The organism is Denitratimonas organivorans (assembly GCF_037478135.1).
Taxonomy (GTDB): domain Bacteria; phylum Pseudomonadota; class Gammaproteobacteria; order Xanthomonadales; family Xanthomonadaceae; genus Denitratimonas.
Genome location: NZ_JBBHDV010000002.1, coordinates 171931 through 229601, shown reverse-complemented (window position 1 = coordinate 229601; position 57671 = coordinate 171931). Strand labels below are relative to the sequence as shown.

The 57671-nt window shown below is 61.8% G+C and carries 53 protein-coding genes (2 of these 53 only partly in view); 12 read left to right on the top strand and 41 right to left on the bottom strand.

Features of this window, described 5'->3' with window-relative positions; all coding sequences use genetic code 11:
* The 8 genes from WDB66_RS03330 to WDB66_RS03295 form a co-directional block, all read right to left on the bottom strand.
* Positions 1-772, bottom strand: the beginning of a protein-coding gene (locus WDB66_RS03330) for a peptide ABC transporter substrate-binding protein (RefSeq protein WP_339397123.1). The gene continues 956 nt to the left of window position 1, outside the view; only the first 772 of its 1728 coding nucleotides appear in the window; it begins with the start codon at positions 770-772; its stop codon lies off the left edge, out of view.
* Positions 773-862: 90 nt separating this feature from the next.
* A complete protein-coding gene (locus tag WDB66_RS03325) occupies positions 863-1771 on the bottom strand; it encodes a glycerophosphodiester phosphodiesterase family protein (RefSeq protein WP_339397122.1) in 909 nt (302 codons plus the stop codon).
* Entirely contained in the window at positions 1771-3345 is a 1575-nt protein-coding gene (locus WDB66_RS03320) for a calcineurin-like phosphoesterase C-terminal domain-containing protein (RefSeq protein WP_339397121.1), read from the bottom strand. The genes WDB66_RS03325 and WDB66_RS03320 overlap by 1 nt, the downstream gene beginning before the upstream one ends.
* Positions 3346-3380: 35 nt before the next feature.
* The gene (locus WDB66_RS03315; protein ID WP_339397120.1) at positions 3381-4277 is read right to left on the bottom strand and encodes an adenylate/guanylate cyclase domain-containing protein; all 897 of its coding nucleotides are present in this window, start codon (positions 4275-4277) and stop codon (positions 3381-3383) included.
* A 215-nt stretch (positions 4278-4492) separates the two neighbouring features.
* Complete coding sequence (locus WDB66_RS03310; RefSeq protein WP_339397119.1) at positions 4493-6763, bottom strand: thiamine pyrophosphate-dependent enzyme; 2271 nt, start codon at positions 6761-6763, stop codon at positions 4493-4495.
* A gap of 290 nt (positions 6764-7053) precedes the next feature.
* Positions 7054-8208 carry a hypothetical protein gene (locus WDB66_RS03305; protein WP_339397118.1) on the bottom strand — a complete coding sequence of 385 codons (1155 nt, stop codon included), beginning with the start codon at positions 8206-8208 and terminating at the stop codon, positions 7054-7056.
* Positions 8209-8249: 41 nt separating this feature from the next.
* Positions 8250-8816: a GNAT family N-acetyltransferase gene (locus tag WDB66_RS03300; protein WP_339397117.1), complete on the bottom strand. Its 567-nt coding sequence runs from the start codon at positions 8814-8816 to the stop codon at positions 8250-8252.
* 23 nt (positions 8817-8839) lie between these two features.
* The gene (locus WDB66_RS03295; protein WP_339397116.1) at positions 8840-10003 is read right to left on the bottom strand and encodes an acyl-CoA dehydrogenase family protein; all 1164 of its coding nucleotides are present in this window, start codon (positions 10001-10003) and stop codon (positions 8840-8842) included.
* A gap of 142 nt (positions 10004-10145) precedes the next feature.
* Here WDB66_RS03295 and WDB66_RS03290 point away from each other — a divergent pair, with 142 nt between their 5' ends.
* Together WDB66_RS03290 and WDB66_RS03285 are read left to right on the top strand one after the other, a co-directional pair.
* Complete coding sequence (locus tag WDB66_RS03290) at positions 10146-10367, top strand: DUF6116 family protein (RefSeq protein ID WP_339397115.1); 222 nt, start codon at positions 10146-10148, stop codon at positions 10365-10367.
* A 20-nt stretch (positions 10368-10387) separates the two neighbouring features.
* Entirely contained in the window at positions 10388-11224 is an 837-nt protein-coding gene (locus WDB66_RS03285) for a TatD family hydrolase (protein WP_339397114.1), read from the top strand.
* A 153-nt stretch (positions 11225-11377) separates the two neighbouring features.
* Here the strand turns inward: WDB66_RS03285 and WDB66_RS03280 are convergent, their stop codons facing one another.
* A complete protein-coding gene (locus tag WDB66_RS03280; RefSeq protein WP_339397113.1) occupies positions 11378-12178 on the bottom strand; it encodes a tRNA threonylcarbamoyladenosine dehydratase in 801 nt (266 codons plus the stop codon).
* A gap of 142 nt (positions 12179-12320) precedes the next feature.
* On the opposite strand from WDB66_RS03280, the gene WDB66_RS03275 reads away from it, so the two are divergent.
* Both WDB66_RS03275 and WDB66_RS03270 read left to right on the top strand, forming a co-directional pair.
* Positions 12321-12716, top strand: a complete 396-nt coding sequence (locus WDB66_RS03275) for a cytochrome c (RefSeq protein WP_339397112.1) — start codon at positions 12321-12323, stop codon at positions 12714-12716.
* Positions 12717-12877: 161 nt separating this feature from the next.
* Positions 12878-13336, top strand: coding sequence for a glycine zipper 2TM domain-containing protein (locus WDB66_RS03270; protein ID WP_339397111.1), 459 nt, complete (start codon positions 12878-12880; stop codon positions 13334-13336).
* 135 nt (positions 13337-13471) lie between these two features.
* On the opposite strand, the gene WDB66_RS03265 is transcribed toward WDB66_RS03270, so the two are convergent.
* From WDB66_RS03265 to WDB66_RS03230, 8 genes are all read right to left on the bottom strand, one after another.
* Entirely contained in the window at positions 13472-15352 is a 1881-nt protein-coding gene (locus WDB66_RS03265) for an ATP-binding cassette domain-containing protein (RefSeq protein ID WP_339397110.1), read from the bottom strand.
* Positions 15353-15709: 357 nt separating this feature from the next.
* Positions 15710-16411 carry a 4'-phosphopantetheinyl transferase family protein gene (locus WDB66_RS03260; RefSeq protein ID WP_339397109.1) on the bottom strand — a complete coding sequence of 234 codons (702 nt, stop codon included), beginning with the start codon at positions 16409-16411 and terminating at the stop codon, positions 15710-15712.
* A 407-nt stretch (positions 16412-16818) separates the two neighbouring features.
* Positions 16819-17226 carry a type IV pilin protein gene (locus WDB66_RS03255; RefSeq protein ID WP_339397108.1) on the bottom strand — a complete coding sequence of 136 codons (408 nt, stop codon included), beginning with the start codon at positions 17224-17226 and terminating at the stop codon, positions 16819-16821.
* Positions 17227-17321: 95 nt separating this feature from the next.
* On the bottom strand, positions 17322-22391 hold the full coding sequence (locus WDB66_RS03250; RefSeq protein WP_339397107.1) for a pilus assembly protein: 5070 nt from the start codon (positions 22389-22391) through the stop codon (positions 17322-17324).
* A gap of 23 nt (positions 22392-22414) precedes the next feature.
* Entirely contained in the window at positions 22415-22918 is a 504-nt protein-coding gene (locus tag WDB66_RS03245; RefSeq protein WP_339397106.1) for a PilX N-terminal domain-containing pilus assembly protein, read from the bottom strand.
* A 27-nt stretch (positions 22919-22945) separates the two neighbouring features.
* A complete protein-coding gene (locus tag WDB66_RS03240) occupies positions 22946-24259 on the bottom strand; it encodes a PilW family protein (RefSeq protein WP_339397105.1) in 1314 nt (437 codons plus the stop codon).
* Positions 24256-24837 carry a type IV pilus modification protein PilV gene (pilV, locus tag WDB66_RS03235; RefSeq protein WP_339397104.1) on the bottom strand — a complete coding sequence of 194 codons (582 nt, stop codon included), beginning with the start codon at positions 24835-24837 and terminating at the stop codon, positions 24256-24258. The genes WDB66_RS03240 and pilV overlap by 4 nt, the downstream gene beginning before the upstream one ends.
* A 10-nt stretch (positions 24838-24847) precedes the next feature.
* A complete protein-coding gene (locus WDB66_RS03230) occupies positions 24848-25390 on the bottom strand; it encodes a GspH/FimT family pseudopilin (protein WP_339397103.1) in 543 nt (180 codons plus the stop codon).
* Between the two features lie 350 nt (positions 25391-25740).
* Here WDB66_RS03230 and serA point away from each other — a divergent pair, with 350 nt between their 5' ends.
* Positions 25741-26976 (top strand): phosphoglycerate dehydrogenase, encoded by a 1236-nt coding sequence (serA, locus tag WDB66_RS03225; RefSeq protein WP_339397102.1) that lies wholly within the window; start codon positions 25741-25743, stop codon positions 26974-26976.
* 275 nt (positions 26977-27251) lie between these two features.
* On the opposite strand, the gene WDB66_RS03220 is transcribed toward serA, so the two are convergent.
* The 5 genes from WDB66_RS03220 to WDB66_RS03200 form a co-directional block, all read right to left on the bottom strand.
* Positions 27252-28379, bottom strand: a complete 1128-nt coding sequence (locus tag WDB66_RS03220; RefSeq protein WP_339397101.1) for a GGDEF domain-containing protein — start codon at positions 28377-28379, stop codon at positions 27252-27254.
* Between the two features lie 183 nt (positions 28380-28562).
* Positions 28563-29030 (bottom strand): SET domain-containing protein, encoded by a 468-nt coding sequence (locus WDB66_RS03215; RefSeq protein WP_339397100.1) that lies wholly within the window; start codon positions 29028-29030, stop codon positions 28563-28565.
* Between the two features lie 85 nt (positions 29031-29115).
* Positions 29116-29565: an META domain-containing protein gene (locus WDB66_RS03210; protein WP_339397099.1), complete on the bottom strand. Its 450-nt coding sequence runs from the start codon at positions 29563-29565 to the stop codon at positions 29116-29118.
* A 70-nt stretch (positions 29566-29635) separates the two neighbouring features.
* Complete coding sequence (locus tag WDB66_RS03205; RefSeq protein WP_339397098.1) at positions 29636-29887, bottom strand: GlsB/YeaQ/YmgE family stress response membrane protein; 252 nt, start codon at positions 29885-29887, stop codon at positions 29636-29638.
* Positions 29888-29927: 40 nt separating this feature from the next.
* Positions 29928-31418, bottom strand: a complete 1491-nt coding sequence (locus WDB66_RS03200) for a M20 family metallopeptidase (protein WP_339397097.1) — start codon at positions 31416-31418, stop codon at positions 29928-29930.
* 155 nt (positions 31419-31573) lie between these two features.
* On the opposite strand from WDB66_RS03200, the gene WDB66_RS03195 reads away from it, so the two are divergent.
* The gene (locus WDB66_RS03195) at positions 31574-32212 is read left to right on the top strand and encodes a HutD/Ves family protein (protein WP_339397096.1); all 639 of its coding nucleotides are present in this window, start codon (positions 31574-31576) and stop codon (positions 32210-32212) included.
* Positions 32213-32354: 142 nt separating this feature from the next.
* On the opposite strand, the gene WDB66_RS03190 is transcribed toward WDB66_RS03195, so the two are convergent.
* Positions 32355-34082, bottom strand: coding sequence for an ABC transporter ATP-binding protein (locus WDB66_RS03190; RefSeq protein ID WP_339397095.1), 1728 nt, complete (start codon positions 34080-34082; stop codon positions 32355-32357).
* The gene (locus WDB66_RS03185; RefSeq protein WP_339397094.1) at positions 34079-34507 is read right to left on the bottom strand and encodes a VanZ family protein; all 429 of its coding nucleotides are present in this window, start codon (positions 34505-34507) and stop codon (positions 34079-34081) included. Before WDB66_RS03185 ends, WDB66_RS03190 begins: the two co-directional genes overlap by 4 nt.
* A gap of 313 nt (positions 34508-34820) precedes the next feature.
* On the opposite strand from WDB66_RS03185, the gene WDB66_RS03180 reads away from it, so the two are divergent.
* Positions 34821-35903, top strand: a complete 1083-nt coding sequence (locus WDB66_RS03180; RefSeq protein ID WP_339397093.1) for a nucleotidyltransferase domain-containing protein — start codon at positions 34821-34823, stop codon at positions 35901-35903.
* An 86-nt stretch (positions 35904-35989) separates the two neighbouring features.
* On the opposite strand, the gene WDB66_RS03175 is transcribed toward WDB66_RS03180, so the two are convergent.
* From WDB66_RS03175 to WDB66_RS03145, 7 genes are all read right to left on the bottom strand, one after another.
* On the bottom strand, positions 35990-37384 hold the full coding sequence (locus tag WDB66_RS03175) for an O-antigen ligase family protein (protein ID WP_339397092.1): 1395 nt from the start codon (positions 37382-37384) through the stop codon (positions 35990-35992).
* 180 nt (positions 37385-37564) lie between these two features.
* The gene (locus tag WDB66_RS03170) at positions 37565-38038 is read right to left on the bottom strand and encodes a hypothetical protein (RefSeq protein WP_339397091.1); all 474 of its coding nucleotides are present in this window, start codon (positions 38036-38038) and stop codon (positions 37565-37567) included.
* A 43-nt stretch (positions 38039-38081) separates the two neighbouring features.
* Positions 38082-39341: a tetratricopeptide repeat protein gene (locus tag WDB66_RS03165; protein ID WP_339397089.1), complete on the bottom strand. Its 1260-nt coding sequence runs from the start codon at positions 39339-39341 to the stop codon at positions 38082-38084.
* Positions 39338-41092: a DnaJ domain-containing protein gene (locus tag WDB66_RS03160; RefSeq protein WP_339397233.1), complete on the bottom strand. Its 1755-nt coding sequence runs from the start codon at positions 41090-41092 to the stop codon at positions 39338-39340. Before WDB66_RS03160 ends, WDB66_RS03165 begins: the two co-directional genes overlap by 4 nt.
* Before the next feature lie 107 nt (positions 41093-41199).
* Positions 41200-43512 carry a GumC family protein gene (locus WDB66_RS03155; RefSeq protein WP_339397087.1) on the bottom strand — a complete coding sequence of 771 codons (2313 nt, stop codon included), beginning with the start codon at positions 43510-43512 and terminating at the stop codon, positions 41200-41202.
* 333 nt (positions 43513-43845) lie between these two features.
* Entirely contained in the window at positions 43846-44544 is a 699-nt protein-coding gene (locus tag WDB66_RS03150) for a polysaccharide biosynthesis/export family protein (protein ID WP_339397086.1), read from the bottom strand.
* Positions 44545-44588: 44 nt separating this feature from the next.
* The gene (locus tag WDB66_RS03145; RefSeq protein WP_339397084.1) at positions 44589-45383 is read right to left on the bottom strand and encodes a tyrosine-protein phosphatase; all 795 of its coding nucleotides are present in this window, start codon (positions 45381-45383) and stop codon (positions 44589-44591) included.
* A 138-nt stretch (positions 45384-45521) separates the two neighbouring features.
* Here WDB66_RS03145 and WDB66_RS03140 point away from each other — a divergent pair, with 138 nt between their 5' ends.
* The 4 genes from WDB66_RS03140 (at position 45522) to WDB66_RS03125 (ending at position 49177) form a co-directional block, all read left to right on the top strand.
* A complete protein-coding gene (locus tag WDB66_RS03140; RefSeq protein ID WP_339397082.1) occupies positions 45522-47150 on the top strand; it encodes an asparagine synthase-related protein in 1629 nt (542 codons plus the stop codon).
* Positions 47147-47329, top strand: a complete 183-nt coding sequence (locus tag WDB66_RS03135) for a hypothetical protein (protein WP_339397080.1) — start codon at positions 47147-47149, stop codon at positions 47327-47329. Before WDB66_RS03140 ends, WDB66_RS03135 begins: the two co-directional genes overlap by 4 nt.
* A gap of 42 nt (positions 47330-47371) precedes the next feature.
* Positions 47372-48085 carry a hypothetical protein gene (locus tag WDB66_RS03130; protein ID WP_339397078.1) on the top strand — a complete coding sequence of 238 codons (714 nt, stop codon included), beginning with the start codon at positions 47372-47374 and terminating at the stop codon, positions 48083-48085.
* A 135-nt stretch (positions 48086-48220) separates the two neighbouring features.
* On the top strand, positions 48221-49177 hold the full coding sequence (locus WDB66_RS03125) for a phosphoenolpyruvate carboxykinase (ATP) (RefSeq protein WP_339397076.1): 957 nt from the start codon (positions 48221-48223) through the stop codon (positions 49175-49177).
* Positions 49178-49510: 333 nt separating this feature from the next.
* On the opposite strand, the gene WDB66_RS03120 is transcribed toward WDB66_RS03125, so the two are convergent.
* A complete protein-coding gene (locus WDB66_RS03120; RefSeq protein WP_339397074.1) occupies positions 49511-49783 on the bottom strand; it encodes a PqqD family protein in 273 nt (90 codons plus the stop codon).
* A 128-nt stretch (positions 49784-49911) separates the two neighbouring features.
* On the opposite strand from WDB66_RS03120, the gene WDB66_RS03115 reads away from it, so the two are divergent.
* Positions 49912-50340: a lasso peptide biosynthesis B2 protein gene (locus tag WDB66_RS03115; RefSeq protein WP_339397072.1), complete on the top strand. Its 429-nt coding sequence runs from the start codon at positions 49912-49914 to the stop codon at positions 50338-50340.
* Positions 50341-50403: 63 nt separating this feature from the next.
* Here WDB66_RS03115 and WDB66_RS03110 read toward each other — a convergent pair whose 3' ends face one another.
* The 9 genes from WDB66_RS03110 to WDB66_RS03070 all read right to left on the bottom strand — a co-directional run.
* Positions 50404-51627, bottom strand: a complete 1224-nt coding sequence (locus tag WDB66_RS03110) for a glycosyltransferase family 4 protein (RefSeq protein WP_339397070.1) — start codon at positions 51625-51627, stop codon at positions 50404-50406.
* A gap of 7 nt (positions 51628-51634) precedes the next feature.
* Positions 51635-53047 (bottom strand): heparinase II/III family protein, encoded by a 1413-nt coding sequence (locus WDB66_RS03105; RefSeq protein ID WP_339397068.1) that lies wholly within the window; start codon positions 53045-53047, stop codon positions 51635-51637.
* Between the two features lie 228 nt (positions 53048-53275).
* Complete coding sequence (locus tag WDB66_RS03100) at positions 53276-53728, bottom strand: DUF6941 family protein (RefSeq protein WP_339397066.1); 453 nt, start codon at positions 53726-53728, stop codon at positions 53276-53278.
* Entirely contained in the window at positions 53725-54216 is a 492-nt protein-coding gene (locus WDB66_RS03095) for a helix-turn-helix domain-containing protein (protein ID WP_339397064.1), read from the bottom strand. The genes WDB66_RS03100 and WDB66_RS03095 overlap by 4 nt, the downstream gene beginning before the upstream one ends.
* A complete protein-coding gene (locus WDB66_RS03090; RefSeq protein ID WP_339397063.1) occupies positions 54161-54553 on the bottom strand; it encodes a type II toxin-antitoxin system RelE family toxin in 393 nt (130 codons plus the stop codon). The genes WDB66_RS03095 and WDB66_RS03090 overlap by 56 nt, the downstream gene beginning before the upstream one ends.
* Before the next feature lie 120 nt (positions 54554-54673).
* Positions 54674-55765: a non-hydrolyzing UDP-N-acetylglucosamine 2-epimerase gene (gene wecB / locus WDB66_RS03085; RefSeq protein ID WP_339397062.1), complete on the bottom strand. Its 1092-nt coding sequence runs from the start codon at positions 55763-55765 to the stop codon at positions 54674-54676.
* Between the two features lie 22 nt (positions 55766-55787).
* Positions 55788-57047, bottom strand: coding sequence for a type II toxin-antitoxin system HipA family toxin (locus WDB66_RS03080; RefSeq protein ID WP_339397061.1), 1260 nt, complete (start codon positions 57045-57047; stop codon positions 55788-55790).
* A complete protein-coding gene (locus WDB66_RS03075) occupies positions 57044-57292 on the bottom strand; it encodes a type II toxin-antitoxin system Y4mF family antitoxin (protein ID WP_339397060.1) in 249 nt (82 codons plus the stop codon). Before WDB66_RS03075 ends, WDB66_RS03080 begins: the two co-directional genes overlap by 4 nt.
* A 122-nt stretch (positions 57293-57414) precedes the next feature.
* On the bottom strand, positions 57415-57671 hold the 3' portion of the coding sequence (locus WDB66_RS03070) for a bi-domain-containing oxidoreductase (RefSeq protein WP_339397059.1). The gene runs 1924 nt beyond the window's last position; the window shows 257 of its 2181 coding nt (coding positions 1925-2181); its start codon lies off the right edge, out of view — the gene reads right to left on this strand; its stop codon occupies positions 57415-57417.

Genomic DNA, 57671 nt, shown 5'->3' with positions numbered 1-57671 from the left:
GCGACTGCATCACCAGCTCCTCGAGCCGGTAGGCGCCATTGCTGACCAGGTTGCCGGCGCGGGCGTGCGTGTCGCCGTGGCGCTCAACCGAGGCACGATGCACCGGATAGGCGCTGTTGTGGGTCAGCAGTTCGAGGAAATACGGCGCCGGCGCGTTGAGCCGGATTTCCAGCGTGTAATCGTCCAGCGCGGTGACGCCGATCTGCTCGGGCGGCAGTTCTCCGCCCATGACCTGGCGTGCGTTGACGATTGGCGACAGGATCATCGCGTACTTGGAACCGGTCTGCGGATCCAGCACGCGGCGGAAGCTGTAGACCCAATCGGCTGACGTCATCGGCTCGCCATTCGACCATTTGGCATCGTGGCGCAGATGGAAAACGTAGCGGGTGCCGTCCTCGCTGATCTCCCAGCGTTCTGCCACACCCGGCTCCAGCGCGACATCCGGGCCGGCGCTGACCAGCCCTTCAAACAGATCGCGCTGCACGTTGGCATCGGGCACGCCTTCGGTCAGATGCGGGTCCAACCCCTGCGGCTGCGAGCCGTTGCCGCGGTGCAGGACCTGGCGTTCGGCCAGGATGTCCGGATGCGGCAGGCCGTCTTCGGTGAAGCGCAGCTCGGGCAAATTCCAGCGCTGCTGCGCCGATGTGGCCGCATCATCGCCGGACGCCGCCGTGCCGCCGGAGCAGCCGCTCAGCAGTGCGATGGCAAACAGGGAGGAAAGCAGGACGCCGGTGCGCAGGCCGGGCAGAAAGCGCGGGGAAATCGAAAGCATGCCCGGAGATTAACACCGGCTTTCCGATCCGTGGCTGGCCCGGAAGTCACTGGTCGTGTTCCGCACGGGCCATCCACGCCAGGACCGGGGCTATCCCCGGTGGCACCCGCCATGCAGCGCAAAGCGCTCGCGCAAGGCCACCGCGATATCGGGAAAATCGCAGAACAGGCCATCCACGCCCATCGCGAAGGCGACATCCAGCTCCTCGGCCAGCGAGATGAATCCGGGCGCCGGGTCGTCATCGCGATAGGTGAAGGCATGCACCTGCAAGCCCCGCTCGTGCGCCATGTCGACCAGTCCACTGCTGCTGCCGTCCACGTCCTGCAGCAGGCTCTTGTGGACTCCGAAACCATCGACTTGCCCGGCGTGCGCCGCAATCAGCCGGCGCCACGGCGCGCCGCGGTCCAGCAACAGGAACACCGGCACCTCGGCGGTGTCACGCAGGCGCAGCAACGGTTCCAGTTCGAAACATTGCAGCCACAGCCGCACCCGCAGTGGATTGCGCTGTCGCACCAGCGACAGGAAGCGCCCGCACGGGTCCTTGCCATGCGCTTCGAAAAACGCCGGCAATTTCAATTCCGGATACAAGGTCACCGGCTCGCCACGCGCGCGCGCCACCGATTCGGCCCACAGCAGCACCGCGGCAAAGGTTGGAATGCGGAATTTGCCGTCATGTTGATGATCGCGGGATGGAAACGGCTGCACCGCACGCAACTGGGCGATGTCGGCCAGCTCCAGATCCTCGATCCACCAGTCCCCGTCGCGACGCAACGAGGCGAATTGCGGGCGTGCGGCAACATCGGTGCTGCGCGCCAGATTGCGGTCGTGCCGTGCGATCAACTGCCCATCACCGGACACCACCAGATCCGGCTCGACCACATCCGCGCCCTGCTCCAGTGCCTTGGCGTATGCCTCCAGCGTGTGCTCGGGCAACACCCCGCTGGCGCCGCGGTGCGCGATGATGCGCGGCGCGGCGCCATCCAGCGTGGCCCAGCGCATCAAGGCTCCCACTCGTCGAGCCGATAGGAGCTGGTCGCGTGGATCACGCCCTCGAAGCGGCTGTGTGCGCGCACCTGGATTTCGTGTTCACCCGCATCCAGGTCCGTCGGCAGGCGGGCACTCCACAGATGCTGCGTGGGACGCGCCATCACGGCGCGATCGAAGGAACGCAGACCGGCTGCACGCATATCGTCCAGATTCAGCGCCACCAGTGCCGGATCCGGGTCCTGAACCCGCGTCATCGGCTGCCACGGGCCGTCCCCGATGCGATATTCGACCCGCGCATCCGGCTCGGCGCCGTAGACATTCGCATAAAGCGAATAGGCCGGATAGGCACCACGACGCAACACTCCGGGCGAGGTCAGGCCGATGCGCAGCTCGTCCCGTCCGCGCGAGGCGTGGTAACGCGTGCGGATATCGTTTTCGCCCAGCTGCACCACCGCATAACCGTTCGGCGTGCCGTCCTCCATGCGTGCATCGGGCAGGCCTTCGGCATCGGGCAAACCGCTCCAGTAGCCTCCGCATGTGGCGCCGACGTTGTATTCATGCAGCGGTTCGGCGCCGTGCCAGCCGTTCTCGGGCCCATGGAAATAGTGCTGCTGCGCGTGGGTGTGGCCACTCAGGATCAGCGGCCGCGGAAAACGCCGCAGCAGTTCGAACAGGCGCGCCCGGTCGGCATGGCGGAAGGTTTCTCCGGGGTCGTCGAACAGCGGAATATGCAGCGCCATCACCACGCGCGTGTCGTCGGCCAGCGTCGCCAGATAGTTTTCCAGGAAGGTGAACTGATCCTCTCGCAGGCCGCCGATATAGCGGGGCGAGGTGTGCGGCTGCCAGATCACGTCGTCCAGCACGATGAAGGCGTGGCCGGGCAGTTCCCACGCGACGGTATCCGGGCCGAAGGTGCGGCGGAAGTTGATCAACGAACCGGCGTCGTCCGGCATATCGAAATCGATGTCATGGTTGCCCGGCGCATGCAGCCAGGGAATGCCCAGACTGGTGGTGACACGATTCAGCGCCGGATACAGGTCCAGCGTGTCGTTGACCACATCGCCCAGGGTCAGCCCCAACACGATGCCTTCGTGCCGCCGCGCCGGCTCCACGATGCTGCGGCGGTAATACTCGACTTCCTCCAGGCTGCGCACCTGTGGATCGGCGAACACCAGCAGGCGCGGTTCCGCATCCGCCTGATGCGTGGGCGGCAACAACGCAAAGTCGCTGCGCCGCGCCGAACTGCGCGCGATGCCGCCATAGCGCAGCGCGGCCGATCCCTTGGGGAAATGGTGACGCCAGACGTCCGGCAGCCCATCGGCGCGCATCGGCACATCGTGCCCGGGAGGCTTGATCAGGAACAGCGTGTCGCCTTCGCGCAGCTCGATGCGGTAACGCCCATCCACATCGGTGCGCACGATATCGCGGCCATTGGACAGCTTTACGCCGGCCACGCCGGCTTCACCGGCATCGCGGCGGCCATTGCCGTTGGTGTCAACAAACACCCGGCCGCGCGCGACATCGGCCAGCGCGTTGCCGAAGGCCATCAGCAATGCCACAAGCACGAGCAATCGCGACAGGCCCATGGCCGGCCCCGAACCACTCGTGCTGGCGCGCATGCTCAGCCGCACTGGAAATACAGCACATCGGCCGGGCCGGTCTGGATCGGCTGGCCCAGGCTCACCGCACCGGTGCGGCGCAGATGGACTTCGTCACGATGCAAGCGCAGTTCTTCGTCTCCTTCGAACTGCACATAAGTGGCATTGGTGCTGCGATCGGCCAGCATGTAGCAGCCGTTCTTGAACTCGATGGCCGCGTGGTTGCGGCTGACCCACTCGGCATCCACCACCAGCGCATTGGTCGCATCGCGGCCCATCGTGAACGGCGGCGAGTTCGGTGAAAGTTCGATCACCCGGCCGCGGAAACGCAGTGTCAGCGTATGCGCCCGGTCGCTGCCGTCATCCATGCGGATCACGCTCTGCACCAGCGTGATGTTGGAGGTGTCCTCCTGCCAGATCACATCCACGATCTCGATCGGCAGCAGCTTGCCGCTGACCCGCGTACGGCCAAGACTGCGCGAGCGCACGCCGCCCACGCTGGTCGCGCCGCGGAAGGTGCTGGCCGTGGTGACGATCTGGTCGCGCTTGGCCAGCGAGGCCATGCGCGCGGCGGTGTTGACCGCATCACCATAGACATCGCCGTCTTCCAGCAGCGCATCGCCATGGTGCATGCCGATGCGGATACCGAGCCCGTCACGGGTGAATTCCGGATCCTGCGTGGTGCGCCGCTGCATCTGGCAGGCGGCATTGACCGCATCGACCGCCGCCGGGAAGGTACACATCACCTCGTCGCCGATGGTCTTGATCACCGTGCCGCCGTTGGCGCACGCAATCTCGCTCATCGCCGCGATGATGCCGGCGATGATGCGACGCGCCTCGACATCGCCGCGCTCTTCAAACAGGCGCGTGCTGCCACTGACATCGGCGAAAAGGATCGCAAGGGGCTGGGTCTGGGTCATGTACGCGGCATCATCGGGTCAACAAGGTGACGCCAGCCAAGCTGCCCGGCCGCCATCACCGCCTCGCAAACGTGCCCATTCTAGCGCGGACCCCTGCGCCCACGCTTGCTGTGGCCCAACCGGCTGTACGGCCATCCGTCGATGACGAAGCGGCAGCCGTTGCCGCAGGGCCGCGAGCCGGACAATGCGCGCTCGCGGCACCCGACGGCGCAGGCTTACTGCTTGGCGAGCAGCTCCGTGGCGGCATCCAGCACCTGCGCATCGGAAGGCAGCACCAGGAAGGCCGCACCCGCGAGCGGCGTGTACGTATCGGCGCCAACCACGCGCGCGATCGGGCGATCAGCAAGGCCAGCCTCAACCAGCGCGGTGAACACGCCCTCGCCCACCGATGCGCTGCGGCGGCCTTCATCCACGATCAGCACCCGGGCGCAGGCGCGCGCGTGTTCGGCGATGGCATCGGCATTGAGCGGCTGCAACCAGCGCAGATCCAGCACCCGCACCCGGGCGCCTTGCGATTCGGCCAGCGCCTTCGCGGCCCGCAACGCCATCGGAACGCCATTGCCGTAGGAAATGATCAGCAGATCGCTGGCCTGCGGCTCGTACACACGCGGCTCGCCCAGCACCATCGCCTCGCCCGGCGCCGGATAGGAGAACAGCCAGCCGCCATCACCGGCTTCATGCAGATCCTTGGTCATGTACAGCGCGATCGGCTCAAGGAACACCGCCACGCGACCGTCGACCTTGGCCAGCGCCGCCAAGGTGCGCAGCATCGTGGCCGCGTCGTCGCCACGGCTGGGGCAACCGACCACCAGGCCCGGAATGTCGCGCAGCGCCGCAATCGAATTGTCGTTGTGGAAATGCCCGCCAAAGCCGCGCTGATAGCCAAGCCCGGCGATGCGCACCAGCATCGGGTTGCGATACTGGTTGTTGCTGAAGAACTGGAGCGACGCCGCTTCGCCACGAATCTGGTCGCAGGCGTTGTGGAAATAGGCCAGATACTGGATTTCCGGCAGCGGCAGCATGCCCATGTTGGCGTAGCCCTGGGCCAGGCCGAGGATCATCGTCTCGTCCAGCAGCGTGTTGAACACGCGCGCGCCCTTGAAGGTTTTGTGCAGGCCCTTGGTGACGGTGTAGACACCGCCCTTCTGCGCAACGTCCTCGCCAAACAGCAGCGTTTCCGGATACTTGGCCATCAGCTCGTGCAGGGCCTGGTTGATCTGGATCGCCAGATGCCGCGGCGGCGAGTGTTCCGGCAATGCGGCCTCACCGCCGAACGCCTTGATCCGGGCATCGGCATAATCGGCGCGCTGCGCTTCGGCCTGGACGGCATCGGGGGTGTACGGCGCCAGCGGCGCCATGACCTGCTCCAGGGTTTCGATCTTCGGGCGGCGATCGGCCTCCTCGGCCGCGGCGAAACAGCGCTGCCGCATCGCTTCATAGGCGGCCAGCAGCGTTTCCTTCGTGTACAGGCCGGACTGCAGCGCGATCGCGGCCGAACGCAGCAGCGGATCGGTGGCCTCGACCGCCACCAGTTCCTCCAGCGGCCGCCATTCGATCTCGAAGTCGGTGCCGGCGTGGCCCATGATGCGCGTGGTCCGCAGATGCAGGAACGTCGGCCGACGCGTGCGGCGGCAGTGCTCGACCGCGCGCTGCACATCGGCATATCCGGAGGCCAGATCCAGGCCATCGGCGTAGAAATAGTCCAGGTCCGGCCGCTGGGCGAAGTTGCGTGCGATCCAGCCGGACGGGGTTTTCACCGAGATGCCGATGCCGTTGTCCTCGCACACGAACAGCACCGGCGCGGGCAGCTTCTGGTAGGCCGTCCACGCGGCCGCATTGAACGCCGTCTGTGCGGTGGCGTGGTTGGAGCTGGCATCGCCAAACGAGCAGATCGCGATCGAATCGTCCGGAATCGGCAGTTCGTGGCCGATGCGGCGCGCCTGTTCGATCGCGACCGCGGTGCCCAGTGCCTTCGGCAGATGCGAGGCGATGGTCGATGTCTGCGGCAAGACCCACAAGGGCTTGCTGCCCCAGACCTTGTGGCGCCCGCCCGAGGCCGGATCCTCAGCGCTCGCGGCAAAGCTCAGGGCCGAATCCATCACCGGATCCATATCCGGCAGCTTGCGGAAGCGCTCGGCCATGAAACCACCGGAGCGGTAGTGCAGGAAGGCCGGATCCGTATGGCGGGTGAGGCGCGCCACCATCGCATTGCCTTCGTGACCGGAGCTGCCGATGGTGTAGAACACCTTGTTCTTGACCCGCAGCACGCGCGCCATCAGGTCCAGATGACGGCTGACCAGTTGCGATTCGAACAGCTCGATGAAGTCTGTCGCGCTGCAGCCGCTGCCCGGCAGGACCGGCGCGTCAGGCGCCGGCGCGGGATGCGGCACGCCGCCCCACTGTTCGACAAACTCGATGAAATTGCGATCGCAGATTTCCGCGCGGTTGAGGCCGCGCTGACGGGCAGGAATGGCGGTGCTGGACATGCTCGATCCGGAGAAGAAGGAAAGCCGCGCCGTAAAGCTCCGACGGCGACACAAAGTCGCCCATTCTACTGTGATCGCCGGCTGCTACCGAATCCGAGCACCGCGAGGCCAGCCGCGACGGGATTCCCGCATCTTGGCAGCCGCGCCAGGTTTACCGAGCGGCGCGAGGAATGCGCTGCCTCGGCACCCTTGGCCCGCCGCTTCTGTGCCCCAACCGAGAGAAGCGCGACGCGGTATCAGGCGTCACGCTGCTGGCTTTGCACACCGCGTTCAGCTGATTGGGTGTGGTCTCAGAACCCGTAAGCCGGCCACACCATCCAGTCGTAAGGCGGCGGCACATTCACATGCGCCTGCTGACATGCCGCGGCCCGGTCCAGCGGCCATTGCGTCAGATAGAAGACAGTGCGGCCGGTTTCACGGATCGCGCGCGCCAGCGCTTGGGCGGCGATCGGGTCTTCGTAATGCGCCTCGGCGATGATCCAGCCATTCTGGTGCCAGGACGCTCCCGACGGATTCTGGCTGACCATGTAGCCATGCATGCGCATGAACTTCTCGTATTCATCCTGCGTGTCGCCAGCATAGAAGTCGATGGCGTACAGGAACGGATAATTGCCTTCGTAGACGTACTGCATGTGGCGCACACGGGAGCGAAGGCGATTGTTGTCTTCGTCCACGAGGAAGGAAAAACCCACCGTGTCGTCGCGTCCGTAGGCTGCGAGATAACGCTGCCAAAGAGTTCGCACCGCCTTGCTCCAGCGCTCGTTGGCCGGATACTTGTAACGCTCGTTTTCCGGGATCGGAAAGGGCGGATTGGAATCGCGTGGTGCCCCCTCCACCATCAGGTCGATCCGATAGTGAAGGCCCGAGGCTGCCAGTACCGGGCGGACGGCCTGGATCAAGTTCCAGTATTCGTCCACGCGCCGGGCGTAATCGGAATTGGGGTTGTCGCTGTGCGCGGGAAACTCCGGCTGCGAAGGATTGATGTTGGCAGTAGGGAAGAAGCGGAACAGCACTTCGTTGTAACCGGCGTTCTTCACATCCTGCATCAACATTCCGATGTTCGCCGCCGCCTGCGCCACCTGTGCCGGATTGCTGGAGTCCACCAGCGTGCCGCTGGAAGTCGGACCATGGATGAAGAAGATGCCAAGACTCAGGCGGCGCATGCCACGCTCATGCATGACGGCCAGTTGCTGCTGCGCGATCGCCCGCACCGGGCCAAGCACGGGATCAATCTCGTGATAGCGTTTGGCCAACCCGAACGCATCACGCGAGGCTTGAGAGCACTGGCCATCGTCGCCAAACCACAGATAGTTGGTGCCTCCCACAGACGCCGTTGCGGGAGGAGGCCGCTCCTCGAAACCGTCAGCGAAAATGGGACTGGCGAGCACTGTGGTGCCGGAGGCCAGCATCAACATGCCGGCGGTGAAGATGGATCGAAGAATCATGTGCATCGCACCAGCCTACTGCCCCGGCTCACAACGGGAATTTAACCGCCGGCAATACCATGTCGCGCCTGCTCCCACTGCGCCTGGCGCTGCCCCCAGACATCCACCCGATACATCTCATACGGCGGTGGCATCGCCTCCTGCCGCAACAAGGTCGACCCCAGCCGCTGCGCCAACCGTTGCGAAGCGGTGTTCTCCTGCGCGATGCAGTGGATCACGTCCTGCCAGCCCAGATTCGCAAAGGCCCAGTCCATCGCGGCGACTGCCGCTTCGGTGGCATATCCCTGGCCCCAGACCGCACGCCGGAACGACCAGCCCACTTCATTGCCCGGCCAGCCTTCCGGCCGCCACGGCCCGCACTGCCCGAGCCATTCCCCGCTGGCGTTGTCCAGCACCGAGAACATGCCAAAGCCCTGTACCGCCCATGCGCCGGGCTGTTGCAGGAACTTGCGCCATGCCGCCGGACGCGTGACGTGCCCGCCGATGTGGCGCGCGGCTTCTTCGTCGCCGACCAGCTCGGCGTAGCCGTCGAAATCCTCGCGCTGCGGTGGCCGCAACAGCAACCGCGCGGTTTCGATGCGGGTGTGCGGCGGCCAGTGGCAGTGCATGAGCGGTGATCCCGGGAGCCGTGTCAGAACGCGTTGATGCCGGTCAGCTCGCGCCCGATCACCAGCTGATGCACGGTTTCAGTGCCCTCGTAGGTGATCACCGATTCCAGATTCAGCGCATGCCGGATCGGGCTGTATTCGGTGGTGATGCCGGCGCCGCCGAGGATGTCGCGCGCCTCGCGTGCGATGTCGATCGCCATGCGGCAGTTGTTCCACTTGGCCAGCGAAACTTGCTGCGGCTGCATCGCGCCGGCGTCCTTGAGCCGGCCCAGTTGCAGGCTCAGCAGCTGGGCCAGCGTGATGCGGCGCGCCATCTCGGCCAGCTTGATCTGCACCGCCTGGGTCGCGGCAATCGGGCGGTCGAACAGCACCCGCTCCTTGGCGTAATCGGTGGCCTCGGTCATGCAGGCGATGGCAGCGCCAATCGGCCCCCAGGTGATGCCGTAACGCGCCTGCGTGAGGCAGCCAAGCGGGCCCTTCAGACCCTTCACATTCGGCAGGCGGTTCGCGTCTGGCACGCGCACATTGTCGAAGAACAGGCCCGAGGTAACCGACGCGCGCAGGCTCATCTTGTGCTTGACCAGCTGCGCGGTGAAACCGGGTGTGTCGGTCGGCACGATGAAGCCCTGGATGCCGTCTTCGGTCTGCGCCCAGACAATCGCGATCTGCGCGATATTGCCGTTGGTGATCCACATCTTGGAGCCATTGATGACCCAGTCACCGCCATCCTTCTTGGCGTGGGTCTTCATATTGGCCGGATCGGAACCGCCGTGCGGTTCGGTCAGGCCGAAGCAGCCGATGACCTCGCCGGCGGCCATGCGCGGCAGCCACTCGTGGCGCTGCTCCTCGGTGCCGTAGGCAAAGATCGGATACATGCACAGCGAGCTTTGCACGCTGGCGAAGCTGCGCAGGCCGGAGTCGCCGCGCTCCAGTTCCTGGCAGATCAGGCCGTAGCTGACCGCGTTCAGACCGGCGCCGCCGTATTCTTCCGGCAAGGTGGAGCCGAGCAGGCCAAGCGAAGCGATCTCCGGGATCAGTTCCTTCGGGAAACGGCCTTCATCAAAACATGCGCCGATGATCGGCAGCACCTTGTCATCGACAAAGCGCGCCACCGAATCCTGCACCGCGCGCTCCTCCTCGGAAAGCTGGGAACGGATGTCGAAAAGATCGGTGCGCTGCAGGGCCATGTCGTGGTACTCGCATCAGGGAAAAGACCGCCAATTCTACCAGCGCCGGCGCGACGACCGACAGGCACCGGCCCTTGCATCCGCGCCCGGCCTTCCCCACTGTGCAAAGGCGGCCCCTGCCGCCACGCGATGGAGACGTTCGATGGCCAATCCCCTGCTTGCTCCGGTGTTGTCCTGGCTGGGCCGCTTGCGGCACCCGCAACTGTTTGTCATCACCGGAATCCTGTTCCTGGTGAATCTCGTGGTGCCCGACCCGTTGCCATTCATCGACGAGATCCTGCTGGCCTCGCTGACCTTGTGGCTGGGCGGCCGCCGACGTGACCGGGCCGCCAGGAAGGCCAAACCCGAAGCCGATCAGGCCTGAGCGCCATCACGCGGGCCGCCATGCCGTTCATCGATAGCCACTGCCATATCGACGCGCCACCGTTCGACCCGGACCGGGATGCGGTCATCGCCGATGCGCGGGCCGCCGGGGTGGAGGTGTTGATCGCGCCCGCCGTGGACGCGGCCAGCTGGCCCAAGCTGAAAGCGCTCGCGCAGGCCCATTCCGGCATCCATCCGGCCTATGGCCTGCATCCGATGTTCCTGCCGCGGCATCGGCCCGAGCACCTGACGCAACTGCGCGACTGGATCGAACGCGAGCGCCCCTGCGCCATCGGCGAATGCGGGCTGGATCATCACGTCGGCAATCTGGACCCGGACACCCAGCGCGAATACCTGATCGGACAACTCAAGCTGGCCCGCGAATTCGATCTGCCGCTGATCCTGCACGCCCGCAAGGCGCTGGACGAGATCATCGCGCTGCTGCGTCGTTTCGGTCGCGACACTGACCGCGGGCAGCCGCTGCGCGGCGTGGTGCACAGTTTTTCCGGCAGCGCGCAGCAGGCCGCGCAACTGTTCGAGCTGGGCTTTTACGTCGGCATCGGCGGGCCGGTCACGCATGAGCGGGCGCAGCGCCTGCGCCGCATCGTGCGTGAGCTGCCGATCGCGCAATTGCTGCTGGAAACCGACGCCCCGGATCAGCCCGATGCCGCGATCCGCGGGCAGCGCAACGAGCCGGCGCGCCTGCCCCATATCGCGCAGGTCATCGCCACGCTCCGCGATGAGCCACTGGCCCACATCGCCGAGCAGACCAGCGCCAATGCGCGACGCCTGTTCGGCCTGCCCGCGGCGCTCCCCGTCAGCGATGACGGCCCGAGGCAGCACAAGGTCAGCGGCTGACATCAGCGCCGGGAAATGGATTCCTGTGGCGCGAAGGCACTCCCGGAACGGTGCCAGCGATGATCCCGGACCGGCTCTGCATCCGACTCGATCGTGCTACCGGCGCCGCTGGCCACGACTCCAATGCCGGCCTTGCGCCACGCCCGCTGCCGTTCAATCCCGCAGCAGCGCCTGCATCACCTGCGCCACGGCCGCGAACGCAAAGGCGCCGGTGACATGCGTGGCCGCCCCCAGGCCGGCACCACAGTCCAGCTTCAGCGCCGCGTCCGGACCGACCTGCGGGCGCAAACCGCAGACGCTGCCATCGGGTTGCGGATAGCGCACGTTTTCCAGCGAATACACCGCCTTCACCCCGAAATAACGCTGCGGGTTGCGCGGAAAGCCGAACTCCGAACGCAGTTTCCTGCGAATCAGCGCCAGCATCGCATCGTGTTCGGTGCGGGAGAGATCGCGGACCCGGATCTGGGTCGGATCGATCCGGCCACCCGCCGAACCGACCACCACCAGCGGGATCTTGCGACGCCGGCAAAACACGATCGTCTCGACCTTGGTGCGGAAGCTGTCGCAGGCATCCAGTACCACGTCAAAATCACGCAGCAGGAGTGCTTCCAGATTGCCGGGCGTCAGAAAACTGGCCACCGGTGCCAGCTCCAGGCCGGGATTGATCGCGCGCAAGCGGGCGCCCATCGCCTCGACCTTCAATTGCCCGTACTGGCCTTCCAGCGCCGGCAGCTGGCGGTTGGTATTGCTGACGCAGATGTCATCGGCGTCGATCAGGGTCAGATGCCCGATACCGCTGCGCGCCAGTGCTTCCGCCGCCCACGAACCGACTCCGCCCACGCCCACCACCGCGACCCGCGCGCGGGCAAGACGCGTGACACTGCCCGCGCCGTAGAGCCGATCAATACCGCCGAAACGCGCCGCCAACGCAGCCGATTCTTCCGTTGTGTCCATTGCCTGCATGAGTCCCATCGCGGCCGCGCATGATACGGGAGACGCGACGCACGCGAGGCAGCTCGCAACAGCGGGCTGGTCAACCGACGGCCCGATTGCCGACAATGGCGCCCTTTCAGTCGCCTCCAAGGACTCTTCTCCCATGCGTTATGTCGCCCTGCTGTTGATCGGAATCCTCATTGGTGCTTTGGCTTGCGTGGCCGCCATCGGTGCCATGCGACAAGGCACGCCCTACGACAGCGCCGTCATGGCCGTGATGAGCCAGCAGATGGGCGCGCTGCGCGGCATGAGTGAACGCAATGCCTGCGATGCCGCCGAAATCGACCGCCGCTTGGCGCTGCTGGGCGCCATCGCCGGCGAAACCGAGGCCGCGTTCCTGCCGATCGGCGACGACGCCCGCTTCACCCAACTGTCGCAGGATCTGCGCGATGCCGTGACCGCCGCTCGCAGCCATCAGGCCGCCGATTGCGACGCGCTGGCCAAGGCGATGGCCGGCGTGGGTGGCAGCTGCAAGGCCTGCCACGACGTATTCCGCTGACAGACGCTCTCACTGGCTGGGCACCAGAATCGGCCGGGTGCCCAGCCCGCACCTTGGCTGAACGGCGCAGTGGCAGACTGGTTCTTCGTTCAGCCACCCGCGCATACCGTTGGGCTCACGGCGGCGGAACCCTTCCGCCATGAGTAAAAAAGGAGAACGCCATGCGACTGCGCCTGTTCCTTGTCCTGATCCCATTGGCGATGCTGGCCGCCTGCGCCACGCCTGGCGGCGGCTATTACAGCCAAGGCAACCAGTACCACCGCCCGGCCTACGACGGCTACGCGCGCTGCCAGAGCTGCGGCGTGGTGGAAAAGATCGACCGCGTCTACGGCGAGCGTGAGTCCTCCGGCGGCGGCGCGGTGCTGGGTGGCATCATCGGCGGCGTGCTCGGCAACCAGGTCGGCAGCGGCAGCGGCCGCGCGGCAGCCACCGCGGCCGGCGCCATCGCCGGTGGTATCGCCGGCAACAACATCGAACGCAACAACAAGTCCGCGCCGTGGTACGAGCTGTACCTGCGCATGGACGACGGGCGCCGCATCGTCGTCACGCAGCGCGACCTCAACGGCATCCGCGAGGGTGCCTACATCCGCATCAGCAACGGCCGCGCCTATCTGAACTGATCGGATACCGCGAGCTGAACGCTTCGGGCCGGACGCAGCCATGCGTCCGGCCCGTTTTCCTTGTGCGCCTTCAATCCCTTCGATGAGAGGACGAGCAGCCAGGCCCGCAACGGGCCAGCCAGTGCTGGATTGGAGTCAAAGCATGGACTCCAGCTCTTCCCAGCGCTGATAACAACCCTCCAGCTCTGCCTGCGTATCCGCGAGCGCCGTCTGATGGGCGGTGATGGCATCGCGTGCTTGCTGGAAGAACGCCGGCTGCGCCATCGCTTCGGTCATCTCGGCCACCCGCGCCTCCAATTCCTCGATGCGGCCGGGCAGCATGTCCAGTTCGCGCTGATCCTTGTAACTGAGCTTGCGGCGCTGCGGCGGCGCGGTCGAAGTCGGCGCAGGCTTTGGCGGCGCTGCGGCAGCGGCACTCGATGATGCGGGTGCAGGAGCCGGCCGCTGGCGCAGCCAGTCGCTGTAGCCGCCGACAAACTCCCCGACGCGTCCATCGCCTTCCATCACCAGTGTGGATGTCACGACGTTGTCGAGGAACTCGCGGTCGTGGCTGACCAGCAGCAGCGTGCCGCCGTATTCGCCAAGCAACTCCTCCAGCAGTTCCAGCGTTTCCACGTCCAGATCGTTGGTCGGTTCGTCCATCACCAGCAGATTCGCCGGTTGCGCGAACAGCTTGGCCAGCAGCAGCCGGTTGCGTTCGCCGCCAGACAGCCGAGTGATCGGCGCACGCGCACGCTCCGGCGTGAACAGGAAATCCTGCAGATAGCCGAGCACATGCTTGCGCTTGCCGTTGATCTCGATGAACTCGCGCCCTTCCGAGACGTTGTCCAGCGCGTTCCAGTCCTCGCGCAGCGTGGCGCGGTACTGGTCGAAATACGCGATGGAAAGATTCGTGCCGCGCTCGATCTCACCCCGCTGCGGCTCCAGTTCGCCCAGCAGCAAGCGGATCAGCGTGGACTTGCCGGCACCATTGGGGCCGATCAGGCCGATGCGGTCACCGCGCAGGATCGTGGTGGAAAAGTCCTCAAGAATAGGTTTGCCCTGGAATGCGAACGATACCCCGCGCGCCTGGATCACCTTCTTGCCGGAGGCCTCGGCAGCGGCCACTTCCAGCTTCACATTGCCCTGCAGCTCGCGCCGCTGGGCGCGCTCGGCCCGCAACGCCTTGAGCCGCCGCACACGACCTTCGTTGCGGGTGCGCCGGGCCTTGATGCCCTGCCGGATCCAGACTTCCTCTTCGGCCAGGAAATCGTCAAAGCGCGCATTCTCCACGGCTTCGGCATGCAGGCGTTCCTCGCGCCGACGCAAATAGTTGTCCCAGTCGCCGGGCCAACTGCTGACCTGCCCGCGGTCGATCTCGATGATGCGCGTCGCCAGCGCGCGCAGGAAACGGCGGTCATGAGTGATGAAAACCAGCGCGCCGCTCCAGTTCTTCAGGAACAGCTCGAGCCAATCGATCGCGGCGATGTCCAGGTGGTTGGTCGGCTCATCCAGCAGCAGCAGGTCCGGCGCGCAGACCAATGCACGCGCCAGCAACACCCGCCGCTTCATGCCACCTGAGAGTCTGGCGAAGGCCAGTTCGCCGTCCAGCCCGAGCGTGGCGAGCGTATCCGCGACACGCTGATCGGCCGACCATCCATCGACCGCCTCGATCCTGGCCTGCACCTCACCTAAGGCCTTGGAATCCACCGTGTCGGCATGACTGAGGCGGTGGAACTCGGCCAGATCCGCACCGAGCCCGCCCAGACCTTCCGCCACCACTTCGAACACGCTGCCCGCGGCACCGGCCGGCACTTCCTGCTCCAGTCGCGCAATACGCACACCCGATTGCACGCGGATTTGCCCGTCATCGGGCTGCAGCTCACCGGAAATCAGCTTCAGCAACGTCGACTTGCCGGCGCCGTTGCGCCCGATCAGGGCGATGCGTTCGCCGGCTTCGATGGAAAGCTGCACATCTTCGAGCAGCAACGGACCGCCGACGCTGTAGTCGACCTGGTTGAAAGTGATCAAAGGCATCCCGTCAGTTTAGCCGTGGAACCGATGAGTGCGAAGCGCATGCGGCGCAAGCGCCGATTTCGTGGGGCGGCGGATTGCCGTCCGCGCATTCGCAGGAGCGGCTTTTTCGCAGGAGAGACTTTTCGTAGGAGCGGCTTCAGTCGCGAACAGGGCTTGCCGCGATGCTGGGCATCTTGTTCGCGACTGAAGTCGCTCCTACGCGGGGGTGGGGAGATTCCGGGATCTCGTTGGGCACGGCCGTTTTTTCGGGGACTCCGGGATCTCGTTGGGCACGGGCCGATTTCCGTAGAAGCGGCTTCAGCCGCGAACAGGGCTTGCGGCGATGTTCGGGCATCTTGTTCGCGACTGAAGTCGCTCCTACGGGGTAAGCGGCTGAACACGCCAATGCCGGGGCGCGAGCCCGGCGGCTTCGCCCTGGATGTCGAATCGCAGTGGCACCGCATCGGTTCCTTCCGCCATTGCCAACGCCAGCCAGCCATCGGCCAGATCCCAGGTCCAACCCGCAGCCTGATTCTCGGCGGCAGATACCCAGGCATGGGAACGCAGCGCATGCATTTTCAGGCCCTCACCGCTGGCTTTGGCACGGGCCTCGTCCAGCGTCCAACGTCGGAAAAACACCGAGCGCCGCTGCACCTCGTCACAAGCCCGCAGATCGGCCTGGAAGCCCGCGTCATACAGCGAGTCAGCCAGCGCCAGATAATCGCGCTCGCGTCGCGGCTGCTCGATATCGATACCCACCGCATGGCCAGATACCGCGCAGGCAACGCAGTCGGCGGTATGGGACAAGGACACATGCAAGCCACTGCGCCGCCCGCCACGAAACGCCATCGGCGCCCCGGACTCGGTCCTGCGCAACGACCATGCAAAAGGATCGCCGCCCTCCGCCGCCGCCAACAGCTGCCGCGCAAGCCAGTGCCCGACCAGGTATTGAGTGCGACGCCCTGGATGGGCCAGGCCGGAAACACGCTGCCGCTCATCCTCACCCAGCCACGCCTGCCCGTCCGGCACTGACGCCAGCAAACCGGAAATGGAGGAAGAACTGAAAGCGATGTTACTCATGAAGGAACGCCGGGATGCAGCAGCGCGGTATCCGGCGGAAGCGTTGGCCTGAAGTAGTGGAAAAACCTGATCAGCCCATCAGATAGGCTGCTGCACGAGTGATTTCAAGTCCACCCAGCCAAACGTCTCAGATGCCATCTGTAGGGCGCAGCTTGCTGCGCTTGGTACAAGATCGCGGACGAAACCAAGCGCAGCAAGCTGCGCTCTACAGGGAACAGGAGCTGACGATGCGACCAATCCGGACCACGGCTAATCTCTACCAGATGACAAATAATCCATCAGTCATCAACAAAAAAGCTCCCCATGCCCCATGGAAGGAGCTTTGTCAGAAACGAAAAGAACGTGATTCGATATCAACCGCTACGGCGGATCAGAGTCACGAAACTGCTAATCGGGGCCGGAATCCATCACCAGCAATCTGCGACGGTCATTCCAGTCTTCTGGCCTTTTGATCCGGCCTGATTGATCGTCAGAGTACCGCACTTGTCATCCGCCTGTGCCCCTTGTGGCTCAGCACTAATCGTGAATGCCGACGCACTCAGCGGCCCCGCAACAGTCAGCGTGTAAAACGCCGTGCCGGTAGGCGGAGAACTGATCGATGTCGGGGTGAATCCGACATAGGTATTGCGCGCGCTGTAATAACGCTCAAGCAATTGAACGGTCTGCATGATGTCAACCCGTGCCTGCGCCCGGCGCGTTTTCCGCACATGCTCCTGATAAGAGGGGTAAGCAATCGCGGCAAGAATTGCCACGATCGCCACCACGATCATCAACTCAATGAGGGTGAAACCCTTGGCCACACGTTTGCTGTTCATGCAGAAACACATCCTGAATTTTCGTCAAAGCAACGCAATCCGATCCTCGTGAAGCACGCCCTCGCCGATCAAGCGAAGAGGGCGTGCATGTCTGCCTACTGAATATGTCTCCAAGATTGCCGGCCGCAGGCCATCCTAAGCAACGGATTGAAACCGACCGCAGTGAGCAAATCAACGCTCAGGATACAGGCCCTGGGAGGGACCGCGCCAAGATCATCTATTACTCCGTCACCGTCGACATCGACTGGAGCAGGTGGAACACAATTGGGATCGGCGGATGGGTCGCAGTCTTCGCTCCCCTCGTCACCGCCAGTACGGCCGGTGACGATGGTAATAGCGTCACGTATCGGCCCGCCGCTACCCGTCAAAGACGTTGACGACTCCAAACCCGCACTCAAGGCACCGCTGCCCGAAGTGGTCCAGAGCGCGTTAATCCAATTAGTACCTCCTGGCTCGCACTCATCACCTTGCGATACGAATGTAGTGAAAAACACCCGCCCCAAGGCAACGGTTGGCTGACCGATGAATCGCTCGCCATCTGCGGGAGATGCACCCGTCTTCAAGTCGATGAACCAACCCTTATCACTGCCCCAATCCACCACATTGTCACTTGCGGTGCGCCCGGAGCCCGAAGCGGTGAAGGTCTGTTCCACCAGTGAGCTGCGAGTCACCATATCGCCGTTGTCATCCCAGATCGCGTAGAAGCTTTGCACCTGGTCCGACTCGCTTGGCGCGGCATTGTCACCCTCGAGGAAATAACTGCCAGTGCCGAAGAATACGAGCTGTCCGTTTACTGGATGAACCGAAGCGGTAACACCACCGGTGATTGGTTGTCGTGCAGCTGCCCCACCACCCGCCGCTGAATCGGTTGCAGTAAACAGCGTAGACGCAACCGGAGTATTCAGAGTGGTGCCGGAGGCCGAAAGCGGGATGCGCCACAGGTTTCCATAATAATCGCCTGCATACACCAGATCGGTGGTACCGTCGCCCTGCAGATCAATCACGGCAGGAGTTGCCATTCCATTGGGCACCGACGCAGTGCCTTCGGTATTGGTAGCCACCTTGGCAATCAGGGCTCCGGTTTCAAGGTTGACAATGAACAGAAACGCCTGATTGTTGTCACTGTTGTAGCCATTCCCGAACACGGCCGCCCATTGTCCGTTCGGCAAACGGGCGATCTTTGGCGTGCCAATGGTCAAGCCGAGGTCAGCATGACTGAACTCCCACAGCACCTTGGCGCCCTGGGTTACCGGGTCTGTGACATCCAGCGCAAACACCGAGCGGCCGCCGGCACCGGTAGACCCCAGCAACACGGTTTTCCAGCTCCCCCCAATATATGCATCGCCTTGCGACGGAGAACCATCCACATAGAAGCGATGCGTATAGCTTGGCGAGGCAAGCTGCGCCATGTTGCCTAGTACACTGCTGGGAGCAATGGCGAACAGCTCACGGCCACCCGTTGTCGCGCTGTCCGACGCATTGAAGGCATGAAGGAATCCATCATTGGACGCAACAAAAACAACCGGCACCCTGTCCTTCTTGCTTTCCACGAACTTTGCATATCCGCCTGTACCATACCCTCCCCCGGCAGCTACAGGAAGATTGAGATAGCCGTAGGAGGCCTGATCCAGCACTGCAGGTTGGGAGAAAATATCACCTATACGACCACTCCGATCACGGAACACGCCACCGTTCTTCAGTTCGTTGCGATGATCGCCACGCAAATAGTTGACAACATCTTCGATGGTCTTGCCCGGATAGATGGCAGCAAGGTTCGAAATGCCCAGTTTCGCTGCAGCCGCATCCGGGTCACCACCACCAAGAGCCGCCACCGTGAAATCCTTCAGACGGGTTGATGCCGTCGGTTCGGATGGATCGATGTAATAAACCTTGCGCCCACTTTGGCTGGTCACCGCAGTGTCAGCGATTGATGCAAGCAGGGTTTTGGCACTCCACACCGCAGGCAACAGTGCCCCTGTCCCGGGGTTCAGTTTGTGAGCGCGCAGGTCACCCGTCCAGTCGGTTGTAGTGTACTCAGGAACATAGGCCATGAAACCTTCCGTTGCGCGGGCGCCGCTTGCTGCGACACCACCACTGTCTTGCGTGTCGGCAATGATCTGAGAAAAAGCTTTATCCAACTGCTCCTTCAATGTACCGGCATTGGTGACCAGGAAATAGTTGTCGGGGCTCTGATCTCCGTCCTCATCCCAAGTGTAGCTGGGGGGGCGTCCGTATTTTGCTGCATACCACAGCGGATCCTTCAACAACTCTGCACCACTCGACGTGCCAGGCACAAATCTGCGACTGGTTTCGTAAGGCAATGAGAAGCACTTGCTGGATGCTAAATTCGTTGGATTCGTACAATAGCCCGCATCCTCCCCGGGTGGGGTATTCAGAGAATAGCGAACCCCGCCATGACTGGCGGAAGGGCAAAAGTCATTATCCGGATAGGCACTGGAAGTATCACAATCACTGACCTCCAGATAGATCCCATCCTTGGTCGTGCCGGAGATAATATAACCGATATACTGGACAATGCTTCCTGATGCATACTCAGATCGCAGCGCAATATCAAGCTCATCGTCAGCAGTCACCTGGAACGTATACCTGACAATGGCATCCATGTCATGGTCGGCACCTTGCTCAACGTCTTCATAGTTGATCCGGAATTCAGCATACGGACGCCCTTCGTTCACCTCGTCGTCCTGATCGGCTCCGGCAGGATCAGTATTGGCGATTTTCTCGACGAAAATATCAACAATCTGATTGGTCGGCTGGAAGCTTCCATCGGGGTTCACGTCACCGCCGTATCTGCCATACGGTGACTTCGCAAAAGGAACGACGGTTATGACACTATCGCCAATGGGGAAGGTGAGTGTTGGCAGCGGTGACGCCAATGCGACCGCATAGGTCATCGCATTCTTGTCGCCACCAATGCGATTGGTCGCGCCAAAACGAGCCACACCCGCGGAGTAGTATGTACCTTGCTTGCTTGGCTCTTCCGGTGCCAGCCCCCTGACCGTGGATAGGTTGGAAACCGCCTTCACCGTTGGATTGGAGTCAGCCACTCCTCCAGACTCACCGATGAACACCTGTCGTGTGCCACCGCCTTCAGCGACCCAAATCGCATCGACTTCATTGGAGACGTTGAGAGAGTTTACCGGCTCCGGATCACCCGCCCCACTAATTGATACGAATTTACTGCCAGGCACACTGCCATCATACGAAGGATTAATATCGCTGATGACCGTCATGACAGGCGTAGCGCAACGCAAAAAGCCGCTGCCGCCATCTTCCACCGAGGTGTATGGCTCTACCCATTCTGGGCGCGGCAACGACAGAACCGAAGCATCCTTGGCGTTGGATGCAATATTGAACTCAGTACGTGGCGAACCTGCGCCGGCGAAATAGCGTAGCGACTCCCACATCATTTCTCCAACAGGGTTGCCCCACATCGAGCACTCCCCATCGTTGATTGCCCGATTTGCAATCCAACCACAGGTGTACTGGTAGGCGTTGTACTCGATCGTCTTCAGTCGATCGATCGTCTTCACCATTCCAACCACCGAAGCAAATGTCCCATCATTGGCATTTACCTCGTCAGCGAAGCTGGAGATATTCTTCCTGACTACACCACCCTGGGTATTTTTGGCATAGGAGCCAGTGAGAAGACCGAACATCATTCGGTCGTCTTCACCGTAATCATGAAGAATTCCTGTCGGCTTGTAATTACCATTAGGATACTGCTTACAATTCGGATCAAGCGCACCAGCGACACAGACATCCACTCTTACTCGGTAGTCTGTGATTCTGGAGGAGTTTTGAGATGGTCTCAGATTGTAAAAACGAACCTGAAAGTCAGTGTTGTCCCCACCGCTTCCATTGTTCTTGTTGTCGTTACCCGAGCTCTTCCTGGAAAACTCAGTCCAGCTAAATTGATTAGCTCCTGACACCTTGCGCCAGCGAAGACGGTAGCCCTCACCACCTGTCATTTCCTCGTGGCGGAATTTTATCTGGTAGGTCGTATTCCGGTCCAGCCTTATGTTTGCTGTGGCCCTTGGGGAGTCGCAATTGTTTGCGAATCCATGACCGCCGTACCATCCCGCACTTCCAAGCACGGTAGCACCGTTCGAGCTAAGAATCTGGACATCAACGGCATCATCACCATCCACACAAAACTGATAGTCGCCGTTGGCCGCATCGCGGTTTCGCATCTGGAAACGTGTGGTTGCGATGGTCAGAAAATTATCTTGCGCCCCCCCGCCAAGATTGCAACCGGATGTGCAGTTCAGGCTGTCAAGAGCAAAAACTCCACCGTACTGATTTGCCGGAATCGCAAATTCTGACTCGATGGAGTTGAATTCCCCACGGTTATTGGGGTGGCCAGGATGTGACTGTGTGCCTCCTGTCGTCTCACAATTGGAACCACTGCCGCAGCTGCTTCCTGCTACCGGATTCTCTTTCGCCACCCACTCCCAGATTCGGAATTTGGAATCATTGAGTACACGCAGCAACGGCCCCTTTGATTCATCGTTCCTGAGGGTGGTATTGGCAAACAGATGCCGGGTGTTTTCTTTTGGCAGCGACAGCGGAGCGTAATCCCTGATGTCGTAACCATCCACAGCGATGCTTGTGTATTCCTTGCCCCAACTGTGGGCATCCTGCGGAATGTATGCACGCTCCAGCGTAGTAGCTGTTGCTGTATCCACTACGCGATGACCACCGTATAACACCTTGCGCAGCGCGTCCATGCGCGAGGTCGTAAGGTAGTTCAGGAAGTCACCGCTCCACGCATTAGAACAGGTTTTGTTGGGTGCAGCGGCCCCTGGTGTGAACTTCTGTGAGCCGTAGGTATAGCAGCGATAGGAGTCGAAGTAACCGAAGTAATCTATGCCGCCATCATCCGCCGAGAGATGGCCTTTGTATCCAACGTCCAGGACGCCATCGCCGTTGAGGTCCGAGGCATCGTTATAGGCCTCATAATAGAGCTTGTGGTCGCGTCCCATCACCAGCATATTCAGCGGCGGCGCGTTCTGACCGGAGCCGATACTCAGTGGTATTTGGGATACCGGAAGTGCAGCGCTAGCCGGCGTGGATAGGCCGGAAGCCAGAACCAGCACGGCCGTCATCGAAGCGCATAGCAATGGCGATTTAACGGAAGTCATATCGGTATCCTTTGCGTCGCCGATCAAGGCGTGAAGATGGATTGAATAATGGAATGCGATGTCTTGGCGCTCGGATCGTCATAGGCATGCGCGCTGATCTGAAGGAACAGACAGTTCTTGTCGCCTATTTCCTGAGCCAAGCCAGCTTCCAGCGAGCCGACCTTGCTGATGAAGCTGGAGCCACGCCCAAGATTCTCAATAAAGGTTGTGGTGCCGAGATTGTTTCCTGCCCTCCACTGATCGGCCCGCTTCGAGCCATCATACAATTGCTCACAGCTTACGTTCAGGATGGGATTGGTGCTTTCTGTCGTGGAACGCTCGATGCCAGCCAGCAGGCTCTCGGCATTTTCGAACGCCATCTGGTCCGCCCGGTAAATTGATGCCATACGTTCCTGGAGGGACGTCACCTGTGCTGCTGAAAGGCCCAGCAAGGTCAGGATGATGAGCAGCATCAACGCAATGAAAAGCACGGCACCGTGTTCCTTGCGTGGGCTTTTCCGATGCATGGGAAGATTTCTCGTGATCATGTCAAGATATTTCCTTGTCCAACCTGATCAGCCACGACTGCGATTACGCAACGAGACCTGGGTTTCATACACATGGCGCAAGCGCCGGTCAGTTGCCGCCGGCGTGATCTGGGTGCCTGCTACGTTGTGGGTAATGTCTGCCTCTTGTCTGCTTGCGGGCAACTGACTACGCATCAGCAAGCCGACACGCGCACTGACCACCCTGCGCCAGTTGGCACTCGCAGCAGCAGTTGTACTCGGAGCAACGGCGCTGATCTGATTCGCAGTGGCGTACCCTTCAGGCTGATCCGCAGCGCGTGGTAGCGAGATGAGCCCCATGACCACTTGCAGAGACTCCACGCCCGGCACAAGTTCCTCGGGATCACCCAGCGCAGTCGTCGTATTAGCGGGATTCAATCGACGACGGAACAATGCTGGTTCCCCGCCAGCACCGATGGCCACATAATACACCACCATCTCGTAACGATGAACCGGCAAGAGGCTTCCATAATCGGCGGAATTCTCCAGTTCCCCACCCGCACCTGCGGGTCGATCCGCCTGCCATCCACGCCTGTTCCAGGCGCTGGCTGTTGACGCCGTTGCCGATGCCTCTGTTGCGCCAACCGGTGTTGCGGAACTGGCGACTTGAAATAAACTGATGGCACGCGCATTGGAGAATGCGTAGATGCCTTGATCTTTGATGAAGTCAGGCGAAGACGCCGAATTCCAAAAGAAAGTTCCCGTCGCCGCAACAAAAGGCATATTGCTGCTTATCGCCATGCCATCGGCTCGATCCAGGCGATTCACCAAGGTGACGAAGTCCGCACTAAGATACCGCACCACGATGATATCGCTGCCAGCCAATGCCGTCGTGGCCAGTGGCGTCAGCTCGGACGGTAGTGCCGGCGACCAGTTTCCGGCACCGGTTGAAACAACGGGTGGATCCGGCAATGTATAGGTGACGTTGATGCCGGTACCGGTGAACTCGTAGGCTTCAAACGGGATATCCAGACGAAACGCCCAAGGAGCAGTGTCCGGCATGCCGGTGCCACCGGCGGGAGCGGTATGATTGAACAACAGATTCCCGACCGGATCTTCTGCGGCACCGGCCTGTGAACCCTGCTCGTTTCGTGTTCCCAGATGGCCCGCCATGCGCAGATCTTCGTTTATGAAACCCAGCGCAAAGCGCGAATTTTCCTGCGCGCGCGCAAGGGAAGTGTTTGCGTTGAACGCTGCGCGCGTACTACCAAAAATCTGTACCAGACCAATACCGAGCAGCGCCGCAATCACCAACGCGACCATCAACTCAATCAACGAAACACCACGTTGTCGGCTGCATATGAACGGAGGCAAACGATTCATATGGCACTCCTCAACCAGACGGCGTTGTTGGGCCAGTTCGAAGTCCCGTCAGCCCCGACAGATGCGCGCCCATAGCCTTCGCTCGCACCCGTACAATCGGGAGTCTGCGTGGTGTCCACATTGCGATCATCGGTCCAGCAGATTTCCACTGTAATTGCGCCACTTGGCATACCAGCAAATACAACCCTGGCACGCCCATTTGGCAACTGTGTACGCAGCGCATTGAACCAGCGTGCCCGATCACACCGTATCGGATCGATTCCTGCCCCAGTTGCATTGCAGGCGGTCAACAGCGACATCGTTCCACCATCAGAAAAGCTATTGAGGCCGGCAACAAGCCTTCTAATATTCGGGTGATTACGGGCATCTTGCCCGGTATTGCCGGCACCTCGGTAACTTCTGGCAATGTCCATGAATTGGGAGGCCAGATTGGTCGCTTGGGTACGGTAATTGGCACTCTGATTATAGCGCATCGAGTAGGCCTGCAATCCAGCCAGACCGAGCAGACCGAGCGAAAGCACCAGCACGGCGATCAGTACTTCAAGCAGGGTGAATCCACGTGATGTATTGATGGTCATCGGCAAAGACTCAGGGTTCAGAAGGTGTGGCGGGAGGTGTGGTGCATGACCCAGCTACCGCAGTGACTGATCCAGAAACGGAAATATGAAGGCAGCGCTGCAGGTCTTCATACCTTTCATCCTCGGGTTTATAAAGCACTTTGTTTGCGGACGCAATCTGACCACGACTGCTGAATCGAATATCACTCCCCGTGGTACTGGAAACCTTATCCTTGGAACTGAACTCGCCCTCACGCACGACAATTTCTACCGGAGTCGCCGCATCAGACATGTAGTAGACGATGAAACCATCATCCCAATTACCAGAGCAGGTACTGCCGTTGTCGCTGGCACAGACTCCGGCGGGGCGACCTCGCCGGACGGCCTCCATCCTTGCAAGATTCACCGCAGAGATGAATTCATTGACGCCCGATGCGATTCGATTGCTGGCGATGACGCGAGCAAAGCTGGGCACCGCGAGTGTCGCCAGTATCGCGATAATCGCCACCGTGACGAGCAGTTCTATCAACGTGAAGCCACGTACTCGACGGGCCGATGCGGAAGGGGAAGGCATCTCAAGCTCCTCTTTTGACTGGGCTAACCTAGTGCATTGCAAGTTGCCCGGCCAGCGCAGGCCGATGGCCGGTAAGGCAAGGCCGATGATCGCGCCGTGGAGGCGGGTTTCGGGGTGCAGCGGGAGGGGTTTTTCCGGTTGATCAGGGAGTTGGGGCCGGCGGAGGGCATCGTCATCGCGCGTGGTTGCGGAGTTGAAAGCCGCTGGGATGACGCATCAAGAACCGGACTTTCCCCGGGCAAAGCCCCATCGCGGCTGAAGCCGCTCCCACGAAAGCAAGCTGCTGCATTGCAGCAATTCCGTCCCGGATTCTGGCATAGTGCGGCCCTCCTCCCCTCGCCCGCCCGGCCATGAAGAAGACCTCGTTCCCCAAGCAGGACATCCGCATCCTTCTGCTCGAAGGTGTCAGTCAGAGTGCGCTTGAGACCTTCCACGCGGCCGGGTACACGCAGATCGACTACCGCGACAAGTCGCTGCCCGAGGACGAACTGCGGCAGTGCATCTCCGAGGCCCATTTCATCGGCATCCGCTCGCGCACCCACCTGACCGCAGAGGTGCTGTCGCACGCCAAGCGTCTGATCGGCATCGGCTGTTTTTGCATTGGCACCAACCAGGTGGATCTGGCTGCGGCCAAGCGGCTCGGGATTCCGGTGTTCAACGCGCCCTACTCCAACACCCGCAGCGTGGCTGAACTGGTGATCGCCGAAGCGATCATGCTGATGCGGCGCATTCCGGAAAAGAACGCGGCCTGCCATCGCGGCGGCTGGTCAAAATCGGCCAGTGGCAGTTACGAAGCCCGCGACAAGGTGCTGGGCATCGTCGGTTATGGGCATATCGGCACGCAGGTCGGCGTATTGGCCGAATCGCTCGGAATGCGGGTGATCTACCACGATATCGAAACCAAGCTGGCGCTGGGCAATGCACGCCCGGCCGCGAGTCTGGATGACCTGCTGCAGCGCGCCGACATCGTGACCCTGCATGTGCCTGAAACCCCGGCCACGCAGATGATGATCGGCGCGGCGCAGCTGGCAACGATGCGCAAGGGCGCGATGCTGATCAACGCCTCGCGCGGTACGGTCGTGGATATCGATGCGCTGGCTGCGGCGCTGTCTTCCGGGCACCTGGGCGGCGCGGCGATCGACGTGTTCCCGACCGAGCCGAAGGGCAACGACGATGTGTTCAGTTCACCGCTGTGCGGCATGGACAACGTGATCCTGACCCCGCATGTGGGCGGCAGCACGCTGGAAGCCCAGGACAACATCGGCGCCGAAGTCGCGGTGAAGCTGGTGCGCTACAGCGACAATGGCTCGACCCTGTCGGCAGTGAACTTCCCCGAAGTCTCGCTGCCGGCACACCCGGAAAGCCGCCGCCTGCTGCACATCCACCGCAACGTGCCGGGCGTGCTGTCGCAGATCAACGAGGTGTTCTCGCGCGAGAACGTCAACATCAACGGCCAGTACCTGCAGACCGATCCGGATATCGGCTATGTGGTGATCGACGTGGCCACCTCGGAAAAACAGGGTTCGGACCTGCGCGATGCACTGGCGGCCATCCCCGGCACGCTGCGCACGCGGGTGCTGTACTGAGGTTTTTGCAGTCGGTTACGGGCCGGTGGGCACCATGCCGTCGTGGTTCGCGGTGCTCACCACGACCTATGTGGGCTGTACATTTTCGGGAAAGCCATATCGCGGCCAAGTCCGCTCCTACCGGGAAAATCGGAATCCGCAACTGTAGGAGCGCACCCGCAGGGGGCGCGATTGCCCACCAACACCACGACCTATGTGGGTTGGAGCCCGTCAGGAAGGTCATATCGCTTCCGACGCATTCCCCGCGAAAGTGATGCGGGAGTGCCTGCGCCAGCCTACGCCGTGCAGGTCCGGTTCCGGCCCTGCTCCTTGGCGGCGTAGAGGGCGCCATCGGCGCGCGCGAGCATCGATTCCAGGGTGTCGCCTTCCTGCCAGACCGTCAGGCCGATACTGACCTTGCAGTCAAGCGGGTGGCCGCTGTCCGGCGTCTGATGGATGCGTTCGGCAACCTCCATGGCCTGCCCTGCATCGGCTTCCGGCAGCATCACCACGAATTCCTCGCCGCCATAACGGCCGAAACGGACACCCGGTGGCAGGATTCCGCCCACCTGCCGGGCGAAATGCTGCAATACCCGGTCGCCATGCTGGTGTCCGTGGGAATCGTTGATGCGTTTGAAATGGTCGATGTCCAGAAGCATGAGCGCCGCGCCGCGCTGGCCACGCTGTACCCGCAGCAGTTCTTCCGCACACTGCTGCAACAGCGAGCGACGATTGTGCAGGCCGGTCAGGTGGTCGTAACGCGCCTGCCGCGCGTTTTCCATCGCCAGCCTGTCGGTCGCCAACAGGATGGCGCCGATCGAGTACAACAGTTGGGCAACGGCGAAACTGCCGACGTAAATCGACTGGATCAACGTCTGCTCGAAGAAGCTCTCGACCGCTCCCAGCTGCATCAGTCGCAATGCGATCACCGACAAATGCGCCACCAGCACCCAAGTGATGAGGTGGATCGGCAGGCGCCTGGTCTTGAAGCGCAAGGTGGCCACCAGGGTGCTCAGATAGATCGCCCCCAGTGCCAGGATCATGACGAACAGACGCGGCGCGTAGTCGGTCTGCACGAAGGTCAACCAGATTGTGACCACGGCCATGATCCCGAGAAACACAAGCCAGCGGCGCCACGGTGCCGGGCGGCCTTCGAAGTGTTGCAACCCTTTCAGGTAGACGATGTTGCTGAGCAGCAGCAACAGGTTGGAGACATAGATCAGTGGATATTCGGGAAACGCCGGGTTCCCGCTCGCCACGAAAAGAAGGGTGACTGCAAACCACAGCATTGCGGCAACGGCCCAGTGGCCCAGCCCGTGGATGTGTGATGGATAGCTCCTGCGCATCAAAAACATCACCAGCGCCAGCAAGCCGCTCATCAGGCTTGAGACGATGATGACGGAAACCAGGTCGAGTCCAGACATCGCGCTGCCGCAGGTAAATTGCGGTGATTGTAGCGATATCGCCGAGATCGCGGGCCGGCAGCAAACGCGGCCTCCGGGAGCGGGGGTATCGCCGCGAAAATAACGCTGCATCGGGCTTGGCACGCCTTGCCATCAACCCATGCAACTGAAGTATCTCAGCTTCGCCGCGATCTGCGATCCGCTTCAGCGTTTGGGCTTGAGCATCGTGCCGCTGCAGCTGTCCGCGCCGCAGCGGCAGGCCCAGAGTTTCTTCAGGCGCGCGGTATGCGGGACATCGAGCACGATGCCGTAGTCGTAGGTCAGTTCCTCGCCGGCGGCGATGTCGCGCAGGGCGTGGATTTCGATGCGGTCGCGGCGCGGATTGCCGCCGATGTGCACGAGGATCCGGGCTTCGCAGTTCGGCTCGCAGCTGTGGTTGATCCAGCGTGCGACATTGCCGCCCTGATTGCCGTCGACGATGTATTCGTCGTTGAGCGTGAACAGGAAGGTGTGGCCGGTTTCCAGTGTGTCGCCGTAGAGCTCGTCGGCCTCTTCGTGCGAGATCAGCGTGCCACGGTAATCACAGACTTTGCTGCCAGCGGTGAAGTCGGCCAGGGCGAACACGCCGTTGCCATGAATGCGCGAGCGGCGGCGCGCGATCTTTCGGGTCATCGTGCAGGTTCCAGAGCCGGTGCATGCCGGCGACTTTGGCAGTGGTGACAACGCCGGCGGCAGCCACCGCCGGCGATGGGATGGGCTATTGCGTGGCGGTTTCGGGCGGGACTTCCGGCTCGAAACGCAGCATATTGCCGTCGGCCGCTTCCAGTTGCAGCCCGCCGTTCTGGCGCGAAAGCGTCATCGGCGCGGCCAGCACATCAAGGAAAGCCTTTTCGACGATGCTGCCGTCACCGGCACAGAACATCTTGGTGGTTGCCACCGCCGCCAGGGTCAGGCGCGAACCATCGAGCTGGTAGCCGGAGACGTAGCGGTTGCAGCCATCGCTACCGCTCACCTGCGCGGCATCGAACGCCATCGTGACGCGGCGTGCGGCATCCAGTTCGGCCAGCGGCCCCTGGCTGGCCGACGCCAGTTGCCAGCGCGAACCTTCCAGCGCATCGGCCGCCAACGCCTGCGGCTGCGCCGACTCGCGCGCGCAGCCGGACAGCAGCAGGGCAGCCAGTAACATCGGGATCTTGAGTCTGTTCATCGGGATATTCCTGCGGGAAGGTGCGCCGCAGCGGCGGCCCGGGCAGGCCGCCGCCGACATCCGGCCAGCGTCAGCGCTTCTTCTTGCTGACCAGACCCCAGATCACCAGCAGGATCACCGCACCCACCACCGCGCCGATGAAACCCGCCGTCTGGCCCGGCTGGTACCAGCCCAGTGCCTGGCCGGCCCAGGTGGCCAGCAGCGAACCGCCAACGCCGAGCACGATGGTCATGATCCAGCCCATCGCGTCGTTGCCGGGCTTGATCGCCCGCGCGATCAGGCCTGCGAGAAAACCGATCAGGATCGTCCAGATAATCGTCATGGGTGTTTTTCCTTGGGATGAAGTGGATGGGCGAAACGGTTCAGCAGCAGGATGCATGATCGCCGAAACGGCTCTCGCCTGCCGCAGCACCCTCGCCGCGGGTCAAGCCTGCCTGGCTGGCGACATGATGTGCCGCCAGCACCATCGCCACTGCGCTGGTGACACGCTTGCCGGTGGGAATATGCAGGAATTCGTTCGGCCCGTGGGCATTGGAATGCGGCCCCAGCACGCCGGTGATCATGAACTGCGCACCGGGGAACTTCTCGCCCAGCATGCCCATGAACGGGATCGTGCCGCCTTCACCCATGTACATCGCCGGCTTGCCGAAGAAGGCCTGCGAAGCGTCCTCAATCGCTTCAGTCAGCCACGACGACATCGCCGGCGCGTTCCAGCCGGTGGAGGATTTTTCCAGCGAGAACTCCACCTTGGCGCCGTATGGCGGGTTGTCCAGCAACAGTTCACTGACCATCTTTCCGGCCGTGTCGCCATCCAGCGTCGGCGGCAAGCGCAGCGACACCTTCACCGCCGTGGTCGGGCGCAGCACGTTGCCGGCGCTGCCCAGGGTCGGCAGGCCGTCCACGCCGGTGATCGCCAGCGCCGGACGCCAGGTGCGGTTGAGCACCAGTTCGGTCAGATCAGTACTGACCGGCGACATGCCCGGCAGGAACGGGAATTTCCCGAATACGGCGGTATCCAGTACCTGCGCGGCCTGCTGCGCCTGCTCGATGCGTTCGGCCGGGATTTCCACATGCAGTCCGGACGGGCGGATGCTGCCGTCATTCTGGTCTTCGAGCCGCTCCAGCAGGCTGCGCAGGATGCGGAAACTGGACGGCACCACGCCCGAGGCATCGCCCGAGTGCACGCCTTCCTCCAGCACGCTCACGCGCAGGTTGCCACCGGCCATGCCGCGCAGCGAGGTGGTGCACCACAGCTGGTCGTAGTTGCCGCAACCCGAGTCCAGGCACACCACCAGTGACGGCTTGCCGATGCGTTCGGCCAGATGATCCACGTAATGCGGCAGGTCATAGCTGCCCGACTCCTCGCAGGCCTCGATCAGCACCACGCAGCGGCTGTGCGCGATCCCCTGCTCCTGCAACGCCATGATCGCGGTCAGCGAGCCGTAGATTGCGTAGCCGTCATCGGCACCGCCACGACCATAGAGCTTGTCGCCCTCGATCACCGGCTTCCACGGCCCCAGATGCTCGGCCCAACCGGTCATTTCCGGCTGCTTGTCCAGATGACCATAAAGCAGCACGCAGTCCTCGCTGGCAGGATCGGTGCCGGGGATCTCGATGTAGATCAGCGGTGTGCGCCCTTCCAGCCGCACCACTTCCAGCTGCATGCCGGGCACCGGCTGCGCGCGTGCCCAGGTTTGCATCAGTTCGACGGCCTGATCCATGTAGCCGTGCGCGGCCCAGTCCGGATCGAACATCGGCGATTTGTTGGGAATGCGGATGTACTCCACCAGCTGCGGGACGATTTCCTCATCCCATTTGCGTGCCGTGAAACGTTCGATCCGTGCGGTATCCATTGTGTTTTCCAGATGAGCCTTGCAAGCCGCACATCTTACCCCCGCACAGCGGACATTACCCGGCGCCGCCCGGCCGCATGCGTGGCAAAAGGGAAGGTTTCCATCACCGCCCGCTGGCCCTACCCTGCACCTGACCCTGCCCGGCGCGCTGTCCGATGACGTCCCTGATCCAAGCACTGCCCGCTGAAAACTACCGCCGCGAACGCTGGCGCAACGGCCACGGCTGGACCCGCCAGATCCTGCGCCAGCCGGATGAAGACGCCTTCCACTGGCGCACCTCGATTGCCGAAATCAGCCAGGACACGCTGTTCTCGCTCTACCCCGGCTACCGCCGCATACAGGTGCTGCTGCACGGCCAGGGCCTGCAACTGGGCTTTGCCGATGGCCGCCGCACCCTGCTGGAACCGCCCTGTTCGCATATCGGATTCGGCGGCGACGAAGTGGTTGCCTGCCATCTGGTCGACGGGCCGGTGCAGGTGTTCAACGCGATGTGGGATCCCGCCCGCATCGACGCACGCCTGCTGCATCGGCCGGTGGTCGGGCCAATGGTGTTCCTGCACGAAGCCGGCGTGGAATGGTTCGTCCACCTGCTCGCCGGGCAGTTGCAGCTGCGTGGCGATGCCACCGATATACGACTGGCCCAGGGCGACAGCCTGCGTCTTCGCGCAGCACCCTCGCAGCGCCTGGTGCTGGATGGCGGCGGCGAAATCCTGCTGCTGCGGCTGACCCGTCACAGTCCGGAGCAGGACCAACAACAATCGGCCCTGGACAAGAAAGGAATCAACACCTCGTAATCAACACGGCGTATCCTGACGACCTTGCCAATCTTCCCGAATGCCAGCCGACCCACCTAAAACCGGACTCGTCTTTCACTCAGATGCACCAAGCTACTTCTACCTCATTCGACAACCGCAACCCAGTAGCCAGCCACCTGCATCAGCAGCTGCGATCAACGCCCTCGGCCCGGCCAGTACTCACATCGGCTTCAACCAAGCTGCCACCCTCCATCCGCAGCACCCGATCAGCCAATGCCAAGCTGGCCGGACGATGGGCAATCAGGATGATCGTGCGCTGGCGCAACATGGCGTGGCAATCACGAATGAAAGCCTGCTCAGCTTCAGGATCGAACATGGCCGTGGCTTCATCCAGGATCAATACCGCTGGATCCTTTAGGAGCGCACGCGCCAGTGCCACACGTTGCTGCTGTCCGCCTGACAGCTTGATACCGCGATCACCGATCCGCGTCTCATAGGCCTGTGGCAACGCAGAGATAAATGCATGCGCCTGTGCCAGGCGGGCAGCGGCCTCGATTTGCTCCTGACTGGCGTCACGCAAACCATAGGCGATGTTTTCCCTGACCGTGCCATCGAACAACAGGACCTGCTGTGAGACCAGGCCAATGCTGGCACGCAAGAACCGAAGGTCATAATCACGCAAATCACAGCCATCCAGCAGAACGCGCCCGGAATCCGGATCGACAAAACGCATCAAGAGGCTCACCAAAGTGCTCTTGCCGGCACCATTACGGCCGGTAATCACCACTGTCTCACCGGCTCGAATGACCAGATTCAAGCCATCCATCACTGGCGAACGGCCTGGATGACGGAAGACAACCTGCTCGTACACGATATTTCCGGACACCGCAGCGGGCACAAGATGCCCGTCATCGGCCTCGGGCGCCTCCGACAATACCCCGAACAAACGCTGAGCCGTACCCCGGGCAACGTGCATCTGCCCATAAATACCAGCCAGTGAACTGACCGGCTGAGTCAACAGCAAGCCATACAGCAACAGGCTGACAAGCTCATCCGGGGCCAGCGCCCCCGTCGTCACTTCACCACTGGCCAGCCACAACAAAACAAGAATCGCGGCAGCTGAAATCAATCGCACCAGCGGGGTGATCAGAGTACTGTGGCGGGCCAACTCGACCTGTGCTGCATGCAAGGCATCTGATCGATCACGAAAACATTCCGACTCGACCGTTTCACCGGTGTAAGCCTTGACCACCGGCAGCATCGAAAGACTCTGTCCGGCAACCGCATGCTTGTCGGCAAAACCTTGCACCACCTGCCGTCCCAGCGGTCGTAACCGTCGGCCAGCCAATCGCATGCCCAGATACATGGCCGGCACCAGCAGCGCCGCAGCGGCTGCAAACCAGGGCTTGATCGCCGCCATCATCCCCACCGCACCAACACAGAGCAGCAATTGCGGCAGCAGCGGTGTCAGCGTACTTACCAGAAACTGGCCCAGACGATTGACATCCTGACCCAGGAGCGAGAGCACTGCGCCATGTGAGCGGTCCTGATGCCAGCCCAGCGGCAGCGACTGGATATGATCGAAAACCCGTGTTCCGATGTCGGCCACCAACAATGCCGAGGTGGCCTGCAAGCGCAGCGTCGATATCCAGGCCAAAACACTCTGTATCGCTACCAGACCAAACCAGGCCAATAGCAACCCACCCACCTCGGCACCAGTCAGCACAGCTCCAGCAAAACGCCCGGCCAACCATGGATTGACCAGGATCACTAGGTTTTGTGCCAATAGCAGGATCAGGATCAGGATCAATCTGGAACGGTAGGGCCGTAGCAAACCGAACAACAACCGCAGCCCTCCCTGATCCACTTCAGCCCCGGAAGGGCTCCTGCCATCCTCTTCACCGGTCACGACGATGCCCCTGGTGCCGGTTTCACCGCTCGCGGCTTCGCGGCCCTCCCGCGCGAAAGCCGGAAAAGCACCATAACAAAAGCCATTCCCAAGATAATTCCCAGCCCGTTGTTGGCCACATCGGAAAAACGGGCATTGCGTCCCGGTGCGAGCAGCTGCAATGCCTCGCTGGCGACGCTGAAAACAAACAGCAACAACACCCCCTGAAGCAGTCCACGCCTGGGGAGCGCGATGCCCCAAAGCATTGCCATCCAAGCGTACAGGAGCACATGCAAGGGATTGAGCCAAGGCAGATGCATATTCAACCAATCCCAGATCGTTACCAGCACCGGCAGCTGCTGGCGTAACCAGCCAACGTTCGATGCAGGCAGCAGCATCCCGATCAAGACCACAGCCATGCTGCCAAACAGAAGCCAGCGGCTCATGTTGCATCGACGCATGCCTGGACTCTGACCAGTGCTGGTCACTGCACCGATCCGGTCATGTCAGCTTCCACAAATCCGGACTCGTCACGAGCACTTTCCGCCGATCATCTCCAGCGAAGACGAACACACAACAGACACGCAACACCACACGAAACGGCGTGTTGCAACAAGCGGCCAGGCAGTCAGAATCCATCGATACATTCATCTGCGTATGATACCTATCCACCGGCAAGGTGCCGATGCAAAGCTCACCACCCTTCCGACAACACACAGGCCCATGGAATCCCCTGACCCGCCCCTGGACGCTTACGCCGTGCTTGCAGCCATCCTGCGCGGAGCAGTTCCTCCGAGCCACGCGATCCTCGGGCAGGATGTGCAACAGCTCCTGATCGCCCAGGCACGACGCGAAGGAGTGGCGGGCCTGCTACATGCACGCTTGAGCGAATCTGCCGAACAGATGCGGATTCCGGCCAGCCTGCAGCAGGCCAGCGCTCATGCCGCCCAGCTTGAAGCAGTACGCAGCTTGCGGCTTGAAAGCTATTGCCGCCGAATCCTGGCGCATCTTGACGAGGAAAACATACCCGTATTGCTTCTCAAGGGGTCGGCCTTGGCGTATTGGGCTTATTCGGCGCCCTATCTACGCCCTTGTAGCGACATCGACCTGCTGGTCCGTTCCCGCGCCGACGCAAAGCGGGTCCAACAAATCCTGTCTAGACTCGGCTATCACGCCCCATCGCTGGGTCTTCCCGGTGACCTGGTCTGCTTCGAGCTGACCTTGACGACTGAAGACCCCTCGCTGGCCCCGGCGGTAGACCTTCATTGGCGCCTCTCCAGCGCACCGATGTTCGCATGCCGGCTTGGCTGGGAAGAGTTGACAGCCGAGGCCATCGAACTGCCCACACTGGCACCCAATGCACGCGGGCTTGGATTGATCCATGCCTACCTTCATGCCTGCATGCACCGTGTGCAGAATATCGCTATCGGTCAAGCTAACCGGCTCAAGTGGCTGTTCGATCTCAAACTGCTTGGCAACCACTTCCAGGATCAGGACTGGGAGCGACTTGCAAGTCTTGCCATCGAACGTAACCTGGCCCGGGCTTGCCTGGATGGGGCCGAATCCAGTGCTGCCCTTCTCGGCGACCTGATGCCTGAACCAGTACGCATGCAGCTGCAGAACGCTGCCAGACATGACCCCATGGACCTGACGCGGATGCATCAGTGGTGGTACATCCAGCGCATGAATCTGGCAGCATTTCCGACCCTGAAGCTAAAGTCTCGCTGGGTTCGGCAAAGACTGCTGCCAGACCCGCGCTACCTCAAAGCACGCTACGGTACCAGCCTCACTACTGCAGTCTGGACGCGATTACGCGCCGCATGGGCACGAAGTCGTACTTGACATCACCAACACCGAAACATTTTCCATCAGTTTTCGCAAGCGATAGCAATGCGGAACTGAATCCGCAAAACTGAAATGCTCGCCAGCTACCCATCGCTCACCCTGTGACCATCCACTACCTCTGACCGCTTACGGCCTTGTGCAGCCACCGACACGAGAATACCGGCAAGCAACCCTGCTATTGCCATCAGCGCTGGGGTACGTAGTGGATAGTCAACAGTTGAGTGCAACAGCAAAACCAGCAAACCAAAAGCAGCAGCCACGCCACAACTGCGCGAACGTGAGTCCCCTGGCAGGCTCAACACCCGGATCAATGCCGCAATCAGCGCATAAAGCGCAGCCGCCAGAACCAGAATTGCCAGCACACCACCCTCGAACCACCATTGAACATAGTCGTTGTGAGCATTGTTGATGTAACCACTGCGCATCAACGCACCCTGCGTGGCCTGCTCGAACATCAACACATAGCTTCCGAAACCACTACCGAACGGTGCGTTGTCCACACCCAACCGCAACGTCATGATGAACATGGTCCAGCGCGAACCATCGAGAGCCGCCTCGCTCTGCATCCAGGCAAAGGCACCCCACAGCCCGACCAACAAGCCCGAGAAGGCTGATACCGCCAGCACCCGCGCCACATGACCGGAGTTCCGCCAGGAACGTGGAGACAGCGGGCCGGTGCACAACAGCACCAGGCCGCAGACCACCAATGCAATGATGAGCCCGGCACGCGATTTGACCAGCGGCAATACCAGAATCAGCAACGCCAGCATGGCGGCATACAGCACCAATGACGCGGTTGATTGTGCGTGGCTGCGCCTGCTGTACACATCCATCAGTTTCGACAGCACCAGTACCAGCCCGATTGCCAATGCACTGGCCTGGTGATTTTTGTTGGCAAACACTCCACTCAGGCTGGGTGCATACTCGGGGAAAGGATTGACGAAGCTGTCCTGCGGCAAGCCCAGCTGAACGAAAGCCAGAAGGAGGGAAAACATCGCCATCCCGATCGGCCACCACAACAACGCCTTCCATGCTTGCCTGCGCACAGCCAGAGGAACAACAAACAAGGCCACCGCTGGAAGCAGCAGGTAAACATTGCGCTCGGTGGCCACTGGAGTCAGCGACCAGCGCAAGTCCAGATCATGGACACCAAAAACGGCAAGGTCAGCGCTCAATGCCGCGCGCGCGGATGACAGGCTCCACAGACTTTCGGGCAGTGGCAGCAACTGCAGCAATGGCAGACACACGATAGCCGCCACCACGATGAGCTCCCAACGCACCTCGCCCAGTCGCTGTCGCTGCCAAGCACGCCACAGCGCAAGTCCCAGCAGTGGCAGAGCCAGCAACTGGGCCAATACAACGCCCAGACCGGTCTGGGCGGAACTGCCACCGCAGACGAAACACAAAGCCAGCACCGTCCCCGCCAAAAGCAGGACCAGCGTGTCGTCAGAAGCGGGGTTTGGTGGACTGCGCCTCATGGTTGCGGAAAACCGAAACGTGGTTGTGCCGGCATCATCAACTCCCTCCCTCCAGCCGAGTTCCACGCTGGAACGAAAGGCTCACGAAATCACCCAGCCAAACGAAAACGTGGCAGGTAGCCAAGCTACCCACCACGTCAAGGGATTGTCATTGGAGTCCGGGCAGAACCAGACCGGTCCTCACCGACTGACGGGCGGCGGGTCATCATCGTCCTTGAGCTGGTACCCAATGACGCCGCCCAGGACGGCACTCCCGACTACGGCCATGGTCATTACGCCTCGGTCAGAACCCCACCAAGCGACTACCGGCACACAATCCCGCTCGATCTCGTACACACCGGCTTCGTCGTATTTCTGTTCACAGCCGTTGTCATAGACGACGGTCGCGACACTGTCCTTGGCCACCATCAGACGATCCCCGACCGCAACCCGCTGTCGCTGCATCGTCGTATTGAACGGGCCGCTCTCAATGCTGAGCATGATCACGCCTTCATCGGTGCGCACATTGCCCACCTCATCGCGGTCACTGTTTTCGGACTGCGCAAGCACTGACGACGAGATGCCAAGTGCGAGAAAGCAGACAGCCGTTCGAGCAAGAAACTTCAGCATGACATCGCCCTTGATGGATCCAGAATGGAGGTTATGGTAACGCATGACCAGTACTCGGACAACACATCGCGAGACCAGCGTGCGACGTTCACGGCGAAGGCCCGGTAGAGATCAGACCACTCGACCCTTGCCGACTTCCCCCACCTTCCGAAACCACGGCGAAATCATCAAACCAGAGCGTGCCGGAGACGATTTTCCCGGCACCTCGTGCTCCGGGGTTTTCCAAGGCAAGCACCTGCGACGGACAGGAGTCGAGTGGCACTTCGAACGCCATCTGTACCGGCTTCCAGTCGAAGCTACCCTGCAAGACGTCGGCATTGGCCTGCATGGGGTTTCCGCCATTGCACCGCAGTGCCCACCGGATGCCCCGATCACTGCGCAGGTCACGGCCCTTGGCACGGAATTGCAATCGGTATCGACCGGGGGCAAGAAGCAGGGTCTGGTGAAGCCCGATGCGTTCCGTTCGACGGCCAAGGAACGCCACCTGCACCACGGGATTCCCACCATCGAGCACTCGCTCTATCAGCACACCCGAACCACCCTGCATATGCCAGTCAAATCCGACTCCGCTGGCAACTGCATCAAAGCCACCATCATGCACCAATGAAAGGCTCGTACCCTTCGGCAGCCGCAGCCACGACACCCAGTAGCTGTAGGCTTGCCCCCAGCTGCCGGCTTTCGCCAGCCACTCAAACCATTGCCTGGCTTCAGCATCGCTCAGGGCATTTGCATCAAGCAGCCCGCCGTACACGCTGTCAATGGCCACCTGATCCGCTTCTTTGAGGAGCGTGTTCAAAAACGCGGAACGCCAACTCGGGGATTCATTCAAGACAGCCACCATCGCGGCGGCAAAGCCCTGATCAGCAGTTGCCTTCGCCAGCACGGGCAACAACGCTCCTCTCAGCCAGGGCGCATAACCCAAGAGCTTGTTCACATGCATCAGCGCCTCGTCATGGCGCCCGGCCCGGAGTTGCTCGCCAATCAGCCACGCACGGGCGTACTGATCGCGCGGGCTTCTCTGCACCGCAATCTGGAACAATTCGGCAACCTGCGGATCGTGTCTGGCATCGGCAACGCGAGCCAGCAGCACCAGCGCCTGCGCCTGCAGCGGGGAATTCCGCAGCAGCCTATGCGCCGTCAATGTCGCGTCCTGCAACTGTTGCGCGTCAAGCTGTTCCTGCGCCAGGGCCAGCACCGCTTCCGGCTCGGTCGGACTCCAGGCCAACGCTCTGTGTGGCTGGTCCGATGCCAGATGGGCTGCCGTTGTGGTGATCACAATCCGCCAGGCGAAAAAAGCAGCAAACAGGGCCAGCAGACCAGCCAATGCCAGCAGCTGTATGCGCCTCATCGAAGCGGTTCCAGCTCGACCCGGGTGAATTGCCAGCCACTGCCAACCCAGACCATGTCAGCCCGCAAGAGACCGCGTTCCCTAGTCACCTGTCCACGCCCTGCCTCGTAAGCAGCCTGCACCGCCACACTGGCATCAGACATCTGCCAATAAGGGGAGTCCAACGCAAAGCTGGTTGCTGCCGCCAGCCCCAGTCGCTCTCGCAACTGTTCCCTCATGTGCTGCGCATTATGTGGTGCATCAGCGTCCTGCCAGTCCGGATAGTCGGCATCAACACTGCGGAAGTATTCCTCCAGTGCGCGCACCTGCCCTCGTGCATCATCAATGCGGGTGATCAAGTTCCCCGACTGCATCGGCACGGCTTCTGGATGATGGGATGAGGCAACTGCCAACCCGGGCGTGGCAGCAGCAGGCTCAATGCCCATCGTCTGCAAAGACGAGTCGACCGAAGCACCAAGCGCCACCGGGTCAATGTCTTGCCCCTGCTCCAGGACTTCTTCGCCCCCAGGCTTGGCGGGATCTACCACAGCTGCAATCCCGGCAATCTCGACGGGCACTGGTTCCACCTCACGCGGAGAAACAACAGGCTCTACCATCTGCTGTGCGACATGCAGACCCCGAGACGACGCTGGCTTGGCTGACGTCGTGCTGGCTTGAACTGACACTACACGCTTCGCAATGGGAGCCGCCATGTCGCTATCAGACACTGCGTGCTCCGCTCTGCGGCGCACAACCGGATCGGCAACCGGTTCCCTGCCTTGACGAGGTCGTGACAGCGTGCCCGGCCGCGCAGTCGTGCCTTCAGTCCTCGCCGTGGCCCGCTGACCGGCATCTCCTGCCTGTACAGCCTTACGAGCCGGCAGCGCTGCTGTCGTCAAACGCTGCGAAGCATGATCCAGGTCGGGGGCCAACTCTGTCGACAGTTCCGGTGTCTGTACATCCGGCACAACTGCAGACGCGATCGTCAGCTCTGATACTGCACCAGTCGCCGCAACCACTTCTGCTATCGCGGGTTCGCTGCCACCATCATCCATCGCTGGTTCTATCGTTATGGCGGAAGGGTTGGATGCATCATCCGTCCGCATTCCCGCCACCTGCTGCAGAGAAGAGGTAACCGATGAAACTTGTGTCGTTTCTGTCGGCTCTGCAACAGAATCTGCACCCTTGTTGTCGACAGGCAGGTCGTTTCCTGCCTCCGACAACTCCAGCGCCATTGAGCCGCCAGGCACACCGTCCACCTCGTGCTCCATAGCCAGATACAGCAAGCCAGCACACACCAGAAGGCCGAGGCCGAGCATCATTCCTTTCAGATGGCGTCGGGGTGAAGCGCGCCGGGGAACTGGCACCATGCGCCACTCACCCGGGGTGATCGCCACACCGGATGGATGCTCCGAGGAAGCATCAAGCATCCTTTCATGCGATCGCTCACGTTCTTCGTCATAGGCGGCACGCGCAGCTGGCGTGCGTAACTGTGACCAGGCCTGATTCAAGCGTGTGGTGAACAGCGACTCCCAGTCTGCGCCGCGACGATCCGGATGCAACCAGCGTTGCAACCAGCGATAGCGTTCGCGGATCTCTTCGATATCCGCATCGGGCGGAACAGCCAAGGTCCGATAGGCATCCTTGCTGCCTTCGAAAAGAACTTGCTGCAGGTAGAAACGTACTGCTTCAAGCAGCTCTGCCTCACCCATGCCCAACTTTTGTGCCGTCTTGTGCAGCAAAGGCTGACTGGCCGCCGCCATTTGCACCACTTGCAACAAGTTCGGTGCCAGCGCACGCTCCCGTACCGCGAATCGCAAGTCCGGTGACCGGTATAGCGCAAGGGCCTGATCGAGCGCATCGCGAGTCATGCCACTGACTACCCCTTGCCCAGCCGCGGAGCCACACCATAGCCGTACATATACTCGCCCTCGTAACGATAGCCGTATCCGCTTTGGCTGGCATCGTACTGAGTCAACAACCCACCAATGATCCGTGCACGGGTCATCTTCAAACGATTGATCGAAGTCTGTGCAGCCTGGATACGGGTAGTTCCGGCCTGCACCACCATCAAGGTGCCATCAGCCACATTGGCCAGAATCGGCGCATCGGCAATGCCGAGCACGGGTGGACCATCAATGATGACCTGATCGTACTTGTTGCCCACCACCGTCATCAGCGACACAAACTTGACACCGGCCAGCAACTCGGTCGGGCTCGGTGGCAAGGGGCCGGACAGCAGCACATCCAGACCCTGGGTCTCGGTGTTGATGATTACCTTGGGCAGCGGGTCGGTACCTGACAGCACGCTGCTCAGGCCACCGTCGGAGCGTTGCCCGAGGAGCTTGCCCAGACGCGGGTTGCGCAAATCACCATCAATCAGCAGCACGCGCTTGCCCAACTGCGCAAAATTCTGCGCCAATGTGTAAGCGGTGGTGGTCTTGCCTTCTCCAGGATTGCTGCTGGTTACCAGCAGCACCTTGGGCACCCCGCGCTCGGTCGAAAATTGCAGCGCCGTGCGTACCGAACGATAGCTTTCCGAGAACGCCGATCGTGGATCCTTGAGCGCCTCCAGCGGCGTCTGACGGGTCAACTTCGGGATGATGCCCAGCACTCCAAGATGCAGCAGTTGCTCGACGTCCTGCGGCGTCTTGATGGTGTTGTCAAGGAACTCCAGCAAGAACGCCAGCCCCACCCCGAGCATCAAGCCTAACAACGTGCCAAGCATCAGGTTGCGTTTCAGGCTGGGCGAAAACCGACCCGTCGGTACAAGCGCCCGGTCCACGATGGTGATATTGCTGGATTTCGCATCACTCGCCAGACCCACCTGCTTGTAGCGCTGCAGCAGGCCGTTGTAGATCTCGCGATTGGAGTCGACCTCACGCTTGAGGATGTTGTACTCAATGCTTCGAGAGTCAACCATCAGACTCTGCGTACGCAGCGACTCCAGCTGGGCAGTGAGCAGGTTTTCCTGCGCAAGCGCGGCATCGTATTCGGCCTTGACCGAAGCGCGAATGTTGCTCAACTCCTGGTCGATCTGCTTTTGCACCTCATCGATCTGGCTGCTAAGTGCCAGCATCGTCGGATAGTCCGGCTTGAAGGTGTGAAGCTTGTCCTGATAGTCACCCTGCAGCCGGGCACGCTGTTGCTGCAATGTGTGCAGGATGGAATTTCCCAGCATGTCAGCCGGCAACGCCGCACCACCCGCACCACGGGCAAGATCCCAACGTGCCTGCGCGCGGATGCGCTGATCCTGCGCTGCAGCCAGCGAACGGTTGAGATCGTTGAGGTTCTGCTCTACCAGCGAACGTCCATCGTTACCGGGAACAATGCCCATTTCCTGCGCATGCGTCACCAGCTTGCGTTCGAGTTCCTCAAGGCGCGATTTGTGCAAGGCAAGCTGGTCTTCCAGATACTGCTTCGCGTAGGAGGAAGCCCCGTACTGTTGATCAAGGCTGAGCGCAATGAAGCCATCGGCGGCGGCGTTCGCCACGCGTGCGGAAAACTCCGGCAACGTACTGGTGTACTGCACCTGGACGAAATACGACGAACGCACCGGGTTGATCGACAACCCCCCTTGTACCAGGGACGTAGCCCTGGCCAGTTGCTGCGCCGCTGTCGGCACATCTGCGCCATCTTCTGCAACCTGGATCGCCGCCGGACCCGGCGGCGGCGCCTCATCCCGTGGTGCCAACAACCCGCGCAGCCGATCAAACCATCCGGGCGGCTTGAGTCGCTCGAAGATGTCACTGCCGGCCAACTGCAGATCCTCGGCCACCCGTTCAGCCAACGAGCGACTCTTCAGCAGCTCGATTTGGGTTTGGGTGAAATTCGGGTCATAACGCCCCTGGGTCGGTGAAATGCCCTGCACCTGTACGACCTGCATGCCATACGGCTCGATTTGCAGTGTTGCCGAAGCGCGATACAGCGGTGGCGTCAACAATGTCCAAACCAAGGTGATCGCCAGCACCGCCAGCAGAATGCCCAGCACCATCCAGCGCCGCTTGACCAGCAATCGCCAGTAGGCCAGCAGGTCAATTTCGTCCTCATCCTTGCCGCGCTCGAACTCGGTAATGAGGCTGCGCGAGGCCGGCATCTGTATCAGATCATGACGACTGCCATCATCCCGAACCCGGGCGGGTAACCGACCATCCCCGTCTGGAGGAATGGCTTGCGAGTGCTCGGAACTCATGTCGTTTCATCATCCTTCGATTTGGTATTGCCGTGGATCGTGATCCCATCCGACCCGCGTTGTTCCTGGCCGGCACTGACACCGCAAGGGCCAGCCGGCGATTCACGCAGTAATTTATTCATCCCGTCCTGCCACGAACCGCACCAGCACAGGTCGGGCAGTGCCCACAAGAACCTTTGCCAAGCCGACCAGGAGCTTGCGGCGAATCAAACATGAGAGCCCCCTCCGTTTGAACCGATCAGTATCGCCTCAAAACCGGTCGGTCTTGCGTAGTGATGTGGTAAACGATTGTTTCATGCATGCAAAAGAGCCCCCTCAAACACCACGGCGGCCTCAAAGCAAAAAGAACAGGGCAAGCAGCGGCGAGGACTTGATCAAGTCCTGCAACGAGCTGCGGGTGCCAGAGCGCTCCACCACGATGATGTCGTCACCGTACACGCGCGGATCTTCAGCAGCCCCTGAACTGATCTGCTTAAGGTCGAACACCGCCGCCATCCGCTTGCTGTCCACTTCACGAAAAATCACGACAGCGTCACTCTGTGCCAGCGGATCAAGCCCTCGCGCCATCGCCACCGCCTGCAGCAGGCTGGTCTTGCCGGTCAGCGGGTAGATGCCCGGCTGATTGAACGCGCCCTGCATGGTGACGCGCTGACTGGTGTACTCCTTCACGAAGACCGTCACCTGCGGCTCCTGCAAGTAGGTCTCGGCCAGCCGGGTGGCGATGTCGTACTCCAGTTCCGGGATCGTCTTGCCACCGGCCAGGACGCCTCCGATCAGCGGCAACGAAATCTGGCCATTGGAATTGACCCGTACGTCACGGCTCAGATCCGGCACGTTGAAAACCGTGATCTGCACCAGGTCCTGCGCCCCGATCCGGTACTCGGAATCGCCCTCGTAAGCGCCGATCGCATTGGTCGTATCCGGTGCCGGCAAAGCATCGGCCAACACCGAGCGGTCCACGCCAGAGCGGGTGGCACAGGCACCGAGCAGCACGAGAAACGCCAGCAGTGTGAACATCTTGAAGCGTTTCATGAGCGATCCTGCCACGCGGGGATTTTGTGTGCGAAGTCCCATTATCAGGCACCAAACAGACTTTTCAAGAACCCAGGCCGACGCGAGCGCACCGCACTGGCCCGGATCGGCGCCGGCACCTGGTCCGGCGCCAGGTCATCGATGATGGCTTGCGGCCGCATCACCACCAGCCGATCAGCTTCTTCAGCCCCCACCCGCAGTGCTGCGGCATCGCGTCCTTCCCCCAATAGTGGCGGGCGTCGACGCAGGTCATGCGCATCCGTGGCAAGCAGATGCACAAGCCCCTCATCAAGCATCCGCTCGGCCCAATAGCGGGGGCGCCGACCAAAACGTCCGGTGAGGCTGCCGGCCGTGACCTGCATCCAGACCCCGGCCTCCACAGCGCGTTCGAAAGCCTCGTAGTGGTCCTCAATCCAGCTCAGCCGTTCCGGATGAGTGATGACCGGCACCAAACCCGCCAAGGTCAACTCGAACAAGGACTGGTCAAACCGGGGCGGTGCGACATGGTGAGGGGGCTCCAGCAGCAGATACCGCGTTCCGGCCAGTGTCGGGATTCGCCCGGCCCGCACCCCCTCGACCAGCGCCGGCTGCAGATGCACATCCGCACCCTGCACCAGACGCAAGGGAATCCCGTGCCGGTCCAGTTCACCTTGCAGTGCGGAGATCGCGGTCCGGATGCCCGTCGCATCGTTCTCGTAAAGACCCGGATAGATGTGCGGAGTACAAGCCGCACAGCTCACTCCATCGTCAACCGACATCCGCGCCATGGCCAACGACATGTCCAGGTCGGTTGAACCATCATCAATTCCGGGCAGAAGGTGATAGTGCAGATCAATCACACGGCATTCCAAATGCATTGTCGGGCGCGCGCAGTGTAGCGGCTAATTCCGATGTCGTTGTTGCAACCATGTTGACAGCGCCGCCGCCTGTGCTCTGACAGAAGTACCCATGCCATCACAACCATGCACAATACGCGCATGATCCTGTTTGAACGCTCCCTCTCCACTGTACGTCCGCAACCTTCACCGACCGGCCAGAACGATGCAGCCCGGGTCATCCGGCTGGAACTCACCGGGCCACAATCATCTGGTGTCGTCGACACACTGCACTATTGCCTTGATGAGCGCAGCACCCTGGTGCGCGGATCGGACTGGTGGGTGTATGCCTCGACACCGGTCGGCCTCGATTGCTTTCCAGCGCTGACCCGACTTCTGACGCGTGGTCAGACGGACGGTCTGGACAGCATCCTCGAAGGCCTGGAAGAACTGCGCCCGGTTGCATACGTGGCCGGTTGCCAACGCCGCGGCACCCTGCATTTTGGCCGTTCCCTGGACGGCTTCACCTCACTCCTGTTCGGCCACGACAACCAGCGCCTGGTCATCAGCGATTCCCGCGTCGAAGTAGCACAGCGCATGGGCGAAATCCGCCTGAGTCAGCGCGACAAGCAACACTGCTGCCGCAACTTCATGCTCGAACCCGAAGGCTCCTTTTACGAAAACGTGAAACGCTGTTTCGCCGGTGTCTGCTATCACGTGTCGGCCCGGCACCTGGCACCGGATCAGCGTCGTTTCATGGCACCTGCCTCGCAGGTGCGCAAAGAGGCCGATCCTGTCCAGATCCTCACCGATGGCCTGCGCCAGCTTTTCAGCACCTACGGCAACCGCAAGATTGCCCTTCGCCTGAGCGGCGGCGCCGATTCGCGCGTGCTGCTGGTCGGCCTGATGGATGCGGTACGCCAAGGCATCCTGCATCGCGATCAAGTGCTGTGTACCGGCGTATCGTTTCCCGGCTTCCAGTGCGATGAAGGCGCGGTCATCCACCGCATCGTCGAGTTGAGCGGTTTTGAATCGACCATCATCCCAGCCACCGCCGAACTGGCCCGGCGCGCCCAGCAAAAGCGCATGAATCTGCCAACCCCGCCCTTCCCCACCAGCTTCATCGGCGCGCTGTGCATGGAGGAAATCCAGCGCCGCGAGGCCAGCCTGATGCTCACTGGCCATGGCGGTGATGAAGTCTTCACATTCAATCTGAGCGACATCCTCGGCCGCAGCCTGGCCCAGCGCCTGCGCAGTCATGACCTGATCCGCTGGCTGCGTCAGGCCCGTGGCTGGCGTGCCGAGGCCAAAGCCCTGCTCGCCTCGGCCCTCGGGCGCCACAGCCAACGCGGTCTGATTCAACAAATCAAGGCGAACCAGCTCCCCGCCGACAGCCTCGCTGCCTGGCGTCTAGCCTACCGCCTCACCCTGGCGCAAGCCTGCGGCTACGAAAACGCCGCTGCCGCAAGCCATGCCCACGGCCTGCTGCTGGATGTGCCCTTTTTCCGCGGCCCGTTCTTCCCGCAACTGGACCCTGCCCGCGGCATCCATCAACGCCGCTTCCCGTACAAAGCCAACGCCCACCGCTACCTTCAGGCATACGCCCCGGACATTGCCGCCGTACCCTGCGAAAAGCTCCTCTTCGGTGACGCCGTGGACGCCTTTTTCCCACCGCCCACCACCGCAGAACGTGATGCAGTTGACACTCATCCGGCGCACACCTACCATTTCGCGCGGGGCTATGCCAACTGGTCCACCCCTTTCCTTCAAACAGGGCGAAATTCACCATGAACGATACCGACGCCATCCAGGGCGCCATGGTTGCGCTTTCCACCACTACCGCGATTCCGCGTGAACGAAAGAAGTATCAGACGCCGATGTTGATGCAGTCGAACTTGAGCAAGGTGGTTGCGGGTGCAGGTGGGTCGCAATTCGACACCGATTTTAGTGCCGCCACAATGGTTGGTTGACACCCAAGCCAATCAATCTCGCGAGCCAAGGAACTTTTCACCATGTCAGTATCCCGCACCCTGATCCAATTATCCGCTCTTGGAGTCCTCACCCTGCTGGCCGATACCGCCACGGCACAACGAAGCGTGATGCCGGCCAATAACAGCACCTTCCCGGACATCCAGTGCGACGCCAGTCGCACCCGCTGCAGCCTGAACTACGACACACCATCACCCGTAAGACGTGCGGCCACACCCCAGGCCGCTGATCCGACTCCGGTTGCCGTGGCTCCTCCTTCTGGGCAACGCTACCTCTGGCAAGGCGCCGGCTATCCCGCCTGCCAAAGCTTCCTCGACATGGATCCGCAGCCAACTTTGGCCTCACCCTATCCGTATATTGCCGGCAATGATGTTCCGGTGCCACTGGGTTCTACCCATGTCTCACTGCTGGGCAGTTTCCAGAGCAACCTAGCCCGTGGCCCTTCCGGAAATGCCGCCAATATCGGCATGCTGCAGATCCGCCGCAGTGGTGGTGTTTGGCACAACGTCAGCCTTTCCTATGCCTATACGATCATCGGCCACAATCCTGCACAAAGTCTCTTTAATCGAGCTACCTACGATGGCCTGGTGAATCTGGCCGAACTGCCAGGTGGCACTGGCATTCCGGATATGGTTGATGTGCGACTCGCGGCGTTCCCACTGTATACCAATCCCTCCGCCTCCTCAGATGTACTCATCAACGCAGTATGCTGGGGTACCTTGCAGGTCACCTTCTGATTCCTGACTTCCAGTGTCCCTTGAACGCCAGAGCACTCCGCTCTGGCGTTTTCGTATCCGGCTCCGGGATTATCAATCAAGCCAATCCTGATCACGCCGATTCCGATAATTCACAGGCAACCCGATACCTGCACCATGATCGTCCAGGATAATCGCCTTGTCAGCACCCATTTTCCCGCCAGCCTGAGCGTCCAAGGCGCCGCACCGCTGCCACTGGCCGCCTTGCATCTGGGCGGCCAGGGCCGGCACGATTGGCACCAGCTTCAACACCTCGGGCCAATCCACTACAGCGCCGATGGTCTCGCCGATCCCCTCACCGATAGCGCCGGTCACACCTTCCGGCACGATTTCGGCGACAGCCTCGTGCAATGCACCAGCAACGCACCGGCCAGCAGCGTCATACTGCCGCACCACCTGCCCTGCGACCCCCGCCATATCCCCGCCGCGATGGGCTTTGCCTTCGCCCAGCAATGGGCACGCTTCGGCCTTGCCTGCATCCATGGCGCGCTGCTGGAAGTGGCCGGCACGGGTGTTCTCGTGCTGGGCCAGCGTGGCGCAGGGAAGTCCGTACTTGCCACCAGCGCATTGGTCGCCGGAGGTGGCATCGTCAGCGACGATTACCTGCTGGCCGGTGAGCTTGACGGCACTCTCATGGGCGAGCGCATCCGCAGCTTCCTGTCGCTGCGTGCCTCATGGGCAGCCAGAACCCTGTTCGACAATGCACCGGGCGCCTGGCGATCAGGACGCACGGGCAGCCGCAGCTTTCTCGGAATCGAGGACGACGATCCGCGCTTCCCCGAACACTGCCGCATCAACCGTGTCTGGATTCTCAGCCGCCCACGCGCCGGCCGCCGTGAAGATTCAATCCTGGAACCAGCCTCGCAAGCCGAGCTCTACACCGCCCTGGTCAGTGCGACCCAGCCGCTGCTTCTCGGTCCCGACTTTCCGCATGAGAGAAACCGTTTGACCCAACTCCTCAGTCGCCTGGCCGGGCTCGCACCGGCACGCCTGGAGACCGGTCAGGACATCGTGCTCGACCCACAGGCCACCTGGCAGCGCCTGCTTGCGTTGGCGAACTCACCACACTTCTGAGCCTCCGGCAAGAAGCCGGTCCCCGGCCTGATCAGTCCAGAAGGTCATGCACTACCACAGCTCACGGCTTAAGCCCTCTTCCCCCGGAGTGAGCAGGCTTTCGAGCAGCAAAGCCGCGAGCCTGCAAACACCCGCGCGCATGCAAGTGCGTGGCAAGGGTGTGGGTACGGAGGAAGCATTGCAATCCAAAACCTGCTGGAAAGTTTTGCTGTTGTGCTCGGCTCGTACCCTCATCCGGCGCTTCGCGCCACCTTCTCCCGGCGGGAGAAGGGAAGAGCTGGCATTGCCGTAAACCTTTGAATGTCCAAACCCTTGGTGCTGCAACCCGGATAGTCACATGCCAACTGCGTCCGCCAGTTGCGCAATGAATGCCGGAACATCCTGCCCCGCCGTCAAGTCATCCACCTCGAAGCGTTCGATCAACGCAGCCACGACCTGACTTTCATCCATGCGCTCCCGCAGACATGACAGGATGAAAGCGCCTGTTGCATTGAAGCTGATCAATGCCTCCTGGTTCAGATCCAGCAGCACACCAGTACCATCAGGGAGCAACGTGACCCCGTAGTGGCCTTCTTCGATGCGTCGCGCGAATTCCGGAATATCCATGTGCTTCAAACCTGCCCAAATCAGTCCAACCCGGTACACCCGGGAACATAGCAGCCCTTGCCTGCCCTGATGAGACAACAGGGAATCTGCGCTACCCTGTGCCGCCACCACTTCGCGGACTTTCGACCTTGAAGCTGTTGCGCCGCTGGCGCGCCATCCCCCCCCAGGAACGCCGCGCATTATGGCCATGCGCCTGGCGTCTCGTGCTCGTACGCAGCCTTCTGGCCGGCATCGGAACCGTCAGAACCCGGGCCCTGCTGGCCCGCCAAAGGGCCGGTGAAGCCCACATCACTTCACCCGAGCTCTGGCAACACCGCAGCCATGCCCTGCAACGCCTTTCCGGCCGCCTGCCCGACACCCGTTGTCTGGCTCGCAGCTTCACCCTGTGGTGGTGGATGCGCAGATCCGGTCTGGCACCGAATATGAAGGTCGGCATCCGCCAAGCACACCCCAAGACCGAAGGTCACGCCTGGGTAGAGTGCGACGGCCACGTTTTCGGTGAGACACAGGAAGGCACCGCAAACTACAGCCTGCTGCACTGGCAACACATGGATTGACCTGAATTAGCACCCGCTACGCACAAGTTGCCGTGCAAACGTGTGATGACACAACACCGGCAGTTAGCGAGTTCGCACCTCGGAAAGCACCGTCAGCATACGCTCGGCCAACGTGTCACGGGAGAATGCGGCAGCAGAGCTCCATGCCTGTTGCCGCAGCCCTTCTACGGATTGCGGCTGCGCAGCCAGACGCGCAATCTCTGCCGCCATTGCTGCCGGGTCTTCCGGCGGCACACACACACCGCTCCCGGTTGCCCGGACGATCCCGGTTGCCTCCCCCTCGGGAAGACTCATCAGGATCGGCACGCCCATCCCCATGGACTCGAAAATCTTGGAGGGAATGACGGTTGCGAACACCGGGTTGTCTCGTAATGGAACGATAGACACGTCGCACAGGCTCCACAGCGCCGGCATCGCCTCCTTGGGCTGGCGAGCAATCAAACGGACGTTGTGCAAGCCTCGCTCGGTCACGATCTGCTCCACACGACCGCGCTCGGCACCCGAACCGGCGAAGAAGAATGCGATGTCTTCACGGTGCAACAGTTGTTCCGCAGCTTCCAGCACTTTCGGCAGCGCGTGCGCCATGCCATGGGTGCCCATGTAACCCGCCACGAATTTCCCGGCCAGCCCGAACTCACGTTCCAGCTCAGCATCCCGTGAACGTGGCTCGTAGCGATCAAGATCCACACCATTGATCACCACATGGATCTTCTCACGCGGCACCCCACGGGACACGAGGTCTTCACGGAAACTCTCGGTCACCGAAACAATGGCATTGGCGCGCCGGTACAGGAACAGCTCGATCTTTTCGAGCAGACGGATTGCCAGACTCTTCTTCATCGCGCCCACGGCCATGATCGAGGCCGGCCACAGATCCCGCAGCTCGAACACGAAAGGTCGCCACTTGGCCACCGACAGCGCCCAGCCACCAATCGCGCAGAAAAACTGCGGCGAAGTCGCCACCACCACATCGGGCCGGCGCTCGAACAGACCCATCACGAAACCCATCAGCATGAAGCTCATGTAGTCGAGCGTGCGCTTGAGAAAGCCCTCGTTGGCGGTGATATAGGTCTTGACCCGCACCACGCGAATGCCATCAATCTGTTCAACTCGGCGCCAATGGTTGCGGTAGCCGGAGAACAGCTTGCCCTCGGGGAAATTCGGAGCACAGGTGACCACGGTCACCTCATGTCCGGCGCGTACCCAGCGGGTGGCATGCTCGTAAAGGCGGGTTGCCGGGGCATTGCCTTCGGGCGGAAAGTTGTCCGACAGGAAAAGAATCTTCATTGCGGCATCAGGTCCAGCTGAACTCCGTAGTCGTGTGGCCAGCGGCCATCGTGCACTCCAGCACCCGACATGGATGCTCTTCTCCAAAGCGGGGATACCAGGCATCCGGCACCCACACCGTATCTGCGCCACTGACCTGCCAGGCCACGTGAACGTCGCCACCTGCCACCCGGTTGCCGGCGCTGGAAGTGGTATCGAATCCCGGTGCGAACCGGAACCGGCCCACGGCCGTCCGGGGCTTTCCCGACAGCACATCCACCACCGCCAATCCATCGGCGCTCAACTCCCAGCGACGCGAGTGCACCACCTTGCCGGGCAGCCGCGCGTAGCCGTGGTGCGCCCCCTCCAGCACCAGCGTGCCACCGTCCTCGAAGCAGCGGACATTCATCGGCAACGCGCGACGTGCCACGCGGAAACTTCCCCAGACTTCAGATGAATCCTGACCGTCGACTTCAACGGTATTGTGCATGGCGGTCCCGCGCTGGCGCAGCCGCAGCGGCCCGGTCTCATAGGTTGAAGTGCCGCCGTTCACCAGCACGCGACGCCCATGCAGAGACAGCTCGAACGAGAGCGTGTCCGCGTGCGCATGCCCCGGCAGGTAGTCCGGCCCCACCCGTCCCACATCGGCGATCAATACCGCAGGCCCCTTTGACATGCGCACGTAGCCGGAAGCCTCCAGAACTTCCAGCGATGCCAGCGGCGTGCAGTCCGGCGATATGCCCAGCCCATCCGCGTAGGCTTCCAACGAAACCAGGGAAGGGGCGATTCCAAATGCCGCATCGTTGAACAGCGCGATATCTCCATCCGGGTGCGTCATCACACGCAGCCAGCGCAGCATCGAGCCTGCACCCGTGTGCAACGCCGCTACCAAGGCCGAAGACAGCACGCCCGGGTACACCCGATTCAGCTGCAACAAGTCCAACACGTCTTCCAGCAGGATCGAGTGGTACATCGGGCTGCGTTCAAAGTGACCGCCGTCTGGCAGAAACTGTTCCACCAGTTCGCGTTCCAGCAAGGCGGTGCCCTTGCGCAGCCAGGCCTCTGCCTCATCACCCTCGAAGAACGCTCCGGCAAACACCAACGCCTTGGCATTGGCCCAGAGGTGATTGCCCAGCAGGTGGATTTCCAGCCGCTGCCGCAGGTAGCGCGCCTGCACTGCCAGGCTGTGCACCGCCGTGGGCTCCAGCTTGTTGCCGCCCAGCACCCATTTGACCCAGTTCACGATCCGCAGCGACGACGGATACGGCTCCCAGCCATTACCCCGCCCCGGCGCGTTTTCGGCCACCCAGCGCCTGATCAGATCGCGGTGCCACCGGGTCCGCACGGGTGCCTCATCCGCTACCAGGTCGTCGAAGTAGTGCGCGTTGTACAGCCAGAGCTTGGGCCAGTCCGCTCGGTTCCAGTCGCCGGCGACCAGCAACTCCCGCTCGACACCCAGAAACCGCATCGCATTCGGCCCGGTCATCGATGCGGCGCGCGCGCAACGCACCCATGCAGCCGATGCGGTACGCCGCAACGGCGCCGGAGACACATCCGGACGCGGGCGTGACAACCGGAACCACACACGCCCATAGAACTGCACGGGCTTCAGCCAGCGCAGGGTATGCCAGAGCCGGAAGAGCTTCGAAGTCATCATGCGAGCGCTGGCTCAGTTCGCCGCGTCCGCCTCATCCAACTGTTCGATTCGCAATGCATTGGCCTTGAACTCCTCGCCCCCTGCTTCGACATGCACGCGAATGCGACCTGGCTCTTCCAAGCGAATGGGCGAAAAGATGAAATGGAAGCCAGCAAGCAGTTGGCGCCCGTCATTTGACGGGTTGTCGTCACCACAATTTCGGGTTGCCGCAAACGCCGCATGCAAGTCTGGCGCGGTCATGCCGCCTTCGGCAATGACAACTTCGTTGTGTGTGATCCGGATTTTCAGATCACCGAATGATCCTTCGACGGGCGTCACCACGTTCAGCGCCAGACATAACTTCGGCAAAGTCACAGGGAACGAGCGCACCAGCAGCGAGCCGGTATATGTCCCGACCAGGGTCACTTTGCCGCTGATCTCCTGGCGTATGTCATCGCAATAGATCGCATACGCATACGGCTTCATCGGGTTGACGCCTTCAAGCTTTCCTGCTGTTTCAGCGCAGCGTCCAGTGCGTTCATATCGATATCCAGCGCCTGCGCAAGCCGACGGCAGGTGTCGATGCTCAGGTTGTCGGCACCGCCCTCGATCCGGGCGATGTGAGGCTGGCTGGTCCCGATCAAGTCCGCCAACTTTTTCTGCGACATGCCCTTGTTCATGCGCAAGGTGCGCAAAGTAACGCCCTCGTCGGTGTGAAAAACTCCAGCCACCCACTGGCGCGCACGCGCGATGGCCGCTCGCCTGTCACCACTGGCTTCCCAGCGGGCGACCAGATCACCCACGGCACGGTGGCGCACAGGTACTTGCACCGGAGCGGCCAAAAACTCACCGATCCGATAGACCTTGCATTGCTCGCCTTGAGAGCGGGTCTCCAAGACAACACCTTCCCCCGCGTGCTCAAAGCTCCTGATAGGTGTTGATGATGCGCCGGTAGAGCGGATGGCTTGGGTCATAGTTGAAATCTCGTGGTGCGATCGCAAGCACATGGTAGTGCCGTGACTGCGGAATAAAGGCATAGATGATGCGGTAGCGGAGATCTTTGTCTTCCAGATCCCAGACCTTGAGTCGCCAAAGGTTGTCCCCCTTGTGCCAACGCTCCTGCCAGCGACTGACATTGAACTCGTCGACTCCGCGAGCACCGAACTCGTGTTGCGTCAATCGATCCAACAGGCCCTGGTTGCCCTCGCACTCCTCTAGCATCACCAGGATCCGGGCCGCAGCATCCGGCTCGCTGTCCCAAATTTGCTCAAGATCCTCTTCAGCATCCTGATGGATGAAAAGTCTATACACTATACCGCTCAAGGTATAAAAGTGACAAGAGAAGCCTGCCGCCCCAAAACTGAAAAATAATGTTCACGATCAATCGGTTGCATAACAAAAGCAAGCTCTACCTTCAGCTATCGAAGGCACTCAGAACAGCAGCCGCTCCAATTCGGCCACAATCCTCACCGCCGTTTTCCCATCCCACTTCTCGGGAATGCCACCCTTCTTCCACCCGCCGTCAAACAGTCTCTCCAATGCCGGTGCCAGCGACGCCGGATCGGTGCCAAGCAGCTCATTGGTACCGATGCTGATCGTTTCCGGCCGCTCTGTCGTAGTGCGCAGGGTCATGCAGGGTACGCCCATCACGGTGGTCTCTTCCGTGATGCCGCCAGAGTCGGTGATCACCGCCTTCGCGTGTTTCACCAGCCAGTTGAACTCCAGGTAGGGCTGCGGATCCACCAGCTTGATGTTCTCGGGGAAACCCGGCAACTCACGCAGCGTCTTGGCGGTGCGCGGATGCACCGGGAACACCACCGGCAGCCCGCGCGTACCCTCGCCTATCGCTGTCAGCAGCGCGGCAAACGGTCCGGTGGCGTCCACGTTCGAGGGCCGGTGCAGGGTCAGCACGAAGTAGCCGCCCGCCTCCAGGCCCAGTTCCTCCACGAACGCCGGCGGGCGCAGGCGGTCCATGTTGCCCAGCAGGGTGTCGATCATGGTGTTGCCGACGAAGAAGATGCGCTCCTCGCCTACACCAGCCGCGCGCAGGTTGGCGTTGGCGATCTCGCTGGTGGTGAAAAACCAGTTGGTGATCGCGTCGGTCACCATGCGGTTGATCTCTTCCGGCATGCCCCAGTCGCCGGAGCGGATGCCGGCCTCCACGTGCGCCACCGGCACGTGCAGCTTCTGCGCCGCGATCGCGCAGGCCATGGTCGAAGTCACATCACCCACCACCAGGCACAGCGCGCTACGCTCACCGAGCAGCAGCTTCTCGTAACCGATCATGATCCCCGCCGCCTGCTCGGCCTGTGTGCCGGAGCCGACCTCCAGATTCACATCGGGCTCGGGAATGCCCAGCTGCTCGAAGAAATCCCCCGACATGCGCGGGTCGTAGTGTTGGCCGGTGTGGACCAGTCGGTAGCGCAGCGGCCCGCTCTCGGCCTTGCGCGCCTCCAGCGCTTTGATGATCGGCGCGATCTTCATGAAGTTCGGACGTGCGCCCGCGATGATATCGATCAGCATGTAGTTCACTTCCCCTACGGATTCAAAGTGTGTCGATATGGCGTCGGACATTGCCGGCAACGGCGACCATCACCCGCTCCATGCGCTCCGGATCGCCGCCCTGCTCCACCACCCCGGCGCCGACGTCCGCCAGACGCTCCAGAATCATGGCGGCCAGTGAGCGCACCCGGCCGAGCACATAAGGTTTGCGATAGCCCGCCGCCGTGGCGAAGGCCGTCCAGTCATCCGCGCTTACCTGGTCGATGCCAGCAGCATCGCCGATGCGCATGGCAGGCGTGCGGTCCACCAGCGACTCGGGCAGATAGATGGTGGGCACCAGGTCGTACAGCGGTGCCAGCCTGCGTTGCCCGTCGCGGTCGCACAGCAGGGACAGGTTCTTGGCGTGCGCATCGGCATTGCCAATCAGCGCGTTGAACACCACCCAATCCAGCAAGCCCTGCACCGCAGCGGGGCCCAGAGCCAGCCTACGCACCAGGGCCGAACAGGCGGCCAGACCCGGCCCGCCACCTGCTTCGTACTTGAGCCCGTCCGGGTAGCCCAGCGCCTGGCAGAAATCCTCCTGATGCAGCCGCTGCAGCGTGCCGTCGGAGACACGAACGCGGTCATAGCGCTCGATCAGCAGCGCGGGCCGGTCCAGCACTTCAACCAATCGCGAGGACGCAGCATCCAAGCCAAGATCCCGTGCCAGCGCCAGGCCCAGTGCCTCGGCATCACGCAACCCGCGGAAACGACGGCTGTCCGGCTTCAGGATGTGGGTGCTGGGCTCGCCCCGGTGTGGCAGGCGCAGACGGCCATCATCCTCGGCCACCACCGCCAGCTTGTCCTGTGCGCCGGCCAGAGACAGCCGCATCGGCGTACCCGCCAGCGCCCAACTGCCTTCGCCGCCCTCGTCACCCTGCAGGAACAGGACCGCTTCCAGATCGGTCTCGTCCGCGTCGGCCGCCTCAGCCGGCGCCCCCGGCACGCGCAGGCTGACCGCACCCGCACACTCACCTCCAATGGCGGCCAGCAGGCTGAAGTCGTCGTGGGGAATACGCAACCGCTGCACGATGGCCTGGCGCACCGCGCCTTCGGGCAACAGATTGCAGAACCAGTTGCGTGCCACCGCGCCGACCCAGGGCGCTTCACGTACCAGCATCGTCACCGAAAGCGCGGGCGCTCCGGAGCCGACGTAAGCTTCGTGATAGGTGAAGGCCCAGTCCTCCGGGCTGCGCAGGGGCCCGGAAATCTCCAGCGTTCCCGCAGGCTGCCCGAACAGCTCCACTTCCAGCCGTTCGATCATGCGTCCCCCCCCGCCAGCAGCAGGCGCAAGCCCAGCACGGCAAGCACATCCATCACCTTGCCCAACTCGGTGCTGTCCTTACCGCGCTCCAGCTCGCTGATGAAGCGGGGGCCGGTGCCGGCCAGACCGGCCAGATCCGCCTGGGTCAGGCCGTGGACCTTGCGCGCTTGGCGCACGGCGGCGCCCAGAGTGCTGACATCGGTCAGTACCGTTAGTGAACCCGTACGGGAAAATTTGGAGAGCATCAGACAGATAGAGGTCAGTCATTCCCGCTCGGGATCATTTATCCAGACATGTACTTGTGTCAAGATATTTATCCCGACCGGGAATAAATGATACCCACCCACCACCGTACCAGGCCCTCATTTCAGCCCAAATCCCGCTGCACCTCAACACTCACCCGACTCACCTCGATCACTTCGTCCAGCGGGATCGGCGATGGCGAACCCGCTTTCACTGCCTCCACAAACGCCCTGGCGCACGCCGCCTGCCCCTTGTCCTGGCGCCAAAGGTTCATCTTCTTGAAGTCCTTCCATCCCCATCCCCTCAGCTTCCGAAAGTTGTCGAGCTGGAGCACGCGGCCGGCGCAGAACACTTCAAGGCGCTCCTTGGGAAAGCCCTTGT

Coding starts and splice junctions, on each gene's coding strand:
- WDB66_RS03325 (WP_339397122.1), bottom strand. CDS start 1,771: ATGCGCTGGGCCACGCTGGATGGCGCCGCGCCGCGCATCATCGCGCAC.
- WDB66_RS03320 (WP_339397121.1), bottom strand. CDS start 3,345: ATGGGCCTGTCGCGATTGCTCGTGCTTGTGGCATTGCTGATGGCCTTC.
- WDB66_RS03315 (WP_339397120.1), bottom strand. CDS start 4,277: ATGACCCAGACCCAGCCCCTTGCGATCCTTTTCGCCGATGTCAGTGGC.
- WDB66_RS03310 (WP_339397119.1), bottom strand. CDS start 6,763: ATGTCCAGCACCGCCATTCCTGCCCGTCAGCGCGGCCTCAACCGCGCG.
- WDB66_RS03305 (WP_339397118.1), bottom strand. CDS start 8,208: ATGATTCTTCGATCCATCTTCACCGCCGGCATGTTGATGCTGGCCTCC.
- WDB66_RS03300 (WP_339397117.1), bottom strand. CDS start 8,816: ATGCACTGCCACTGGCCGCCGCACACCCGCATCGAAACCGCGCGGTTG.
- WDB66_RS03295 (WP_339397116.1), bottom strand. CDS start 10,003: ATGGCCCTGCAGCGCACCGATCTTTTCGACATCCGTTCCCAGCTTTCC.
- WDB66_RS03290 (WP_339397115.1), top strand. CDS start 10,146: ATGGCCAATCCCCTGCTTGCTCCGGTGTTGTCCTGGCTGGGCCGCTTG.
- WDB66_RS03285 (WP_339397114.1), top strand. CDS start 10,388: ATGCCGTTCATCGATAGCCACTGCCATATCGACGCGCCACCGTTCGAC.
- WDB66_RS03280 (WP_339397113.1), bottom strand. CDS start 12,178: ATGGACACAACGGAAGAATCGGCTGCGTTGGCGGCGCGTTTCGGCGGT.
- WDB66_RS03275 (WP_339397112.1), top strand. CDS start 12,321: ATGCGTTATGTCGCCCTGCTGTTGATCGGAATCCTCATTGGTGCTTTG.
- WDB66_RS03270 (WP_339397111.1), top strand. CDS start 12,878: ATGCGACTGCGCCTGTTCCTTGTCCTGATCCCATTGGCGATGCTGGCC.
- WDB66_RS03265 (WP_339397110.1), bottom strand. CDS start 15,352: ATGCCTTTGATCACTTTCAACCAGGTCGACTACAGCGTCGGCGGTCCG.
- WDB66_RS03260 (WP_339397109.1), bottom strand. CDS start 16,411: ATGAGTAACATCGCTTTCAGTTCTTCCTCCATTTCCGGTTTGCTGGCG.
- WDB66_RS03255 (WP_339397108.1), bottom strand. CDS start 17,226: ATGAACAGCAAACGTGTGGCCAAGGGTTTCACCCTCATTGAGTTGATG.
- WDB66_RS03250 (WP_339397107.1), bottom strand. CDS start 22,391: ATGACTTCCGTTAAATCGCCATTGCTATGCGCTTCGATGACGGCCGTG.
- WDB66_RS03245 (WP_339397106.1), bottom strand. CDS start 22,918: ATGATCACGAGAAATCTTCCCATGCATCGGAAAAGCCCACGCAAGGAA.
- WDB66_RS03240 (WP_339397105.1), bottom strand. CDS start 24,259: ATGAATCGTTTGCCTCCGTTCATATGCAGCCGACAACGTGGTGTTTCG.
- pilV (WP_339397104.1), bottom strand. CDS start 24,837: ATGACCATCAATACATCACGTGGATTCACCCTGCTTGAAGTACTGATC.
- WDB66_RS03230 (WP_339397103.1), bottom strand. CDS start 25,390: ATGCCTTCCCCTTCCGCATCGGCCCGTCGAGTACGTGGCTTCACGTTG.
- serA (WP_339397102.1), top strand. CDS start 25,741: ATGAAGAAGACCTCGTTCCCCAAGCAGGACATCCGCATCCTTCTGCTC.
- WDB66_RS03220 (WP_339397101.1), bottom strand. CDS start 28,379: ATGTCTGGACTCGACCTGGTTTCCGTCATCATCGTCTCAAGCCTGATG.
- WDB66_RS03215 (WP_339397100.1), bottom strand. CDS start 29,030: ATGACCCGAAAGATCGCGCGCCGCCGCTCGCGCATTCATGGCAACGGC.
- WDB66_RS03210 (WP_339397099.1), bottom strand. CDS start 29,565: ATGAACAGACTCAAGATCCCGATGTTACTGGCTGCCCTGCTGCTGTCC.
- WDB66_RS03205 (WP_339397098.1), bottom strand. CDS start 29,887: ATGACGATTATCTGGACGATCCTGATCGGTTTTCTCGCAGGCCTGATC.
- WDB66_RS03200 (WP_339397097.1), bottom strand. CDS start 31,418: ATGGATACCGCACGGATCGAACGTTTCACGGCACGCAAATGGGATGAG.
- WDB66_RS03195 (WP_339397096.1), top strand. CDS start 31,574: ATGACGTCCCTGATCCAAGCACTGCCCGCTGAAAACTACCGCCGCGAA.
- WDB66_RS03185 (WP_339397094.1), bottom strand. CDS start 34,507: ATGAGCCGCTGGCTTCTGTTTGGCAGCATGGCTGTGGTCTTGATCGGG.
- WDB66_RS03175 (WP_339397092.1), bottom strand. CDS start 37,384: ATGAGGCGCAGTCCACCAAACCCCGCTTCTGACGACACGCTGGTCCTG.
- WDB66_RS03170 (WP_339397091.1), bottom strand. CDS start 38,038: ATGCGTTACCATAACCTCCATTCTGGATCCATCAAGGGCGATGTCATG.
- WDB66_RS03165 (WP_339397089.1), bottom strand. CDS start 39,341: ATGAGGCGCATACAGCTGCTGGCATTGGCTGGTCTGCTGGCCCTGTTT.
- WDB66_RS03155 (WP_339397087.1), bottom strand. CDS start 43,512: ATGAGTTCCGAGCACTCGCAAGCCATTCCTCCAGACGGGGATGGTCGG.
- WDB66_RS03150 (WP_339397086.1), bottom strand. CDS start 44,544: ATGAAACGCTTCAAGATGTTCACACTGCTGGCGTTTCTCGTGCTGCTC.
- WDB66_RS03140 (WP_339397082.1), top strand. CDS start 45,522: ATGATCCTGTTTGAACGCTCCCTCTCCACTGTACGTCCGCAACCTTCA.
- WDB66_RS03135 (WP_339397080.1), top strand. CDS start 47,147: ATGAACGATACCGACGCCATCCAGGGCGCCATGGTTGCGCTTTCCACC.
- WDB66_RS03130 (WP_339397078.1), top strand. CDS start 47,372: ATGTCAGTATCCCGCACCCTGATCCAATTATCCGCTCTTGGAGTCCTC.
- WDB66_RS03125 (WP_339397076.1), top strand. CDS start 48,221: ATGATCGTCCAGGATAATCGCCTTGTCAGCACCCATTTTCCCGCCAGC.
- WDB66_RS03120 (WP_339397074.1), bottom strand. CDS start 49,783: ATGGATATTCCGGAATTCGCGCGACGCATCGAAGAAGGCCACTACGGG.
- WDB66_RS03110 (WP_339397070.1), bottom strand. CDS start 51,627: ATGAAGATTCTTTTCCTGTCGGACAACTTTCCGCCCGAAGGCAATGCC.
- WDB66_RS03100 (WP_339397066.1), bottom strand. CDS start 53,728: ATGAAGCCGTATGCGTATGCGATCTATTGCGATGACATACGCCAGGAG.
- WDB66_RS03095 (WP_339397064.1), bottom strand. CDS start 54,216: ATGACCCAAGCCATCCGCTCTACCGGCGCATCATCAACACCTATCAGG.
- wecB (WP_339397062.1), bottom strand. CDS start 55,765: ATGCTGATCGATATCATCGCGGGCGCACGTCCGAACTTCATGAAGATC.
- WDB66_RS03080 (WP_339397061.1), bottom strand. CDS start 57,047: ATGATCGAACGGCTGGAAGTGGAGCTGTTCGGGCAGCCTGCGGGAACG.
- WDB66_RS03075 (WP_339397060.1), bottom strand. CDS start 57,292: ATGCTCTCCAAATTTTCCCGTACGGGTTCACTAACGGTACTGACCGAT.